This window comes from Flavobacterium frigidarium DSM 17623, from assembly GCF_000425505.1.
Lineage (GTDB): Bacteria > Bacteroidota > Bacteroidia > Flavobacteriales > Flavobacteriaceae > Flavobacterium > Flavobacterium frigidarium.
On record NZ_AUDO01000022.1, the window covers coordinates 1 to 55772 of the forward strand.

The 55772-nt window shown below is 33.7% G+C and carries 46 protein-coding genes; 24 read left to right on the top strand and 22 right to left on the bottom strand.

Annotated features, from left to right (window positions below; genetic code table 11):
* The 9 genes from H603_RS16765 to H603_RS0111990 all read right to left on the bottom strand — a co-directional run.
* On the bottom strand, positions 1-3587 hold a 3587-nt coding region (locus H603_RS16765; RefSeq protein ID WP_157510437.1), incomplete at its 3' end, for a beta strand repeat-containing protein.
* Positions 3588-3881: 294 nt separating this feature from the next.
* Entirely contained in the window at positions 3882-4550 is a 669-nt protein-coding gene (gene phoU, locus H603_RS0111955) for a phosphate signaling complex protein PhoU (protein WP_026708831.1), read from the bottom strand.
* A 58-nt stretch (positions 4551-4608) separates the two neighbouring features.
* Positions 4609-5361, bottom strand: a complete 753-nt coding sequence (gene pstB / locus H603_RS0111960) for a phosphate ABC transporter ATP-binding protein PstB (protein WP_026708832.1) — start codon at positions 5359-5361, stop codon at positions 4609-4611.
* 106 nt (positions 5362-5467) lie between these two features.
* Positions 5468-6346 (bottom strand): phosphate ABC transporter permease PstA, encoded by an 879-nt coding sequence (gene pstA / locus H603_RS0111965; RefSeq protein WP_026708833.1) that lies wholly within the window; start codon positions 6344-6346, stop codon positions 5468-5470.
* A 1-nt stretch (position 6347) separates the two neighbouring features.
* Complete coding sequence (gene pstC / locus H603_RS0111970; RefSeq protein ID WP_035675965.1) at positions 6348-7556, bottom strand: phosphate ABC transporter permease subunit PstC; 1209 nt, start codon at positions 7554-7556, stop codon at positions 6348-6350.
* Positions 7557-7753: 197 nt separating this feature from the next.
* Positions 7754-8617, bottom strand: a complete 864-nt coding sequence (locus tag H603_RS0111975; protein ID WP_026708835.1) for a PstS family phosphate ABC transporter substrate-binding protein — start codon at positions 8615-8617, stop codon at positions 7754-7756.
* 144 nt (positions 8618-8761) lie between these two features.
* Entirely contained in the window at positions 8762-9979 is a 1218-nt protein-coding gene (locus tag H603_RS0111980; protein ID WP_026708836.1) for a porin family protein, read from the bottom strand.
* 261 nt (positions 9980-10240) lie between these two features.
* The gene (locus tag H603_RS0111985) at positions 10241-11536 is read right to left on the bottom strand and encodes a porin (protein ID WP_026708837.1); all 1296 of its coding nucleotides are present in this window, start codon (positions 11534-11536) and stop codon (positions 10241-10243) included.
* A gap of 207 nt (positions 11537-11743) precedes the next feature.
* A complete protein-coding gene (locus tag H603_RS0111990; RefSeq protein WP_026708838.1) occupies positions 11744-12685 on the bottom strand; it encodes a LysR substrate-binding domain-containing protein in 942 nt (313 codons plus the stop codon).
* A gap of 88 nt (positions 12686-12773) precedes the next feature.
* On the opposite strand from H603_RS0111990, the gene H603_RS0111995 reads away from it, so the two are divergent.
* From H603_RS0111995 to H603_RS0112005, 3 genes are read left to right on the top strand one after another with little or no spacing between them, the layout of a single operon-like run.
* Positions 12774-13076 carry a hypothetical protein gene (locus tag H603_RS0111995; RefSeq protein ID WP_026708839.1) on the top strand — a complete coding sequence of 101 codons (303 nt, stop codon included), beginning with the start codon at positions 12774-12776 and terminating at the stop codon, positions 13074-13076.
* A gap of 24 nt (positions 13077-13100) precedes the next feature.
* Entirely contained in the window at positions 13101-14060 is a 960-nt protein-coding gene (locus H603_RS0112000) for an L-threonylcarbamoyladenylate synthase (protein WP_026708840.1), read from the top strand.
* A gap of 21 nt (positions 14061-14081) precedes the next feature.
* Positions 14082-15044 carry a sodium-dependent bicarbonate transport family permease gene (locus tag H603_RS0112005; protein ID WP_026708841.1) on the top strand — a complete coding sequence of 321 codons (963 nt, stop codon included), beginning with the start codon at positions 14082-14084 and terminating at the stop codon, positions 15042-15044.
* Positions 15045-15102: 58 nt separating this feature from the next.
* Here H603_RS0112005 and H603_RS0112010 read toward each other — a convergent pair whose 3' ends face one another.
* Together H603_RS0112010 and H603_RS0112015 are read right to left on the bottom strand one after the other, a co-directional pair.
* Positions 15103-16161, bottom strand: coding sequence for a sensor histidine kinase (locus H603_RS0112010; RefSeq protein WP_026708842.1), 1059 nt, complete (start codon positions 16159-16161; stop codon positions 15103-15105).
* A 35-nt stretch (positions 16162-16196) separates the two neighbouring features.
* Positions 16197-16880: a response regulator transcription factor gene (locus H603_RS0112015; protein WP_026708843.1), complete on the bottom strand. Its 684-nt coding sequence runs from the start codon at positions 16878-16880 to the stop codon at positions 16197-16199.
* Between the two features lie 222 nt (positions 16881-17102).
* Here H603_RS0112015 and H603_RS0112020 point away from each other — a divergent pair, with 222 nt between their 5' ends.
* The 4 genes from H603_RS0112020 to H603_RS0112035 all read left to right on the top strand — a co-directional run bounded on the left by H603_RS0112020 (position 17103) and on the right by H603_RS0112035 (position 22732).
* Positions 17103-19862: a TonB-dependent receptor gene (locus H603_RS0112020; protein WP_026708844.1), complete on the top strand. Its 2760-nt coding sequence runs from the start codon at positions 17103-17105 to the stop codon at positions 19860-19862.
* Positions 19863-20071: 209 nt separating this feature from the next.
* Positions 20072-21190, top strand: coding sequence for a hypothetical protein (locus tag H603_RS0112025; protein ID WP_026708845.1), 1119 nt, complete (start codon positions 20072-20074; stop codon positions 21188-21190).
* A 102-nt stretch (positions 21191-21292) separates the two neighbouring features.
* On the top strand, positions 21293-21631 hold the full coding sequence (locus tag H603_RS0112030) for a T9SS type A sorting domain-containing protein (RefSeq protein WP_026708846.1): 339 nt from the start codon (positions 21293-21295) through the stop codon (positions 21629-21631).
* A gap of 120 nt (positions 21632-21751) precedes the next feature.
* On the top strand, positions 21752-22732 hold the full coding sequence (locus H603_RS0112035; protein WP_026708847.1) for a LuxE/PaaK family acyltransferase: 981 nt from the start codon (positions 21752-21754) through the stop codon (positions 22730-22732).
* Positions 22733-22949: 217 nt separating this feature from the next.
* Here the strand turns inward: H603_RS0112035 and tyrS are convergent, their stop codons facing one another.
* Positions 22950-24242: a tyrosine--tRNA ligase gene (gene tyrS, locus H603_RS0112045; protein WP_026708848.1), complete on the bottom strand. Its 1293-nt coding sequence runs from the start codon at positions 24240-24242 to the stop codon at positions 22950-22952.
* A 497-nt stretch (positions 24243-24739) separates the two neighbouring features.
* Between tyrS and H603_RS0112050 the strand changes: the two genes are divergently transcribed.
* The 4 genes from H603_RS0112050 to H603_RS0112065 all read left to right on the top strand — a co-directional run bounded on the left by H603_RS0112050 (position 24740) and on the right by H603_RS0112065 (position 29811).
* Entirely contained in the window at positions 24740-25510 is a 771-nt protein-coding gene (locus H603_RS0112050; RefSeq protein WP_026708849.1) for a GLPGLI family protein, read from the top strand.
* Between the two features lies 1 nt (position 25511).
* Positions 25512-26153, top strand: coding sequence for a GLPGLI family protein (locus H603_RS0112055; protein ID WP_026708850.1), 642 nt, complete (start codon positions 25512-25514; stop codon positions 26151-26153).
* Between the two features lie 11 nt (positions 26154-26164).
* Positions 26165-28744, top strand: coding sequence for a TonB-dependent receptor (locus H603_RS0112060; protein WP_026708851.1), 2580 nt, complete (start codon positions 26165-26167; stop codon positions 28742-28744).
* A gap of 65 nt (positions 28745-28809) precedes the next feature.
* On the top strand, positions 28810-29811 hold the full coding sequence (locus tag H603_RS0112065) for an NAD-dependent epimerase/dehydratase family protein (RefSeq protein ID WP_026708852.1): 1002 nt from the start codon (positions 28810-28812) through the stop codon (positions 29809-29811).
* Between the two features lie 3 nt (positions 29812-29814).
* Here H603_RS0112065 and H603_RS16770 read toward each other — a convergent pair whose 3' ends face one another.
* Genes H603_RS16770 through H603_RS0112080 form a run of 3 tightly spaced genes read right to left on the bottom strand, consistent with a single transcriptional unit; the run spans position 29815 to position 32414 of the window.
* Positions 29815-30327: a DUF4296 domain-containing protein gene (locus H603_RS16770; protein WP_051219295.1), complete on the bottom strand. Its 513-nt coding sequence runs from the start codon at positions 30325-30327 to the stop codon at positions 29815-29817.
* A gap of 9 nt (positions 30328-30336) precedes the next feature.
* Positions 30337-31677 (bottom strand): dihydroorotase, encoded by a 1341-nt coding sequence (locus tag H603_RS0112075; protein ID WP_026708853.1) that lies wholly within the window; start codon positions 31675-31677, stop codon positions 30337-30339.
* Between the two features lie 11 nt (positions 31678-31688).
* Positions 31689-32414 (bottom strand): polyprenol monophosphomannose synthase, encoded by a 726-nt coding sequence (locus H603_RS0112080; protein ID WP_026708854.1) that lies wholly within the window; start codon positions 32412-32414, stop codon positions 31689-31691.
* A 104-nt stretch (positions 32415-32518) separates the two neighbouring features.
* On the opposite strand from H603_RS0112080, the gene H603_RS0112085 reads away from it, so the two are divergent.
* From H603_RS0112085 to H603_RS0112095, 3 genes are all read left to right on the top strand, one after another.
* Positions 32519-33190, top strand: coding sequence for a DUF4271 domain-containing protein (locus tag H603_RS0112085; protein ID WP_026708855.1), 672 nt, complete (start codon positions 32519-32521; stop codon positions 33188-33190).
* A gap of 12 nt (positions 33191-33202) precedes the next feature.
* Positions 33203-33952: a uroporphyrinogen-III synthase gene (locus H603_RS0112090; RefSeq protein WP_026708856.1), complete on the top strand. Its 750-nt coding sequence runs from the start codon at positions 33203-33205 to the stop codon at positions 33950-33952.
* A gap of 161 nt (positions 33953-34113) precedes the next feature.
* Positions 34114-34584, top strand: coding sequence for an Lrp/AsnC ligand binding domain-containing protein (locus H603_RS0112095; RefSeq protein WP_026708857.1), 471 nt, complete (start codon positions 34114-34116; stop codon positions 34582-34584).
* An 89-nt stretch (positions 34585-34673) separates the two neighbouring features.
* Here H603_RS0112095 and H603_RS0112100 read toward each other — a convergent pair whose 3' ends face one another.
* A complete protein-coding gene (locus tag H603_RS0112100; protein ID WP_211223774.1) occupies positions 34674-35366 on the bottom strand; it encodes a zinc metallopeptidase in 693 nt (230 codons plus the stop codon).
* A 176-nt stretch (positions 35367-35542) separates the two neighbouring features.
* Positions 35543-38404, bottom strand: coding sequence for a leucine--tRNA ligase (leuS, locus tag H603_RS0112105; protein WP_026708859.1), 2862 nt, complete (start codon positions 38402-38404; stop codon positions 35543-35545).
* Between the two features lie 162 nt (positions 38405-38566).
* Here leuS and H603_RS0112110 point away from each other — a divergent pair, with 162 nt between their 5' ends.
* Genes H603_RS0112110 through truB form a run of 4 tightly spaced genes read left to right on the top strand, consistent with a single transcriptional unit; the run spans position 38567 to position 41238 of the window.
* Positions 38567-39442 carry a cell division protein FtsX gene (locus tag H603_RS0112110; protein WP_026708860.1) on the top strand — a complete coding sequence of 292 codons (876 nt, stop codon included), beginning with the start codon at positions 38567-38569 and terminating at the stop codon, positions 39440-39442.
* 36 nt (positions 39443-39478) lie between these two features.
* Positions 39479-39721 carry a DUF3098 domain-containing protein gene (locus tag H603_RS0112115; RefSeq protein WP_026708861.1) on the top strand — a complete coding sequence of 81 codons (243 nt, stop codon included), beginning with the start codon at positions 39479-39481 and terminating at the stop codon, positions 39719-39721.
* Entirely contained in the window at positions 39722-40537 is an 816-nt protein-coding gene (locus tag H603_RS0112120; protein ID WP_026708862.1) for an undecaprenyl-diphosphate phosphatase, read from the top strand.
* A complete protein-coding gene (gene truB, locus H603_RS0112125; RefSeq protein ID WP_035675969.1) occupies positions 40537-41238 on the top strand; it encodes a tRNA pseudouridine(55) synthase TruB in 702 nt (233 codons plus the stop codon). Before H603_RS0112120 ends, truB begins: the two co-directional genes overlap by 1 nt.
* A gap of 315 nt (positions 41239-41553) precedes the next feature.
* Here truB and H603_RS16775 read toward each other — a convergent pair whose 3' ends face one another.
* Positions 41554-42204: a thioredoxin family protein gene (locus H603_RS16775; RefSeq protein WP_051219297.1), complete on the bottom strand. Its 651-nt coding sequence runs from the start codon at positions 42202-42204 to the stop codon at positions 41554-41556.
* Between the two features lie 110 nt (positions 42205-42314).
* Between H603_RS16775 and H603_RS0112135 the strand changes: the two genes are divergently transcribed.
* The 4 genes from H603_RS0112135 (at position 42315) to H603_RS0112150 (ending at position 47086) form a co-directional block, all read left to right on the top strand.
* Positions 42315-43094 (top strand): patatin-like phospholipase family protein, encoded by a 780-nt coding sequence (locus H603_RS0112135; protein ID WP_026708864.1) that lies wholly within the window; start codon positions 42315-42317, stop codon positions 43092-43094.
* A gap of 68 nt (positions 43095-43162) precedes the next feature.
* Complete coding sequence (gene pyrH / locus H603_RS0112140; RefSeq protein ID WP_026708865.1) at positions 43163-43870, top strand: UMP kinase; 708 nt, start codon at positions 43163-43165, stop codon at positions 43868-43870.
* A 36-nt stretch (positions 43871-43906) separates the two neighbouring features.
* A complete protein-coding gene (gene frr / locus H603_RS0112145) occupies positions 43907-44470 on the top strand; it encodes a ribosome recycling factor (RefSeq protein ID WP_026708866.1) in 564 nt (187 codons plus the stop codon).
* Between the two features lie 117 nt (positions 44471-44587).
* Entirely contained in the window at positions 44588-47086 is a 2499-nt protein-coding gene (locus H603_RS0112150; protein ID WP_026708867.1) for a DUF5686 family protein, read from the top strand.
* Between the two features lie 2 nt (positions 47087-47088).
* Here the strand turns inward: H603_RS0112150 and H603_RS0112155 are convergent, their stop codons facing one another.
* Positions 47089-49365, bottom strand: a complete 2277-nt coding sequence (locus H603_RS0112155) for a cation:proton antiporter domain-containing protein (RefSeq protein WP_026708868.1) — start codon at positions 49363-49365, stop codon at positions 47089-47091.
* A 203-nt stretch (positions 49366-49568) separates the two neighbouring features.
* Here H603_RS0112155 and H603_RS0112160 point away from each other — a divergent pair, with 203 nt between their 5' ends.
* Positions 49569-51983 (top strand): efflux RND transporter permease subunit, encoded by a 2415-nt coding sequence (locus H603_RS0112160; protein ID WP_026708869.1) that lies wholly within the window; start codon positions 49569-49571, stop codon positions 51981-51983.
* A gap of 245 nt (positions 51984-52228) precedes the next feature.
* Positions 52229-53056: a mechanosensitive ion channel family protein gene (locus H603_RS0112165; protein ID WP_026708870.1), complete on the top strand. Its 828-nt coding sequence runs from the start codon at positions 52229-52231 to the stop codon at positions 53054-53056.
* A 115-nt stretch (positions 53057-53171) separates the two neighbouring features.
* Here H603_RS0112165 and H603_RS0112170 read toward each other — a convergent pair whose 3' ends face one another.
* From H603_RS0112170 to H603_RS0112180, 3 genes are all read right to left on the bottom strand, one after another.
* Positions 53172-54638, bottom strand: coding sequence for a hypothetical protein (locus H603_RS0112170; protein ID WP_026708871.1), 1467 nt, complete (start codon positions 54636-54638; stop codon positions 53172-53174).
* Positions 54639-54963: 325 nt separating this feature from the next.
* On the bottom strand, positions 54964-55152 hold the full coding sequence (locus H603_RS0112175; RefSeq protein WP_026708872.1) for a hypothetical protein: 189 nt from the start codon (positions 55150-55152) through the stop codon (positions 54964-54966).
* A gap of 99 nt (positions 55153-55251) precedes the next feature.
* Entirely contained in the window at positions 55252-55710 is a 459-nt protein-coding gene (locus H603_RS0112180) for an RNA methyltransferase (RefSeq protein WP_026708873.1), read from the bottom strand.
* Positions 55711-55772 lie beyond the last annotated feature (62 nt).

A 55772-nucleotide genomic window follows, 5' to 3' on the forward strand; every position in this document is an offset into this window, starting at 1 on the left:
GTTGGATACGCGTTATCGTCCTGCGCATCAATTGGATTCAAGACTACAACTGTAGCAGTGGCTAAATCACAATTCGCTGGATTGGCTCCTACTTCGCATAATTGGTATACAATACTGTATGTTCCTGATACCGTATTTGGCGCTAAAGTCAATACCCCTTCTGAATCTATACTAAGTGGTCCAGTGGTGATTGGCGTTACATCTGTATTCGCTGCTGTAACTGGCTCTCCATTTAATGTATCATTATCTGTAACCGTTCCAACTGTAGTAGCTACTGTTGTACTTGGTGTTTGAGTTGGATACGCGTTATCGTCTTGCGCATCGATGAGAGTTAAAACCCCTGCCGAAGAAATTATATTAGTACAAATATTATCTGGTTGGGTAACAATAACTTGATACTTATATCCATTAATATTTGCTGTAACAGCTGTTAGAGTTAATGTTGCAGTTGTAGCACCTCCATATATTCCTCCGTCTATAATACTAACAAAACCTGATCCTGAATCTTCTTGCCATTGATAAACAGTAGTTCCAGAAGTTTCTGTTCCCGGAGTAGGTAATGTGTAATCGGGAGTTCCTGCAGCAAATGTATTTGTATTCACTGCTGAAGCAGCAACCGTGAAGATTGCATCACCTCCAACACGAGTTGATTTGCTACTTGGCTGAGTAGTTATTTCGACTTTAGTGGCAGTAGTCACTTTAGAGTTTGTCCCTGTATATGCAGTCACAGCTCCAGTCACTTTTCCATCTGAATCAAAACCAGTTCCATCTACAGTACCGTTGTTATCTGCATCAATGTGACCAGCTTCAACTGCATCATTACAACCGTCGTTATCTGAGTCACTATCTAAATAATCAAATGTACCATCACCATCAGTATCTTCACAAGCCGAAATATTAAGTAGGAACACTCCTCCTCTTCTACCTGCATTGCTAGCAGTACCAAACACACCATGCTTAATGGTTATGGTACTTACATTTGTATATTTGGCTGTAACTCCATATTCTGGAAGATCAGATGGATCTCCATTATCTCCTATATTATAGTTAGTCAAACCATATATTACACTACCATTTGCAAGTGTATAAGGCGATACTTTTGAACCAACATTGATGATAGTACCAGCACTATCAAAACCACCTATATCTGTATATCCTCCACCACTCTGTGTAGCGTTATCTAAATCAAACAAAGTCATATCTATCTGACGAAATTGCCTTGCTACACCTGTTACAGACTCTACCAGAGATAAAGAGATTTCAAAGTATTCTTCGTTTGAAGGCACTCCATTAACTAACAAGTAAGCATTATTACCAAATTCTACCTTAGCTGGAGACGATACTCCTTTTTTAATATCAATTATCTCTGCTCTTAAATTATATTTTAAACCTGTAAAAGGATCAGTGAAATAATTAGTTTTAAGTAAAACATCTCCAATCTGGACATCTAATAGATTCCCTGAACCTGAAAATGACGACCAAGCATCTCCATTTGACCCCGTAAAAGGTATTGGAGGACACTCAACATCATCTAGGATTCCATCATTGTCATTATCAAGATCCATATAATCAGCTATTCCATCATTATCTACATCACTAGCTCCATTTATTACAATTCTTAAATTTGCATTAGCTACATTTCCTGTATTATCTTTTGAATCAATTAAAGTATAAGGTATTACATCGGTCAACGTATTGCTTCCAATTAATGCAGCTACCGTAGGGTTAGTCAAATCTACTTCATAACTATAGGTACCATCTCCATTCACAGTTATATAACCATAAGTAGTAACAATTTTAGCACCTACATTTGCTGTTACTCCATTGACTTCATATATTCTTGGGACATCACTGTCTTGCCAATTTAAATCTGTCAATCCAGCAATTTGGTTAGCTGGATCAGCATCAGTAATCTGAGGCCCATAATTATAATCTAAAACAACTTGTGTCACAGGTGTTCTAAAATAAAAACTAACATTACCGTGAGCGTCATTAGCAGGTACTGAACCTGTCCCATAAAAAGTATCATTGCCTATTACATTTACAGAACCATTAGCTTTATAATCATAGTTTACGTTATCACCATAATAAGTTCCTCTTACACGCATTTGATCTTGCCAGGTTGTACCTTGAGAGTAATCAATGTCTGAGATTGTAAAAAACAAGCTTGTTACAGGTTTATCAAAATTTATGGTTAAAGTATTATCTGGAGCTGGATTAATTGAGGGGTCTGAACTGAATAATAAATATCCCGTATGGCCTCCATTTGTACCATAAGTAACTATTTGATTTGAAGCTGTTCCTACATTACCGGGGTCACTTTTTACAAATGAAACATTCACACCGTTGACTAACTTTGATTTACCATCAATTGTTTCCCCGTTAGTAAATTCATTTTCCCATATTAGTTGCGCCAAAGGCCGATCGGCTTTATCCACACCAAAACCATCGTCATCAAATATCACATTACCATTTGTAACATTATCAATACCTAAAGTTATTGTTTTTAAATTATCAGTAGCAACCGGTGGTTCATCAACCCCGGTTATGGTAATGGTTAAATATCCAAAATCGATATTGCCCGCTACGTCAGTGACTTCGTAAGAAATAACATCTGTTATACTGGCGCCAGATTTAAGCCCATTTACCGCAGCATTATTAACATCTACTAAATAACTGTAATTCCCATTGCTTTGAGCCGTAATTGTTCCATAAGTTGTACTTAGTGAAGTACCAATAGCGGTTGACAAACCAAATACTTTAGTAAGAGACAAAACTTCACCAGCTGTTCCATCTGTATCATTGGTTAAAAAATTGCCCGAAACTGGAATTATTGCATTTCCTAAAACAGTATTAACATCGTCAACCGCAATTGGAAAAGGACTTACGTTAAGACTTGTGTAAGCTGATAAGGTATTAGTTGAATCTGATGCCTCTACAATCATATATCGTAATCCATCGGTAGTATTTCCTGAATGGGCATATAGTGTATTGTACAAAAGTGCCTCTAGATTAGCTTCTTCTATTAAGACACCAAGCTGATCTGTTATTTCAAATACCCCAGCAGAAACATGTGATATTGTAAAATTATTACTCCCATATGTAACATTTATGTCTGTGGCAGGTGTATTTATTTCATAAGTTCCAGCATTATTACCCGTACTAGTCAAAAATCGAACAAATTCATTAGTATCAGGAACACTTCTAGGAAACCCTGTACTATTGGTGGAAAATATTATTCTCGCACTAGTTAAAAATCCAGTAGAAGTGACAATATTAACATCAGTTCTAACAGTGCGGTATAAAGTATTCACAGCATTTATGTTAACATTGTGATTTACACCTGCAGCTGCTCCGTTCAAATCAACTGTAGTAACAGTAAAATAATTTAATTTTTTATTATTAATATAGCTTTTTTCTCCAATAGAAATTGGATTAGAAACCATAGTATCATTCGGTGAATTAGTGGTATAAATGACTTTGGCTTTCATTATTGAAGTGGAAAACACAAGTAACAATAATGCTATGAATTTTATAAAATTACTAGAATTTAAAAATGAAAATGTTTTTAAAGTAGTTTTTTTCATGGTAATATTATTTAGGGCTGTAGTAAATTTAGTAAAAATTATGAAATAATTACCAAAAATTTAGTGATATTTTAGTAAGTATTTAAATCTAAATGGAGAAATAGCGACATATATATATACTTAAAATAATAAATTTGATAATCATTACTAAATTACATTATACGCATTCGTCTCCAACTTAAGTTTCGATGAATAACCTTTTCATAACGATTAATAAACATCGTTTTCCACAATAAAAAAACCCTTTCACTAAAATAGTGAAAGGGTTCTATAAAATATTTAAAAGATAAATAATTACTTTTTATCAGTAAATTTTTCGTGTTTAATTGTCTTAGCATTAATCATGAAATACACAGACTCTGCTATATTAGTACAATGATCAGAGATGCGATCGAGATGCTTTAACGCTAAAATTAGATGGGTACCAGAAACAACCGTCTTAGAATGATTTTTCATTTCGATAACAATATTATCGGTTGCATCGCTACTTTTATCTTTAATTGACGTATTTAATTTAAAGATAGTCTCAATTAATGACTCATCTAAATTTTCGAAACATAGATTAGTTATCGTAGTAATTTGCTCTACCTCGCGAGCAATAGCTTCTACTTGAAATCTACCAATTAATTCGTGCTTTTCCTTGATACTCTTAGTCAGCTTAACGATACTAATTGACAAATCACCAATGCGCTCAATTTCGTTGCTGATTTGCATTGCTGACATGATGAATCTAAGATCTGAAGCAACAGGTTGTTGTAAAGCAAAAACGCTCTGACAAATATCATCGATTTTTAAATCTAGTTTGTCAATTTTACTTTCTGTTTTCTTCAATTCTTTTGTTTCAGAAGTGGGCTCTGAAAGTAGGGACTTGATCGCTTCATGAACCTGTGATTCAGCTAAAGTTCCTATTTTTATAATAATATTTTTGAGCTTTCCGAGCTCAGTTTCTAAGTGTGATGCCATTTTATAAACGATTTAAAGATTAAAGTTAGATGAAATTGATGTCAAATCAAAATATGTCCTAACCAAATCTTCCTGTTATGTAATCTTCCGTTTGCTTAATCGTAGGTTTGGTAAATATCGTTTTAGTTTTATCATATTCGATTAATTTACCCATATAGAAAAAAGCTGTATTATCACTCACACGACCAGCTTGCTGCATATTGTGCGTTACAATCACAATTGTGTATTTGTTCTTTAACTCATAAATAAGCTCTTCTACTTTTGATGTCGAAATAGGATCTAGAGCTGATGTAGGCTCATCCATTAACAATATAGAAGGTTGAATAGCTAAAGCTCTCGCGATACATAAACGCTGTTGTTGTCCTCCTGACAATTCAAAAGCTGATTTTTTAAGCTTGTCTTTAACCTCATCCCAAAGTGCTACTTGTTCAATAGAAGTAATCACGCGCTCTTCAATTTCTTTTTTATCTGTAACACCATTAACTCGCAATCCATAGGCTACGTTTTCGAAAATAGTTTTTGGAAATGGATTCGGTTTTTGAAATACCATACCCACGTTCTTACGCAAACTGTCTACGTTGGTATTTTTATCATAAATATCTTGACCATCAATTAAAATGGTTCCGTTCATATGTGTATTATCAATCAAATCATTCATTCTATTTAACAAACGAAGATAGGTTGATTTACCACAACCAGAAGGACCAATTAATGCAGTAACTGTATTTTCTTTCATCGAAATCGAAATATCGTGAAGCGCTTGAAAGTCACCGTAATTAAAATTGACGTTTTTAGATTCTATTTTAAGCATGTTATTCTCTTTAATTTGATTTAAAATTAGCAGTTATATTTGGCTATAGCAACTAAAATGTTTTTTTTTACTTTTTGCGAAAGTGACCTAGCGATCATAAAGTGCATTAGTTCATTTTTACTTTCTTACCGTAGTATTTACGAAGAGCATTTGCTAATAGGTTCGAAATTAAAACAATAATTATCAATACTAATGCTGTTCCGTATGCCATCGCTCTAGATGCTTCGATATTTGTTCCACTAGTCGAAATTACATATAAGTGGTAAGGTAAAGCCATGGCTTGATCAAAAATTGATGTTGGTAATTTAGGCAAGAAATAGGCCGCTACTGTAAATAAGATTGGCGCTGTTTCCCCGGAAACTCTACCTATTGAGAGAATCAAACCCGTTATTACATTAGGAAAAGCTATCGGGAAAACTACTTTGCTAGTGGTTTCCCACTTACTAGCTCCTAGTCCTAAACTTGCTTGTCTAAAAGTATCATCAACTGCCTTTAAAGATTCTTCTGTAGTTCTAATTACAATGGGTAAAACTAATAATCCTAATGTTAGTCCACCCGCCAAAATAGAATCACCAAAACCCATTTTATTGACGAACAATGACATTCCAAACAATCCAAAAACTATAGAAGGAACTCCCGCTAAATTGTTTGTCATTTGCTTGATGATCTTTTTAAGTATTCCATCTTTAACATATTCATTCATGTATATTGCCGCTAATACTCCTACTGGAAAAGCAAACACCATGCTCACTAGAACTAAACACAATGTACCCACAATTGCTGGAAAAATACCGCCCTCTGTCATTCCGTTTTTAGGCATTTCAGATATAAATTCCCAACTTATTACTCCTATTCCTTTAATTACAATAAAAGCTAGGATTACAAACAATAGTGCTACAATAGCATAACTAGTAAGTGTAAATAGTCCAAAAGCAATATTTTGACTTCTTTTTTTCTTTTTTGCTAATTTTATTTCTGCACTCATCTTAATGTTTTTTATGCGATTTTCTATTAGTAACTACCTCAACAAGCATATTAATCCCAAAGGTTATAATAAACAAAATACAACCTAAAGCAAATAATGCTTCGTAATGTAAACCTCCATTGGGTGCTTCCCCTAACTCAGCTGCAATTGTAGCTGGGATTGTTCGAACAGGTTCTAATAGCGTTGTTGGTATTACTGCGGCATTACCAGTTACCATTAATACAGCCATTGTTTCTCCAATTGCTCTACCAATTCCTAATATAGCCCCAGCAGTGATCCCTGATGCAGAATAAGGCATTACCACCTTATAAATTGTTTGCCACTGACTTGCGCCAAGAGCTAAACTTGCTTCCTTCATCGCTCGTGGGGTATTGCGCATAGCATCTTCAGAAATAGTGATAATTGTAGGTAAAGCCATAATTGCCAAAACCACACTTCCTGCTAATCCTGTTTCCCCTACTGGTAAGTTAAAGGTACTTTGAATAAGAGGAACAATGATAACCAACCCAAAGAATCCATAAACTACAGATGGAATTCCTGCTAATAATTCAATAATGGGCTTTAAGATACTTCTTGTGCGTTTTTTTGCAATTTCGCTTAGATAAATTGCCGCAGCTAATCCAATTGGCAATGCTAATAAAATAGCACCAAAACTAACCCATAATGTACCATAAATCAAAGGCTTCACTCCCATTTGAGCAATAGGCTGAGCGGTTGGAAACCACTCTTCTCCAGTTAAAAATTCAGAAACCTTTATTTTATCGATATCTAATTCTCTTCCTGTAAAATCCTTGGCTTTATATTTATCTGAGAAAAAAGCTATTATTCCTGGTGTCTTAGCAACCAATTCATTAATCTTATCTGGAAAAAACTCAAAGTTCTCACCCAATTCTTCTTCAGTATAATAATCTGTAATATCACCTGCTCTAAATAAAACAATAGCTTGATCCTTACCTCCTAATTCTTTCCAGTTGGTGATCTTTTGATCATAAATATCTTTTATTTGAGAAGGCTGTAATTTATGTACGGTATTCTCAGCCGAAACCGCTAATAAAAAACCATCATCTATGGGTTTCTTATTAAAAACTCCTGCACCTTCAACGAAGAGAAAAAACACAATTAAAACAACGGTAATACTAGTAGCGGCACTGCTTAGCATTAAAATGGTTTCGATAATTTTTTCCTTAATCTGTTTAAAATTTGTTTTCAAATCAGTGTTTTTTATTTTTAGCAAAATTACGTTAGGGATCGTCCCTCAATGTTCATACAGCGTTAACCTTATGTTAACTTAATGTAAATAAAAGTTGAATTTCACCTCTAGAAATAGCATGAAACTCGCTTTCTTGTAACAAAAAAAGGCCGCCTTTGTAGACAGCCTTTTAGAATTATAATAGTAACCTTTATTCATTACTTTAATGGAACATATCCTATCTCTGAAACGATTTTTTGCCCTTCATCTGACAAAGCAAAATCAACAACAGTTTTTACTTTAGCAGCATTTGTTTTATCAAACATGTAAAACAAAGGTCTTGAAATTGGATACGTTTTATCTTTTGCACTTGCTACAGATGGCTCAATAAAAGTTTTCCCTTCATCATAAGAAACTGCTAATTGCTTAACTTCTTTAGTTTCATAAGCCAAACCTATGTATCCAATAGCTCCTTTAGTTTGTCCCACAGCTTGAACAATAGCTCCTGTTGCAGGTAAACTCAAAATGTTAGATGCATAGTTTTTTTTATCTAAAACCTCATCTTTAAAGAACTCATAGGTTCCAGAAGATGACTCTCTTGAATACGCTACAATTTTTCCATCTTCTCCACCTACTTCTTTCCAGTTTGTAATTTGACCTGTAAAGATTTTTTCTAATTGCTCACGTGTTAATTTAGAAACTTTGTTTGCTGGATTAACAATAACTGTTAACGCATCATAAGCTATAATTACCTCTTCGATTTCTTTATTCATTTCAGAGAATTTTAATTTCTCTTCCGTTTTCATATCTCTTGAAGCCATTGCAATATCAGTAGTTCCATCAATCAAGGCTGTTAGCCCTACACCTGATCCACCTCCTACTACAGTAATACTAATCTCTTTGTTTCCTTTCATCAAATCTTCAGCCTCTTTTTGTGCTAATGGTAAAACCGTATCACTACCCTTGATAGTTACAGACGTAGCTGCTGATGAAGTCTCATTTCCTTGATCCTCTGTTTTTGCTTTACCACAACTTAACATACCAATTAATGGTAGCATTAAAAATAATTTAGTTTTGTTCATTTTTTTCATTTTATTTTTTTGTTATTTTTTATCCTTATTTTTTACAAAAGTACCATCGCAATGTTAAGCCTGCGTTAAGCTACTATTATTCAATTTTTACTATTTGGCCATTCAAGCTCTTTCCTTCGAACGTAGATAAAATTATTAAATCCCAATTTCGACTTGAAAACGAGCATACCAATTATTACTAGTCTCCCCTAAATAATTTTTTATATTGTCATACGTAAATTCTCCTTGAAGTTTGATTTTATGTCCAAAGATATACTTAGACAGTCCAAGAGTATATTCATCTGTATTAGGACTTATTGTTTCAATGTCTTTGTCTACTTTTTGAGTAGAAAACCTCCCTATAATTTGATAATTTGAAGGAAACAAATAACTCAATTGCGCATCATATCCATGTCCTACAAACACAGCTTGAATCTTTGTAACATCTGTAGTGCTAACCGTTATAGGGTCATCAGCCATTCTAGACATATATGCTCCCGTTGCAGCCCAACCTTTATACTTTAACATGGTATCAAAAAACAGCGATTGTAATGTTCTCGCTTCATACAGGCTACTCCCTAATTGCCCTTGCGATCTTAATGCATTATTATTTTGACTAAAAGCTCCCGAAATCATCCACTTTACCGTTTTCTCTCTCATCAAGTCGGCTTCAAAGTTTGATCCGTTTTTTGTAAATGAGCCTAGAGGAAAGAGCTCTACTTTACCCGTCAATGCAATACCATCATCTTTAGTCTTTACCCAGTTTCTACCCTCTCCTTTAGACACTGCCCCTTTTAATGCGTATGAAAAACGATTCGGATTTTGTTTCGAATAATCTAAGAATATTCCAAAATCACGATCAATATTAAACTTAGAGTTATTGATACTTCTATCTGTAAGTTCTAATGAGTTTGACGAAATCACACGCTGGTTGTTTCCCGGCAATTTTGTTTGACCAAAACCAATAGTCAAATTTGGTGTAGCCTTATAAAAAAGAACTCCATCAAGAATAACATTACCACTGTTACCTACAACTACCGTCCCAATATCTCTAGCCGAAAAACCCAATTCTACCTTATATCCAAATCTTGGATTATAAACAAAACCATCTAGCTTTAATCGCATTCTTCTAATCTCTCCCTCTACAATTGCAGATTCTCCATCTTCCTTACCATACCCTATTCTACTTTGAACTCTAAATCCAATATTCACCTGAAATAGACTGTCTTTTTCTGTAAAGCCTAATTTTTTACTAGAGTTAAGATATTGTGACAATCCTGTTTTTTTAATAGCTTCTTTTGCTTCAATTTTATTCTCTTGAGCTGACGTTACTAGCGTAAACATAAGCACGATAGTTAATAAAAATTTCTTCATTTTAATTTTTCGTTATTGTTGTGTTATTGCGGTGCAAAATTAATGTTAACAAATGCTTTTCGTATTAAGACAACGTTACCATAACAATAAGCTAAGACCAATAAAAACACTTAACTACTTAACATAGAGACAGATGAATAATAACCACTTTTTAATCGCGCCTCAGTTATATGGAATAATTCGTTAAATTTTAGACAAAAAAAAACTCCAAACACTATTCTAAATAGTACTTGGAGTTCTCTAAATTATTAATACTAATTTTTAAAAATTAAACTGCGCTTGCAATCGTAATAAATTTCCTTGCTGCCTGTTGTTTTGTAATGCGCTATCCTCAAAAGTTCTATCAGCAATTACCCAAGTGGCTGTTAATTCAAATGCCTTTAGTGGCTGCCATTCTAAACCAAGTTCATAATCTCTCACTACATAACTTCTAGCATCCTTTTCAAATTTCTTTCCACCATCATAATATTGAAATTTAGCAAACGGATATAACAATTGATTTTTTGGCAAATCCCATTTGTAATTTAGAGTGACATAACCTCCTTCTAAATGAGACACATCTACTGAGTTTGTTATTTTATTATAACGAGGTCCTTTACCAATATTGTACTCCGTTTGAATCCCAAATGGTTTTGGATACAAAATAAAAGAAGCCGCTACGCGCTGATCTAAGGTATTTTGTTTATTATCAACTGTAACTCCAGTCGATATTTCACTACCAAAAGCCCATTTACCTGTATACGCTTGAATCCCGGGTTCGATAATTTGGTTCCCAATAACAAATGGATAACTTACTCTTGTTACAACATGTAAATTTCTATTCCCTTCTGATTTGTTAGATGTTTGACCATTGTAAGCACCAAAAGCAAAAACACCATAATCTCCTGATCCCTTATAGCCCTCTTTTACGAGCATCGCAAAACGTTCTCTTATTTCGCTTGGAGCCCAATAGAAAAACGCACCTAAATCACGCTCATTTGCAACAGCACTATTCAATGCATCGTTACGATCCAGCGTTAAGCGATTTTGACTTGATTGCATATTTTCAAATCCGTATGGCACTTTACTTTGCCCTATTCTTACTCTAAATTCCTTTTTTTTATCGAAAGACAAATCAAAATAAGCATCTCTTAGTTGCAGAAAATTATTAACGCCTGATCCTGGTGAACTTGCTAAATCTGGTTGAATGTAAAAATAGACATTCGGCGTAATCTGGCCTGAGAAAACGATACGTGCTCGTCTTATAAAAAAACCATTATTTGATTTTGCATCGTCAGCAGTTGCAGTTGTACCCCATGATTTATCACATTGCTCACAAGAAACCTTATCATTAGTAGACAGCAAACCATTATAGCGTACTTGAGCATACCCTCTAATGCTAATTTTATCATACCATTGGGTATCTTTCTTGGGCTTTGCATTTTCTTCCGCTGCCTTTAGTTTATTGATAGAATCTAGAACACGAACGACTTCTTTAGAAATAGCATCCTTGTTGAGATCTTGCGCCTGCAGTGCTCCGGCACCTAGAATAAATAAGGCAAATAAAAGTTTTTTCATGAGCAAAATGGGTTCTTTATTTTTTTGGCAAAGATGCTATTGCAGTGTTAAGCTAACGTTAGCGAATCATTAAAGAATTAACTTTATTTTTACATTTTTTTAATGCATTAAATACCAAAAAATAACGTACAAAAAATAGCTTATTCCCACGAATTACAGTAGGTGGCAAATTCTATAATATGCCGCTGAATCAGAATTTTATTTCAACTATTTCATTCCGTTGTTAACTTTTTCTTTAATCCATTGAAAAGAATCGGCTATAATGCGCTCTTTTTCATTTTGAATGAATTGCAAATAAGCATTGGCAACAGGCGAAAATTTCTTTCCTTTTAGCCAAATTAGATTCCAATTAGACTTTATAGGGAGTCCTTTTACAGGAATAATTTGCAAACTACCATTATTCAATTCGTTTTTAGCTCCTATCAGTGGCATAATCGAACAACCTAAACCTGCCAAAACTGCTTGTTTTACAGCTTCATTTCCAGTAAGTTCTACTTTATTAGGCACTTTTAGATTGTTGTTTTCTATAAATTTTTCCATAATATATCGCGTTCCAGAACCTTCTTCACGATAAATAACTGCCAACTCTTCTAATAAGGAAACATCATATTTTTTTTTATCGAAAGTTTGACTCGCGTTGACCATCATATATAAAGCATTGGGCAACAGCTCTACTTTTTCTATTTGGATTGCATCAGGTAAAACCGAAACCAGCGAAAAATCGACTTCATTGTGTTCTAAACTCTCTAGTACTTGTTTCTTATTAGTTACATCTAAAATCAAATCGACACCTGGATGCTGCTTCAAAAAATCCGACAAGAAATAAGGCATTACGTATTTACCTGTAGAAACAATTGAGATTTTTAAGCGTCCGCTAAGCTCTCCCTTGTACGCAAGTGTTTTGTAATTAATAGCCTCTACCTCGCTCAATACCTTTTCGGCAGCAATGGCTATTTCCTCACCAAAATCAGTGATGTACAATTTTCGACCAATTACCTCCGTCAATGGAAATTCAAATTGATCCTGAAAATTGCGTAGCTGGATAGAAACAGCTGGTTGCGTAAGATGCAACTCTACAGCTGCCTTAGTAATACTCTTATTTTGAGCTACTTTTAAAAAAACATACAACTGATGCAACGTATAGTTCATAAAAATATTTTATGGATTTCATTACAAATATAAATAAAAACAAATGGATGAGCCGTTCTACATTTGCACCAATTAAAAAAACAAAAACATGAAAACAGAAAAAGGATTAACATTCCAATTAGTAGAAGGAGAATTTGCGCCACTAGAAGCTAAAAAAATCTTACTAGGATTAATCAATAGTAAAATCAATTTTCATCAATTGGAGCACTTTAGTAACGAAGTACGATTTAACGACAAAACATCTCATGCTAAGCAACGTGTAGCAACACTAACAAATGCTTCTGAACAAATTACCGACTTGGTTGCCACTACAAACAACATGCAATTTAAAATCGAAGGAAGTATACAAATTACCCTTGTACCAGTAAAGGAGCTTGCAATAAATAAATAAAATAATTCAATCAAAAAAATAAAAATGGCTTTAATCAGCTCTTCATTTCAAGATGTTGCTGCACTCTTACAACAAAACGAAATTGCCGCCATCCCTACTGAAACTGTGTACGGACTTGCAGGAAATGCTTATAATGAAATTGCTTTAAAAAAGATTTTCGAGTTAAAACAGAGACCCTTTTATAACCCGCTTATCGTACACATTAAGTCAGTTGAGGACTTAAACTTAGTTGCTACTAATATTCCTGCACAAGCACAATTGCTAGCAGCTACCTTCTGGCCTGGACCACTTACTTTAGTCTTAAAAAAGCAAACCCATATTCCCGATTTAGTAACCGCAGGCAAAAGTACTGTAGCTGTTCGAGTACCTAATCATCCGGTAACATTATCCCTTTTAGAACAATTAGAATTTCCGCTAGCAGCTCCTAGTGCAAATCCTTTTGGATCTATTAGTCCCACAAAAGCAGCGCATGTAGCCAATTATTTTACTGCATCTCCTCTCACCATATTAGAAGGTGGTGAATGCAGTAACGGTATCGAATCTACCATCATTGGTTTTGAAAATAATCAGGCTGTGTTGTACCGTTTGGGTTCCATTACTATCGAAGCGATTGAAAACGTGATTGGCCCTTTGCTAATAAAAACACAATCTGAAGCTGCACCCACAGCACCAGGAATGCTATCGAAACATTATGCGCCAAGAACGACAATAATACAAAGCGATAATATTTTAGAAAGCACACATACAAATACAACTAAGAGAGTAGGTTTACTAACCTTCAAAAATCGATTTGAACACGAGTCTATAGTCGCACAAAAGGTCTTGTCTCCCAACGGTAATTTGGCGGAAGCCGCAACACTTTTATACAATGCCTTACACGAATTAGACCAACTAGATCTCGACTTGATTATCGCAGAGAAGTTCCCAGACCATAATTTAGGACGAACAATCAATGACCGATTAGAACGCGCTACAAAAAAATAAATCTATTTTAAAAAACTTAAAATGAACTTCGACTTATTACTTGAAAACATTACCAACCCTGCTTTATTATTTTTCTTATTGGGGATCATCGCGGTTCGTTTAAAAAGCGACTTAGCAATCCCAAAAAATTCCTCAAAGTTTATTTCGCTCTACCTACTTTTCTCTATCGGTTTTAAAGGAGGACAAGAATTAGCGCATAGTGATTTTACGATGGACATTATTTGGTCAGTCTTATTCGGGATCTTTATCGCAGTTATTATTCCGTTCTACAGTTTTTTTATTCTTAAAAAACATTTTAGTATCGAAAACTCTGGAGCCATTGCAGCTGCTTACGGTTCAGTAAGTGCCGTGACCTTTGTAACTGCCATCACTTTCCTAGAAATGCAAAATTACACTTTTAGCGGCCACATGGTCGCTGTCATGGCATTGATGGAAGCTCCCGCAATTATTGTAGGCGTAATTTTAATTAGATTATATAACAAGAATGGATCAAATACTACTAGAATTAGTTCGCTTATTAAGCATTCCTTTACTAACGGAAGTGTCTTACTAATCACGGGGAGTTTAATTATTGGTTTGCTAGCTAGTGACCAGCAAGCCTTAGGGATTAAACCTTTTACAACCGATATGTTCAAAGGATTCTTGGCTATTTTTTTACTTGACATGGGAATTGTTAGTGGTCAAAAACTAAATGATTTTTTTAAAAGTGGATGGTTTAGTTTTGTTTTTGCAATCATTATTCCGCTGATAAATGGAGTCATTGTTGCGTATCTTTCCTACCTCATAACTGATGACATAGGAAACCGATTTATATTTGCAGTATTAGCAGCAAGTGCCTCTTACATTGCTGTTCCTGCCGCCATGAAAATTGCAGTGCCAAAAGCCAATCCCGGTATCTTTTTACCCATGGCATTAGCAATAACTTTCCCTTTTAATATCACTTTTGGAATGCCAATATATCTTTCGGTAATTCTATGTAGTTAATTTTATAAATCAAAAAAGGTTGTTTCTGAAATTAGAAACAACCTTTTAGATAATTTAATTAAACGACTTCCTTCTCCAGTGTGAAGGAGAATTCAGAACCTACACCGAATTCACTTTCGACGTATATTTTTTCTTTGTGCGCCTCAATGATATGTTTCACAATGGCTAATCCTAGACCAGAACCACCTTCAGATCTTGATCCGCTTTTATTAACTCTGTAAAAACGTTCAAAAAGCCTAGGTATGTTTTGTTTTTCTATCCCTTCTCCATTGTCACTAATTCTAATAAGCACTTTTTCTTTGGTTAGGTTTACAACAGCCACTTCGGTAGTACCTTTTGATTTACCGTATTTTATCGAATTTACGATTAAGTTTTCAATAATTTGCTGGATTCTATCTTTATCAGCATGAACGTAATTGGGCTGAATATGATAATTTTCGAATGCTAAAGTAATTTTCTTTTTATCAGCCTTCATTTCGAGTAGGTCAAACACATTTTGAATTAACTCGACAATATCAAAATTAGAGTATTCTAAATTCAAGTCACCTACTTCAAGTTTGGTTATCATATCTAAGTCTTCAACAATATAAATAAGTCGCTCCACCCCTTTTTCGGCACGTTTTAAATATTTTTTCCGAATAGCTTTGTCATCCATTGCGCCATCTAACAAGGTAGACACATACCCTTGAACAGTAAACAAAGGCGTTTTTAATTCATGAGAAACATTACCTAAAAATTCTCTTCTATATTCTTCCCTTACTTGGAGCATTTCTATTTCTAACTTTTTATCAGTGGCAAATTTCTTCACCTCTCTAGTTAGCGTTTCCATATCAGTAGTGATGGGCTGATTTATAAACGTGCTAGACTCTAATAGAGAAACATCATCGTATATTTTTTTTACCCTTCGATAAATAAAATGCTCTACCCGATATTGAATTACGATAAATGAAAAAAGGTAAATAGTGAAAATAAAAATAACCCCAAAGACCATAAGTTTTTGAGGTGTATAATTAAAAATTGTAGTAGCTAGTAAAACGACAAATAAGGTAGAAAACACACTAATATATAATGCTGATTTCACAGCAAACTTGTATGTTTTTTTAAAATTTAATTTCATTTATGGCATTGTGTTAACAGTAGTGTTGAGTGGTATTAAACTTCAAACTTATAACCCACTCCTTTTATTGTTTTAAATAAATCTTCACCTATTTTTTCACGTAATTTTCTAATGTGTACATCGATTGTTCTTCCGCCCACAACAACTTCATTACCCCAAACTTTATCTAGAATTTCGTCGCGTTTAAACACTTTTCCAGGTTTTGAAGCTAATAAGTAGAATAATTCAAATTCTTTTCTTGGTAATGCAATCTCTACACCATCCTGAACGATTTTATATTCTTCTCTATTAATTTCGATTCCGCCTACATTAAGTGTTTCACTATTTTGCTCTTGTTCTTTTAATCTTCTTAATAAAGCTTTTACCTTACTAACTAATAATTTTGGTTTTATTGGTTTAGTGATATAATCATCTGCCCCTGCATCAAAACCAGCTACTTGAGAGTAATCTTCGCTTCTAGCAGTTAGGAATGTTATAATAACATTAGCTAGTTCTGGAATTTTTCTAATGTTTTCACAAGCTTCCATTCCGTCCATTTCTGGCATCATGACATCCATGATGATTAGGTCTGGCAATTCTTTTTTAGCTTTAGCAATAGCTTCTTTACCGTTAGTGGCAGTAAAAATTTGGTAGCCTTCTTGATTTAAGTTGTATCCTACGATTTCTAAGATATCTGGCTCATCATCAACAAGTAAGATTTTAGTGTGTTTCTTTTTCATTTCTTGCAAAATAGTGTTTTTCGCATCAGTTGTAGTCGCAATAGCTTTCCGATGGAGTTAATTTCGAATGTAAATATAGTACTATTTAGATTGCAAAAAAACAGCCTTCATCGTAATTTAATATGGTAACCTTTTGTTAATATTAAGAAAACAAAATGGTAATGACCCAATAACACAAACTTTACAATACCACCCTTACTTTGCAAAAAATTAAACAACACTATGAAACTTAAACTATTCATTTTAACACTTTTTATCAGTACGCTAAGCTTTGCACAAACTAAAGGTACTTTAACAGGAACCATTACTGATAAGGATTCTAATAATGAAACACTGCCGTTTGCAAATGTTTTACTTAAAGGTACGCCAATTAATGCAACAACAGATATTGATGGAAAATATAGCTTTAACGCTCCTGCTGGAAATTACACATTACAGTTTAGTTTTATAGGATACGAATCTATTGAAGTCCCAGTAACAGTAAAGGCGGGGGAAACTACTACTTACAATCAAGCATTAGGCTCATCAGGTTATAAACTTGAAGATGTAGTAATTACAACAAACACCAACAGACAAAAAGAAACTGCTTTATTACTGGACCAAAAAAATGCTGTTGAGATCAAGCAATCGATTGGTGCTCAAGAGTTATCAAGAAAAGGGGTTAGTGATGTAGCTTCGGCTGTTACTAAAGTAAGTGGGGTATCTAGACAAGAAGGATCAGGAAGTGTTTTTGTGAGAGGTTTAGGAGACCGTTACAATGTTACTACTTTAAACGGTTTACCACTGCCATCAAACAACCCTAAAAACAAAAATATTTTATTGGATATCTTTTCGACAGATATTGTAGAATCTGTGGGAATTAGTAAAACTTTTGAATCTCAAAATTATGCTGATTTTGCCGGAGCAAATGTGGATATCGTATCAAAGAAAATGACTGGTTCACCTTTCATTCAAGTAGGTCTAGGTTTAGGCACAAACACAAACGTAGCTAAACTTGATAATTTCTATTTGCAAGATGGCCCTTCTTACTTTGGTTTTAACAAAATTAGTGCACCAAATAATCCTTTGTTACCATACAATTATAGCAATAGTTGGGATAGACAAGAAAGAAAGAACACTTTAAATAATAATATCTCGTTATCTGCAGGTAAAAAATTCGACGTAGGTGCTAACAGTTCTATCAGCGCCTTTGTTACTGCTGGATTCGATGCTGAAAACAGATACAGTGAGGGAATTTACAGAACAACCATTACAGCACAAGGTGCGGCCAATACTGATTTGTTTAGAAAATCATATCAGTTCAATACCAACTCTACTATAATGGGTACAGCTGATTACAAAATCAACAGAAACAATTCTATATTATTCACTACTTTATTTTTGAACTCTACTACACAAGATTATAGTGAGTATGAAGGATTCAACATTGAATTTTCGGGATTAGACCAAATTGGATTTATAAAACGTGGAACTTTCGATAAAACACAATTAATTGTAAACCAATTATTAGGAAAGCACAAATACAACGAAAGGATTACAGCAAATTGGAGTCTTGGATACAGCATATTAGACAACACTATTCCAGACCGTATGCAAAATACTTTTGTTCCTTCAAGTGATGGATCAACAGATTATACTTTTTTCAAAAATTCAAGTATAAATAATCACCGTTATTACCAAGGTTTGACTGAAAAAGAATGGTCAGCAAATATTTCAGGTTCGTATAATTTTGATAAAGTAGACGAAGATACTTTTAAAGGTAAAGTAACTCTTGGTTACTCGGGTAAAATGAAAACAGTTGATTTTGATTCACAACAATATTCTTTTTTTCCAGAAACAAATAAGACACTTTTTTCAAAAGACGAATTTAATAACACCGATCAATATTTAAATAGCACCAATTTTGATTTAGCTGCAGGTGATAGTTCAAGTAAATTGTCTCAATTTTATAATGGACATTTAAATATTCACTCTGTATATGGAAATGCATTATATAATTTTAGCGATAAATTATCTGTATTGTTGGGTGGTAGATTTGAGCAAATTGAACAATATGTTTACTATATCAGTTTAGATGCTCCTGACGGAATTGGTTCAACTTATGCTCCTGTAAAGTTTTTACCTAGTATCATCGCAAAATACAAGTTGAATGACAAACAAAATTTAAAATTTGCAGCTAGTAATACTTATACTTTACCACAATTTAAAGAGAAGGTAAAAATTCTATTCCAGGAAGTAGGACAAAGTTATGAGGGAAACGACAAGCTGTATGCATCTACTAATTATAACGCTGATTTAAGTTGGGAATTATACCCTTCAAATGATGAGATCCTATCGGTTACTGCTTTTGGTAAATTAATACAAAACCCTATTAATGAAATGTACACTAACTCTTCTTCAGGTAATATTACTTGGGCAAATACAGGAGATAATGCAGTGGTAACAGGAATAGAATTAGAATTAAGAAAGAATATTTACACAACTTCAGATGTAAATAATTTGAAAGAAAAATTAAGTTTTGGATTTAATGGTTCTTACATGTATCAAAATATGGACTTAAGTAATGCAAAAGTTTTAAGCGAAAATGGTTTTGGTGCCAACTTTACTTATAAAAATTCTAAGCTTTCTGGAGCAGCTGATTTTTTAGCAAATGCAGATGTATCATTTAACAAAGAGTTTAACAATGATAAAGACATTACAGCAACTGTTACCTATGCACACGTTTCTGATAAACTAGCAGTAATAGGAACTTCAGAAAGAGGAAATCTTATTGATAAATCTGTAGGTAGATTAGACTTGATTATAAAATCAAATCTTTCTAAAAAATTAAACTTAGGATTATCATATAAAAACATTTTAAATCCGGTTTATCAAAGATTCACAGATCAAAGTAATGCTCCTTTAATTAAAACAGCTGACGTACTAGCTAGCTCTTATAAAATAGGTTCTAACTTAAGCTTATCACTAACTTATAAGTTCTAATAAAAACTTAAAAAAGAATACAAGAAGAGGCAGTTGAAGCAATTCAACTGCCTCTTCTTATTTATTAGAATTTGGTGTAAATTTAATGTTAATCAAACCTTTGAATTAATTACAATCCTTAACAGCAAAGTAATAATCGCTTAACTTGATAAAAACAGTAATCACCTTTCTTTGTGGTGTCAAAAAACATAAACAAAATTAAAGAAAAAATGAAAAAATCAATTTTAGCAATTTTATCAGTAGTGACTATTGCATTTACAAGCTGTACGAGTGATAGCCCAGAAGTAACTCCATCAACTTCATTTGATTTGAAAGTAGATGATTTAAAAGGTGATATTACAAATAACGAAACGGTAACTCTTGACGCAACAAAAACATACACATTAACTGGAGGGTTAATCGTAAGATCTGGTGCTTCATTAATAATTCCTGCAGGAACAACAATCAAATCTGACCCAACAGCTGACGGAGAAAAAGCAAAAACAATTTTCATCGCTGTAGAAAGAGGTGCAAAAATTTTCGTAAACGGTACTTCTACTAAACCAGTAGTAATGACATCAGGTAAAGCAACTCCTACTGAAGGAAACTGGGGTGGATTAATTATCTGTGGTGACGCAAAAGTAAACACTGGAGATAACGGAACATCTGAAGTAGGTGGATTATTATACGGTGGTAATAATAATGACGATAATTCTGGAAAAATCAACTACTTAAAAATTTCTTACACTGGATCTAAATTTAGCGATAGTAAAGAATACAACGGAGTATCTTTCTTTGGAGTAGGTAGAGGAACGGAAGTTTCTAACATTTATACTTTTGAAAGTGGAGATGATGCAGTTGAATTTTTTGGAGGTGCAGTAAATGCAACTAACCTTGTATTAATTAACTCTTATGATGATTCATTAGATTTCGCAGATGGATACATTGGAACAATCAGCAATGTTTATATCAGCGGTATTTCGTTTGGAGGAATTGAAGGTTCAAACAATGGTCAGAACGACATAGCTTTACCAATGACTGATGCTAAATTATCTAACATCTCAATTGTAAAAGGAACAGCTACTAAATTTACAGCTTCAGAAAAAGCAATCAACTTTAAAGAAGGTGGTGGGAAACAAACTTACACTAACTTATTTGTTGACGGAATCGATGTATTTGCTAAACTAGACGCTAATTCAGGTGCAACTGCAAGAATTGCAGCAGGAGAATTTAAAGTAAATGGCTTAAACTTTGTAACAGCTAACAATCTTACATCATTTTACGTTACTACTCAAACTGGTGCAGGTGCAGGTGCAAACTTACCTACTTGGGCAGACTGGACTAAATAATTAAAATCTATAACTGATAATTAAACACCCTATTAAACGAAGGGTGTTTTTTTTTGGTATAGTATTTGTTTTTTGTATATTTACTTATCAAAAAATATGCTGATGGCACAAAAATACTTTTATAAATTCTTTTTATTGGTTTTTTTCTGGACGCTAAGCAGCAATGCTCAAGAGGGCAAAATCCAACCTAGAACACAACAGGCCGCTGTAATAGAAGGCTTAAATGTGTACCCTAATCCTGTGACTAATGGCAAAGTCTATATTGCCACAAAAAACGATACGAATAAGGAAATAATAATATTTGACTTGTTAGGCAAGATGGTTATGCAGGCCACGATTAATGGTCGTGAATTAAATGTAAGTGCACTAAGCCCAGGCATCTATATTATTAAAATCAATGAAATGAATGCCACAGCAACTAGAAAATTAATTATAAGGTAAAGACATTTCATACACTATAACAACAGAGCCCCTATTATTTAGGGGCTTTTTTCATATTAGCCTAAGCCGAAATTAACCAACAACAAGTTCGAAAAATTAATACCTTTGCAAAAAAAAGTTTTGATTACTCCCACAGACATCTTCACTATTTCCAGTCAGAAACAATTTGAAAAAATAGCCTTAAAAGTTTTCAGGCACCAGTATGAGAACAATAAAGTCTATAATAACTTTTGCAAATTATTAAACACTGATGTTGGGCGTGTAAAAAGTATACAACAAATCCCATTTTTACCCATTCAGTTTTTCAAGAGTCACGAGGTCGTTTCTAATAACGATCCCGTTCAAGCAACTTTTTCTAGTAGTGGGACCACAGGAATGATTACTAGTAAACATTTAGTGACCAATGTTTCAATATATGAGGAAAGCTACCGCAAGGGTTTTGCCGACTTTTATGGAAACATCGAAGATTATGTTGTACTAGCTCTCTTGCCCTCTTATTTGGAGCGCGACGGCTCGTCTTTAATCTACATGGTTGAAGATTTAATTAAGCTATCTAACCGCCCTGAAAGTGGGTTCTATTTACACAATCATGACGAACTTATAAAAAACCTGATTGCCTTAGATAACGCTGGCCAAAATGTAATTTTGATTGGAGTTACTTATGCCCTGCTTGATTTAATTGAGAAACAAAAATTCCAATTAAAGAATACCATTATCATGGAGACAGGCGGAATGAAAGGGAAGCGAAAAGAAATGATTCGTGAGGAATTACACGAGCAATTATGCGCAGGTTTTGGCGTGACAGCCATCCATTCAGAATACGGAATGACCGAACTACTTTCTCAAGCTTACTCCCTAGGTGAAGGAATATTCGAATGCCCTTCTTGGATCCAAATTTTATTAAGAGATACCGAAGACGCCCTAAGCTATATTGGTACGGGGAAAACCGGTGGAATCAATGTGATTGATTTGGCTAACATTAATTCGTGCTCCTTTATTGCCACCCAAGATTTAGGTAAAAAATATGCCAACAATTCTTTTGAGGTTCTAGGACGTTTTGATAATTCTGATATACGTGGGTGTAATTTGATGGTTTTGTAATCACCATTTTAGGAGTAGACCTTTAATTTTTAAAAGACCATCTCCCCCGCTATACATTACAATCTCAAGAGCTGAACACCAGCACTTGAGGATTTTCATTATTATCGGGACTAAATAACACCTCTATATTATTTCAAGAACCATAAAAAATCGCTTATACTAAAAATGCCTCATTTATTAAAATGAGGCATTTTTTATATTCTATTATATCATCTAGTTATACTACACGCACAACAAAATAATTTTTCTTTCCACTTTGTAACAATACAAATTGGTTGTTGATCAAATCATTAGTTGATAACACAAAATCCTCTTTGATTTTATCTCTATTCACCGAAATTGAATTAGCAGTCAACGCTCTTCTTGCTTCTCCATTCGATTTAAAAAATCCTGTTTTATCATTTAGAACAGTGATGATTTCGATTCCTGCTTCTACTTCGTTTCTAGCAATTTCAGCCTGAGGAACTCCGTCAAAAACTTCTAAGAAAGTTGCCTCATCTAATTGTTTTAAATCATCAGCTGTGGCATTCCCAAAAAGAATATTCGATGCTTTAATAGCATTTTCTAAATCTAGTTCAGAGTGTGCCATGATCGTCACTTCTTCTGCTAAACGTCGTTGTAATATACGTAAATGTGGTGCTTCTTGATGTTCTGCTATCAAAGCAGCTATCGTTTCTTTACTTAAAAATGTAAATATTTTAATGTATTTCTCAGCATCAACATCAGAAGTGTTCAACCAGTATTGATAGAATTTATATGGTGACGTACGCTTGGCATCAAGCCAGATATTTCCACCTTCTGATTTACCAAATTTAGTTCCGTCTGCCTTAGTGATTAGAGGACAAGTCAAAGCATATGCTTTTCCACCTTCTTTTCTTCTTACTAACTCTGTTCCTGTTGTAATATTTCCCCATTGGTCAGAACCTCCCATTTGTAAGGTACAGTTCTTCTCTTTGTATAAGTGCATGAAATCATATCCTTGAACTAATTGATAGGTAAACTCAGTAAAAGACATTCCCTCAGCAGCATCAGAAGACAAACGTTTTTTTACAGATTCCTTAGACATCATATAATTCACAGTAATGTGCTTACCGATATCACGAATAAAATCTAAAAACGAAATCTCTTTCATCCAGTCGTAATTATTCACTAATTCAGCTGCATTGGGAGCATCTGAAGTGAAATCTAAAAACCGACTCAATTGCGCCTTGATAGCCTCCTGATTATGTCTTAGTGTAGCCTCGTCTAATAAATTTCTCTCATTCGACTTTCCTGATGGATCACCAATCATTCCAGTAGCTCCTCCTACAAGTGCCAATGGCTTGTGACCAGCAATTTGAAAGTGTTTTAAAAGCATAACACCAACTAAATGTCCTATATGCAATGAATCTGCAGTTGGGTCGATACCCACATATGCCACACGCATTTGTTCCATCAAATGTTCTTCTGTGCCTGGCATAACATCGTGGAGCATTCCTCTCCAAGTTACTTCTTCAATAAAATTTTTCATTCTCGTACGTATAATTTTATGCAAATATAAAATATATTGTGGATTCACTAATTTGTTTGGCTGCTTTATCTAAAAAAACAATAATTCACGCTTAATAAAGTCTGAAAGCGAATACTTAAATAGATAATTTACGACGCAAAAAAAGCAGATTGATTCAATCCAGTAGCCAGCTATAAACATATTTTTCTCATATTTATTAAATAGGTAAATCAAAAGTTAATTAACGATCATAACGCTTCGTAGGTTCAAATAATTCTCAATTTAAGTAGACTATAATCAAATGTCTAACAAAGTTTAATTAGCCAATAACTTGTTAAATCTAAGTTAAATTAACTTGTGTGAATTTGTAATCTAATTTATATTTTAACATATTTATAGAGAATAAGCAAACGAAAGGTGAAGTTTGTGTTTTAGAATAGTGTTAGAATTACACAATAAGAAGAAAACTGCCAATTATAACAAATTCAACTCCAAGATGCTTTCAAATACTCAATAAAATGAATATAAAAACAATCGCAGCAATTCTAACAATTGCCAGTCAAAGTTTACTAAATGCTCAAGTGAGTGTCAAGGTAACTTATGAGCAACAAAATATTTACCCCGATAACTATTGGGAAAAAATCCCGCAGGATTTTCGAGAAAATACTAAAAAACAATTGACCCAGCCCATTACTTTGAATTTGGTCAATAATGGTGAGGCTTCTCTTATAGTGAGTGAAACTAAAAAACTGAATTTTCCAAGTATGCAGGAAAACAATCCAGATGAAAGAAACCTTGGAATAAATATGAAACTAGCTGAAGTCTGGACACACAACGACTTCAACACGAATACAACCACAAAAAAAGTAAAATTAGACAATAAGAGTTATTATAGACAGTCCCCATTCGACAATACGATCTATGAGTTTGATCCAACAGTTACAAAAAAAATAGACTCCTACCAATGTAATCTTGCCTACTATGTCAGTAAAAAATCTAACGACACCATTAAATATTGGTATGCCAAGGAAATTGCAATCGCAGATGGACCATACGGACCTTCTTCTATTCCCGGTCTTATATTAAGATACGAAAATAAATACAGAGTAATCTATGCCACTAAAATTGAATATGCAGATTCAAAATTAGAAATCAAGCCCCTCGATAACAAAATACCTATACTATCTAATGACGAATATCTGCAAGCAAAGGCTGAATCACGAAAACCAAAAAACTATGTAGATGAAGATGGGAAAAGGATTGTAAAGAATAGCGTAATAATAAAATAAGATGAAGAGTATAAACAGTTTTATTTTCTCACTACTTTGTCTAGGACTGCTAAATGCGCAATCTAATGTCAAAATCACGTTTTCTAATGCCATAGCTTTAAATATCAAACAACTTGAAAGTGATACACCTGAAGTCGTCAAAAAACATACAATGGAGCGCATTCAAAATATCCGTTTCTTAAGTTACATGACTATTGAAGATGAATTGGTTTACTATGAAATAAAATCAAAATCAATAGACAATAAAGAATCTGAAAAGATCGCAACAAGTACCACAAAATATTATATGGTGCCCTCTATTCAAATAAAGATTCCTGAAGAAAAATACGTAAAGAATAGTAAGGAAAACTCGATAGCATCGTATGTAGATAAGAAATTGCAGAGTGAAAAATTACCATCTATCACTTGGAAAAAATCAGGTAAACAAAAGAAAATATTAGGCTATAATTGCTCCGAGGCAAAAGGAATCTTAGAAGGAAAACCGATCTCCATATATTATACAACCGAAATAAAAGGAAGTGGTTCACCTGAAAAAATACCTTTTATTAAAGGTGTTATTCTAGAATATACTACTGACAAGCGCTCGGGAGTTGCTACGAAAGTTGAATTTAATCAACCTAAAATTAAAAATTTTCTCAAATAATCAATAGCCTAGTGAATTTAAAAATAATTTTATTGCTCTTTTTTCCGTTTTTACTCTTTGCCCAAAATGAAATTTCCTTAAAAATAATAGACCCTGACGGAAACCCTATTCAGCGAGCGATTGTAATCGTTTCACAACAGGACAAGCAAATTAATTACGGTACCACAAATGCCGATGGGATAGTAAACTTAATCCTCCCTACGGGCAATTTTATTTTGACAATAAATAAATTAGGTTTTGAACAAAGCATCACTGCTGTAATTATTAATAAACCCGAGACTTTCACTATTACACTAAGCAATAAAATAAACAAACTCGAAGATGTCGTCATAAAAAGCCGTCCTAAAATAATGAAGATTAAAACGGATACGATTTCCTATAATTTAAAAACTATCGTTGACGGAACCGAAAAAAAAGTAGAAGATATTATTAAAAAATTACCTGGATTTGATGTAGACCAAGCGGGGAAAGTCTCCTTTAAAGGGAAAGAAATTAGTAATCTCCTAATTGACGGAAATGAATTTTTTAACAATAAACACCAAATGGCCACCCAAAATATTGATGCAGATATGATTGATGGCATTGATTTACTGACCAATTATTCAGGATTTTCAGGAGAATATAATGGCGGGACATCAGGTATTGCCCTCAATTTAAAAACCAAAGAGGGCTACAAGAATAAGTGGATGGGAGATATAGAATCAAAAGTAGGTTATAACAACTCGCTCTTGTTCCATAACAATTTATTTAAATTTTCGGGAAAAGGAAATATTGCAGTAATTCTTGATTACAATACAGTAGCTAAAAACCCCATAACTATTGATGACTATGTTGATATGCAAAATATTGGTACTATTAAATCATCAGAAAGTGCTTTTAACAACTTTGAAATTCCTACATTCTTAAATCCCAACTCCTATTTTACGGCCCGAAAAAATAGTTTTATGGCTGTAAATTACACTTACTTAGTAAACCCAAAACTAAAAATTACGGCCAGTACCATTTTGAATAATGCCAATAGTATAGAGATACAAAATAAAAACCAAACGAATTTAAATGATGCAAATAACACGTTTAACTTTAGCGATTATAAGGACGCTGATTATTTTTTAAATAACACTAATTTCAAATTAGAATATAAAAAGAGTAAAAAAACATTTGTCTCTTACGTAATGGGTTTAACACCCGATTCAAATAAAGAAAAAAATGATATTCAGTCTCTGGACAGCATTTATTCACGAGCAGCAAATAACAATTTTAATTTTGCTCAACAACTCCAAGTACTCACTAGCTTAGGTTCAAAAATAAAATACACTTTTAGTTTTGTGAATAAATTCAGTAGGATTGATAAGTCATTAATGCTAAATACAACCAGCGATTTTTTTGACACTGACCGTGCTCAATTAAACCAAAACATCAAACAAAGAAATAGCTCTTACGCAATTAATAACACTTTCTCATTTCCTTCCAAAAAAGGAACATACGCTGTGAAGTTAAATCTGCTTCATGATAAAAACATTTTTGACTCACAAGTAGATCAACTGGCAAACTATACTAACAATTTAGATTTCACAACCCAAAAAATAGAATTGATCCCTTCATGGAAAAGGCAATGGAACAATAAATGGAACTCAACTTTAGCGGCTAAATTGACTTATAACAACGTCTACTTAGAACCGAAACAATCATCATTTTATAGAATAGAACCATTGTTGCGTATTGGGTATGCAATTAGTAGTTATAACAGTCTATCGTTTAATTACACCATCAATCACAAATTACCTCTAATAGAAGAATTGCAATCTAACAACAGCATTCTTGACTTTCAAACTATAAAAGGAAATAGTTTGATTAATTATAACCAAATCAGCCCCTCTAATGAATTTTCTATAGAATACCAAAACATCAATAGCCGAAATCAGAGTGTTTTATTTACAACCCTAAATTACAGCACAAATGCTCCAGTATTTACTACCAACACAAATTATGAAACTTCGTCAATAATTATCGAACCAATTTTAGCTGATAGAAATAAGCTTATAAATGGATTAGCACTGTATCATCTAAAGTTTTCAAAAATACCACTGTCATTAAAAAATACAGTTTTGTATAGATACAGCTCGGGAGATTCACAAATAAATACTTTTGAGAATACATTAAAAACAAAATTACTATCGACAACAACTACATTACAATCTAATTTTAAAAAGACAATAATGCAATTCGACTTGGGGTTTAATTACAGGAACACTTCATTTGAACAATCTATAAATTCATTTGCTAATGTTACTTCAACATTTGAATTATCACTTCTTGTAAAAGGACATATCGAAAACAAATTTAAATGGGATGTTGGAATAAATAGAAATTATCAAAACTCCGACTATGCTACCAACACTATAAACTTTTTAAACACAAATTTAGAATACCTGTTGAGCAAAAAAGTGAAAATTAAGTGCAATGGTTTTAACCTTTTAAATTTGAACAACAGTAAAATAATTAAGACAAATCTAGACACGGCTTTTTTCACGGAAACAATTACACAAGTGATGCCTGGATATGTTTTGGTAGGTCTCAATTATTCCTACTAGTATTAAAATTCTTAAATTATTCTTACTAAAAAAACCAAACTATCTTTTTTTTTTACCTTTGTAAAATGATATTAATTACAGGAGGAACAGGCCTTGTTGGCTCACACATATTACTACATTTAATTGAATCTAAAAATCTTAGAAATGGCCAGATACGCGCCATTTATAGAGATACAGATAGCATTCAAAAAACAAAAAACTTATTTGCTCATTACAGTAAAAGCACATTATTTGAGGCTATTGAATGGTTCAAAGCCGATGTGACAAATGTGCCATTATTAGAGAAAGCGTTTGAAGGAATTGATTGCGTTTATCATTGTGCTGCCATTATTTCTTTCGATCAAAAAGATGAAGATAAAATGCGAAAAATCAACATTGAAGGGACAGCCAACATTGTTAATTTAAGTATCGCAAACAAAATCACAAGGCTGTGCTACATAAGTTCTACAGCCGCGTTAGGTGATTTAGCACCCAATGAAACTGAAGTCACCGAAGAATCACAATGGAATCCGGATCGTTCTCACAATGATTATGCTATTTCGAAATACGGTGCCGAAATGGAAATTTGGAGAGGACAACAAGAAGGCCTTGACGTAATTATTGTAAATCCTGGTGTAATTATAGGACCTGGTTTTACTGATCAAGGAAGTGGCTTATTGTTTAAAAGAGTCAAAAAAGGACTGGCATTTTATACGACAGGAATTACCGGTTTTATCGCTGTAACAGATGTTGCGTATAGCTGTGTTTACCTCATGGAAAGCGAGTATAAAAACGAAAAGTATATTTTAATCGCTGAAAACAATTCTTATAAAAATATTTTAAGTGCCATTGCAGACAATCTCAAAGTTAAACGACCATCTATAGCGGTGAATCCTATAGCTTTAGAAGTTTTATGGAGACTAGACCTTGCTGTATCTTTTGTTTTTAGAAAAAAACGTGGGTTTACTAAGGCCACTGCAAGAGGAGCCTACTCTCAAGTTATTTTTTCGAATGAGAAAATAAAAAAAGCCCTCGATAAACCTTTACAGAATATCGAGGACTATATAAAAAATAATACGTTTTTGTAACTTTTATTTCTGTTGAGGAGGTTGCGGTAAGTTTTGACTCTTAGTTATAACTGCCGCTTTCCTCAATTTAGCAGGTCTGCTTTTTAAAATCGCATCGCTTAGCGTATCCAATTCGAGAGGTTTACTCTCGCTCACTTTTATGGAGTCTTTTGCTAGTTTATTTTTATTCTCCCTCTTTAATATCGTGTCGATAGCTGCTTTTTTTGTATCTAATCGCTTAATTACAATATCAAACATTTCCTTATACGCCACATAATTTGAAGCATAATACACATTGCTTTTAGCAAATTGCAAACTATCTACTTGGTATTTTTTTAAAATAAATTTTGAAGGATTGATTTCCAAGCTATCTCTTGAAACATCTGTTTGGTATTTCATACCATCTAGAAGCGACAAATCATACATAATATCAATCATCTTCTCTTTTGCGATAAGTCCTTTTGGTTTTTCGACCACTTCGTTCTTACAGCTAAAAGTTGCAATTAGTATTATAAATAAACAAACAGCTTTCTTCATATTTATTACTTATCGGTCAAATGAAAGTCTTTTTCCTGCACGGATATCCTTCACTTTGAACAAATTATAAACTAATTTTCCATTTACAAAGGTGTGTGTAATTCTCGATTTGAATGTAAATCCTTCAAATGGAGACCATCCACATTTTGCAAAGATATTTTCTTTCTTTACACTCCATGGCAATCCAGAATTCACGATTACTAAATCGGCAAAATAACCCTCTTTAATAAATCCGCGTTTTTCGATTTTAAAAATTTTAGCCGGATTGTGGCACATTTTTTCCACAATTTTCTCTACACTAATTTTTCCTTGTAAGTGTGACTCAAACATTGCTACAACAGCATGCTGAACGAGTGGTCCTCCAGAAGGCGCTTTTAAATACGGCTGCTTTTTCTCTTCAAGAGTGTGAGGAGCGTGATCAGTTGCAATAACATCGATTCTGTCATCAAGCAACGCTTCCCATAATACCTTTCTATCGTTTGCTGTTTTTACTGCAGGGTTCCATTTGATAAGGTTTCCTTTAGTAGCATAATCATCATTTGTAAACCACAGGTGATGAATACATACTTCGGCAGTGATTTTCTTTTGTTCTAACGGAATTTTGTTTGTGAATAAATCCATTTCTTTCGCCGTCGAAAGGTGAAAAATATGCAAACGTGCACCCGTTTTTTTAGCTAGAGCTACTGCTTTAGAAGATGAAATATAACAAGCTTCCTCTGATCTAATCAAGTGGTGCGCAGTTACTGGAACATCATCTCCATATTCAGCAATATATTTAGCAGTATTTTCTCTTATTGTTGCTTCGTCTTCACAGTGAACAGCAATAAGCATATCAGTACTTGAGAAAATCTTTTCTAAAGTTGCTTCATTATCCACTAACATATTCCCTGTAGATGATCCCAAGAAAATCTTGATACCTGCTACTGTTTTAGGATCTGTTTTTAATACTTCTTCTAGATTATCATTAGTAGCACCCATCATAAACGAATAATTCGCATAAGAACGATTTGCTGCTAACTGATATTTTTCCTCTAGAATTTCTTGAGTAACTGCATTAGGAACAGTATTAGGTTGTTCAATAAAAGTGGTAATACCTCCAGCTACTGCGGCTCTTGATTCTGATTCAATGTCTCCTTTATGTGTTAGTCCAGGCTCTCTAAAATGTACTTGGTCATCAATGGCACCAGGAATTAAATAATTCCCTTCAGCATCAATGATCATACAATTAGAAGATTTTGCGCTAATACTTTCTGAAACTTCAACAATTAAGTCGTCTTCAATTAACACGTCGCCTTCAAAAATCACTCCTTCATTTACTATTCTGGCATTTTTAATTAAAACACTATTCATTGTAATCTTTCTTATAAGGTATTAAATAATTTTTTTATTCTTAGTGATATCACTCCAAAGACAGCTTCTACAATAATAGAATTACTCATCTTAGAGACTCCCTTAGTTCTATCTGTAAAAATAATAGGCACTTCAGAAATTTTAAAGTCTTTGCTAAAGGTACGATACTTCATTTCGATTTGAAAAGCATAGCCCACAAATTTAATTCGATCTAAACCTATTTTTTCCAAAACTTCTTTCTTATAACATACAAACCCTGCTGTGGCATCGTGAATTTGCATTCCTGTAATAATGCGTACATATACAGAGGCAAAATAAGACATCAACACTCTGCTTAACGGCCAGTTTACCACATTAACTCCGGTAACATAGCGCGAACCTATTGCTAGATCTGCGTTTCCAAAGTGGCAAGCATTATAGAGTTTCTCTAAATCGTCAGGATTGTGTGAAAAATCAGCATCCATTTCGAATATAAAATCATAGTTGTGTCGCAATGCCCATTTAAAACCATGCACATAAGCAGTTCCTAAACCAGATTTCTTTTTTCTAACCTCTAGAAATAGCCGTCCTTCAAACTCTTCTTGTAATAAACGCACTCTGTCTGCAGTGTGATCCGGAGAATTATCGTCAATAATAAGAACGTGAAATGGTTTGTGCTGCGAAAGAACTGCTCTCACAATACTCTCTATGTTTTCAATCTCGTTATAGGTAGGAATTATAACAATACAATCGTTCATATATCTTGTAATTTCAGCGCAAAAGTAACATTTTTATGCCATTTGACTCATAATAAAATTATAATAAAAAGATTCATCTAAAAAATTAGTAATTTTGCCCCGCTATGACGGAACACTTACTTGAAACTAGGATAATAGAAAACAAAGATTGGGCGACCTTTTTATTTGTTTTTACATTTGCATTAATTGCTTTCACAAAATCGGTGTATGAAAATCGTTTTGGTGATTTTATGAACTTGTTATTCTCTGACAAATATTCTAAGGTATATCGTGACAGTAGCAACATAAAAAGTACCTTTACAGTGGCTTTATTTATCGCACAGTTAATTTCGTTTGCCTTCTTTATTCAGCTCACGCTCAACTTATTTGGTTTTGCATCAAAGACTGATTGGTTGCTTTTCATTCAAATAACTACCTTACTTACTTTCTTTATTTTTGCTAAATACCTTATCGAAAAGATTATAGCTACCTCATTTAACATAGAGGAATTTGCAGAGCAATTTAACTTACAAAAAGTGACTTATCGCACCTATATAGGACTTTTAATACTACCAATCAATATTATTTTATTCTATTACGATACATTTTCTACAAATATTCCGTTAATTATTATCACTATAATTTTGATAATGAATACCTTAACTTATTTAATATCAATAAAAAAGTATCAAAAACTAATATTAGGTAAGTTGTTTTATTTTATTTTATATCTTTGCACTTTGGAAATAGCCCCCTATTTTTTTATGTATTATTGGTTTACAAAAGGTAGCGCTTAGAAAAAATAAAATATGAAAGTGAAAACAATTTTGGTGTCACAACCCGAGCCTAAAGTGGAAAATTCTCCTTACTTTGAGCTTCAACAAAAGCATAAAGTAAAAATTGATTTCAGACCTTTTATTCACATAGAAGGAGTTAATGCTAAAGAGATCCGACTTCAAAAAATCGATCTAAATCATTATACTGCAATTATTTTAACTAGTAGAAATGCGGTAGATCATTTTTTTAGAGTTGCCGAAGAAATGCGTTTCAAAGTTCCTGAGACTTTAAAGTATTTCTGTCAATCTGAAGCAGTTGCTTATTACTTACAAAAGTATGTTGTTTACAGAAAACGTAAAATATATGTAGGGCCTAAAGATTTTGCTGATTTATCTCCATTGATCAAAAAATACAAAGATGAGAAGTTCTTACTTCCTGCTTCTGATCAATTAAATGCTGATGCGCCAATTGTATTAGATAGCTTAAAAGTAGACTGGACTGCAGCCGTTTTTTACAAAACTGTAATGAGCGACCTATCTGATTTAGCTGATGTTTATTATGATGTGCTAGCGTTTTTTAGTCCAACAGGAATAAAATCACTTTATAAAAACTTCCCAAATTTCGAACAAAACGACACTCGTATTGCCGTATTTGGAAGCACTACTCAAAAAGAAGCATTGGATCACGGTTTAAGAATCGATATTCTTGCACCTACACCAGACACACCTTCAATGACAATGGCCATTGAAAAATACATTATAGAAGCAAACAAATCAAAATAAGATTTGACACAAATATTTAAAAGCCACTATTTATTTAGTGGCTTTTTTTTATGTCGTTATTTTTCAAATTCGAATAATTAACTTGATAATAATCGTTTTTTGACTACATTTGATTTTCAATAATAACTAAAACAGCTTGTTTTAGTTCCAAATAACAACTCATGAAAATCAATTCACTTGTAGTAGAAATAGATGGTATCGATAAGGAGATTTTGCGCGATCTAATGCAAGATGCCCGAAAACCCATTTTACAAATTGCAAATAAAATTGGAATTTCTGGTGCGGCAATTCACCAGCGTTTGCGCAAGCTTGAGCAATCAGGGGTTATATCTGGATCTAAATTCACGGTGAACCACAAAATACTGGGCTACAACACCATGGCATTTGTGGGAGTATATCTTGACAAAGCACTTCGCAATCCCGAAGCTGTAAAAGAGCTTAAAAAAATACCCGAAGTATTAGAATGCCACTACACCACTGGGAACTGGTCAATTTTAATCAAAATTATTTGTCGTGATAACGAACATTTAATGCACATGCTTAACACCAAAATACAAGCCATAGAAGGCGTTTCACGAACAGAAACATTCATATCACTAGACCAACAAATCAACCGCCAGATTCAGCTTTAAATTCAGTTTCAAGAAAAAAATCTAATTCATAAAAAAGCCTTACTAATCGCTACGAATAGTAAGGCTTTTACATTTATATATAAAATAATTTAATCTCTACGACTACCTGCTCCCATGTAAATTGAAATGTAATATAGCAAAGTCGCAATCGAACCTAAAGCTGCAACGACATAGGTTCTCGCTGCCCATTTTAAAGCATCTTTTGCCCCTGCCTGCTCTTGCTGTGTTAGCATTCGTTTGTTTTCTAACCAAGCTAAAGCACGATTACTAGCATCATACTCCACCGGTAAAGTAACAATAGAAAAAATGGTAGTTGCTGCAAAAAGTACAATTCCACCAAGTAATAAAGTTGGAAAAGAATTAATTAGCAAAATCCCTCCTATCAAAACCCACTGCATGTATTTTGAAGCCACATTAACAAATGGTACCAACTTAGAACGCATCGTTAACCATTGATAACCTACAGCATGTTGCACCGCATGACCACACTCGTGAGCCGCTACTGCTGCTGCTGCTGCATTACGCTGGTTATAAACTGCCTCACTTAAATTCACCGTCTTATCCATAGGATTGTAATGATCTGTCAATCTACCTGGAGTAGAAATAACACGCACATCGCGAATTCCGTTATCGGCAAGCATTTTTTCAGCTATCTCAGCACCCGACATTCCGTTTTGTAAATGCAATTTAGAATACTGCTCAAATTTACTTTTTAGCCTTGAGCTCACTAACCAACTGAAAAGCATAATTGCTCCAGCAAGAATTAAATAACCCATTCCCATATCTCTGTCTTTTAGAATTTTAATTATATATACTATGCAATATCAAAATTTGAACCAAATTAATGAAATGCCAATTTGACACCGTTTAAATATACGTAAAATAAAAAATCCAAATTCCAGTAGAATCGGAATTTGGATTTAATTATATAACTACAAACTTAATAACAAGTTTTTTACTAGCCTACCAAATTGATGATTTTTCCTGGAACAATAATCACTTTATTAGGCGTACGCCCTTCTAATTGCTTGATTGTTCTCTCATCTTTCATGACGATTTCTTCAATTTGCTCCTTAGATAAATCTAGTGGCAAAGTGATTGTAAAACGCATTTTTCCGTTGAAAGAAACAGGATATTCTTTTTCAGATTCTACTAGATGTTTTGGTTCGAATACTGGAAAAGGAACCATCGCAATGGAACCTTCATTCCCTAACAACGACCATAATTCTTCAGCGATATGCGGTGCATAAGGCGAAATCACAATAGCAAGTGGCTCTAAAATAGCGCGAGAATGACAGTTTTGAGTTGATAGTTCATTTACACAAATCATAAACTGAGAAACCGAAGTATTGAAAGAGAAATTCTCAATATCATCAGCTACTTTCTTAATTGTTTTATGCAACGTTTTCAAGTTGTCTTTTGTAGGAGCATCATCAGTCACAATCATGTTGTGTTCATCAAAATACAAACGACATAGTTTTTTCAAGAAACCAAATACGCCCGAAATACCTGCGGTATTCCAAGGTTTTGCTTGCTCTAACGGTCCTAAAAACATTTCGTACAAACGCAACGTATCTGCTCCGTATTCTTCACAAATAGCATCAGGCGTTACCACATTATATTTAGACTTAGACATTTTCTCAACTTCGCGACCTACAATATATTTTCCGTTTTCATCTAGTATGAATTCAGCATCTTTATATTCTTCTCTCCAAGCTTTAAATTTTTCTACATCTAATTCATCAGATGAATTTACGATCGAAACATCAACGTGTAGCGGTTGTACATTTTGACCTTCCATCTTATTTTTAGAAACGAACTTATTCGTTCCCTCTAAACGGTAAACAAAAGCACTAGTTCCTAAAATCATTCCCTGATTAATCAATTTCTTGAATGGCTCTTCTGTAGGTGCAAAGCCTTTATCCTTTAAGAATTTATTCCAAAAACGAGAATACAACAAGTGACCTGTTGCGTGTTCGTTTCCACCAATGTATAAATCGACGCTTTCCCAATAAGCAAGTGCTTCTTTACTTGCAAATTCGTTCTCGTTACTTGCGTCCATATAACGCATCCAGTAAAATGAACTACCCGCCCAACCTGGCATAGTATTCAATTCTAAAGGGAAAATTGTTGTATTATCGACTAAATCAGTATTAACAACTTTATTTGCTGTGGTATCCCAAGCCCAAACTGTTGCGTTCCCTAAAGGTGGCAAACCATCTTCGGTTGGTAGATACTTTTCTACTTCAGGCAAGACAATTGGTAAATGTTGCGCGTCAATCATTTGAGGCAATCCGTTTACGTAATAAACAGGAAATGGCTCTCCCCAATATCTTTGGCGAGAAAAAACAGCATCACGCAAACGGTAATTGATTTTACCGTAGCCTTGATTTAATTTTTCTAAAGCTTCAATTGCTTTTTTAGTTCCTTCTTTGTACCCTAATCCTGTTAAGAAATCAGAATCTACTAATTGAAAACCATCTTTTGATCCAAATGCTGCCTCAGAGATATCTTTATCGAAGATGTTTTTTATTGGCAACATTCCGTTTTGTCCCTTGAAGAAATTAGCAAATGCATAATCACGCTCATCCCCACAAGGAACCGCCATTACAGCACCTGTCCCGTATCCTGCAAGTACATAATCACCAATCCAAACCGGAATTGCTTCCTTAGTAAACGGATGCTCAGCATACGCACCAGTGAAGACACCTGAGATAGTTTTTACATCAGCCATACGCTCTCTTTCGGAACGTTTAGAGGTTTTAGCAATATAAGCCTCGACCGCCTCTTTTTGTTCTGGAGTAGTAATTTGAGTAACTAATTCATGCTCTGGTGCAAGCGTCATAAATGTTACTCCAAAAATAGTATCAGGACGCGTTGTAAACACATTTATATTTTCCTCATGCTTGTTAACTCTGAAAGACACCATCGCTCCTATCGATTTTCCAATCCAGTTTCTTTGGCTTTCTTTGATGCTTTCGCTCCAATCAATTTCGTTTAATCCTTGTAATAAACGTTCGGCATAAGCAGAAATACGCATGCTCCATTGTGTCATTTTTTTACGTACAACCGTAAAACCACCACGTTCTGAAACTCCATTTACAATCTCGTCATTAGCCAAAACAGTTCCTAATCCAGGACACCAGTTCACTTCTGTTTCTGCTAAATAAGTCAATCTATATTGCAACAAGATTTTCTCTTGAGTCTCTTTAGCGTAATCGCTCCAATCATCAGCAGTGAAAATTGCAATTTCGTCATCACAAACTGCATTGATGTTAGCATTTCCTTCTTTTTCGAATACTTTTGTTAGAGTTGAAATATCTTCGGCTCTATCGCTGTTTTTATTATACCAAGAATTAAATAATTGGATGAAAATCCATTGTGTGTGTTTGTAATAATCAGGGTTGGAAGTGCGCACTTCTCTACTCCAGTCAAATGAAAAACCGATTTTATCTAATTGCTTGCGGTAACCTGCAATTTTGTTTCCTTCTTTATCAAATCCGCCATCAATATTTACACGAGTAGTATCTTCAGGACGCTGACCAGTTTGAATAGCATATTGCTCAGCTGGCAGACCAAAACTATCATAACCCATTGGGTGTAAAACGTTAAACCCTTGGTGTCTTTTATATCTTGAATACACATCTGAAGCGATGTAACCTAACGGATGTCCCACATGGAGTCCCGCACCTGATGGATAAGGAAACATATCGAGCACATAATGTTTGGGTTTTTCTGAGTTATTTGACGCAGCAAAAGTTTGGTTTTCTGCCCAATATTTTTGCCATTTGGCTTCTATTTCGTTCGGATTGTACTTCATTATATAATTTCAAAGTTGCAAAGTTGCAAAGTTTCTAAGGTATTTTATTTTGATATCGAGATAGCAAATTTACATTTATTGTACGAAAGTTAAAACTTTGGACGTTATTAACTTCAAATAAAGAAATTCTTTATTATTTTTACCCCATAATTTAAGTAAACTATGAGTTCTTCATTTGATAAATTTCAAAAACGCCGATTAATTTCCTCTTATTTTTCAGTAGTATTAAGTATCTTTTTGGTACTATTTTTACTGGGATTATTAGGTCTTTTTATAATCAATTCTAATAAATTAGCTAACGATTTTAAAGAGAAAATTGCCATGACGGTATTCTTTGAAAACGCAGCAAAAGATACCACATTAGTGAAATTTGGCAAGGAGTTAAAAGTTGCTCCTTATGCAAAATCAATGGTGTATGTAACTAAAGAACAAGCAGCAAAACAACATACCGACATTATTGGTGAGGATTTCATGACATTCTTAGGAGAAAATCCGCTACAAAATTCCTATGATATTCACTTAAAAGCAGACTACGTAGAGAAAGATAGCATCGCAAAAATCGAAGCAAAACTTCGTGAAAACCCAATGGTTTCTGATATTGTTTATGATAAACAATTAGTAAACCTAGTGAACGATAATATTAAAAAAGTTAGTATGTGGATTCTAATAATTAGCGGTTTCTTGACTTTTATAGCTGTTTTATTAATCAATAGTTCACTGCGATTATCAATTCACTCCAATCGTTTTATCATAAAAACAATGCAAATGGTAGGTGCTACAAAAGCATTTATTAGAAAACCGTTTGTCACAAGAAGCATTAAACTAGGTATAATGGGAGCTGTACTAGCTATTCTAGCTTTAATTGGAGTATTGCTATATGTAGAATCTAAGTTCCCTGATTTGGGAATTCTAGAAAACAAGGGACTTATAGGCATCGTTTTATTAGCTGTTTTTGGCGTGGGAATATTAATTACCTGGTTGAGCACACACTTTGCAACACAGCGCTTCTTGAATTTAAGAACAGACGATTTATATTAATTTTAGGCTCATAATAAGACCTCACAATACAGCATAATGGAAAACGAAAAAAACAAACAACAGTTCCTTTTTGAACAAATCAATTATAAAATTCTTTTAATTGGGATTGGTGTAATTATTCTTGGATTTATATTAATGTCAGGCGGAGGAAGTGAAGATCCTAATGTTTTTAATGACGACATCTTTAATTTTAGAAGAATTAGATTAGCGCCAACAACCGTATTAATTGGTTTTGGAATCACAATTTATGCTATTTTAAAAAATCCAAAAAAAGCATAAATGAATACTTTACAAGCTATTATCCTTGCTATTATTGAGGGTTTAACAGAGTTCTTACCAATATCTTCAACCGCTCACATGGGTTTCACTGCTTCGCTCTTAGGAATGGAAGAAAGTGATTTTTTAAAAATGTTTCAAGTATCAATACAGTTTGGAGCCATCCTAGCGATTGTTGTATTGTACTGGAAGAAGTTTTTTAATTTCGAAAATTTCAAATTCTATTTTAAACTAGTATATGCTGTCATTCCTGCATTAGTATTAGGATATCTTTTTGATGATAAGATTGAAGCCGTTTTAGGAAATCAAATTGCAATTTCATCTGTTTTAGTTTTAGGTGGAGTTGTGCTTTTATTTGTTGACAACTGGTTTAAAAACCCGACTATATTAGACGAAAAAGACATTTCGATTAAAAAAGCGGTAATCATTGGTTTTTGGCAATGTTTAGCTATGATGCCAGGAACATCTCGTTCAGCTGCCTCAATAATAGGTGGTATGACACAAGGTCTAAACAGAAAATCTGCTGCTGAGTTCTCATTTTTCTTGGCTGTACCAACTATGTTAGCCGTAACAGTTTATTCCATATTTGTAAAAACTTGGGGTAAAGGCACGCTAACAGAAATGAAGGGATACGAAATGATTTTACAAGATCAAAATCACATTTTTCTATTCATAATGGGAAACATTGTTGCTTTTATAGTTGCTTTAATTGCCGTTAAAACATTCATTACATTTTTAACTAAATACGGTTTTAAATTTTGGGGTTGGTATCGAATTATAATTGGAATTGCTCTATTAATCTTTTTTTACAATAAATAATGGAGGAATTAACGACTGATCAATATCTTGAAGGACAAATATTACTAATTGACAAACCACTTACATGGAGCTCTTTCCAGGCGGTTAATAAATTAAAGTATGCCTTGATTAATAAAAAAGGGCTTCCCAAGAAATTTAAAATTGGTCATGCTGGTACGTTAGATCCTCTAGCGACCGGGCTTTTATTAGTTTGCACCGGAAAATTCACAAAGAGAATTTCTGAACTTCAGGGTCAAGCCAAAGAATATACAGGTACTTTTTTTATAGGTGCTACTACTCCATCTTATGACTTAGAAACAGAGGTTGACAAAACTTACCCAACAGAGCATATTGATGAAGCATTAATTCATGAAACGGTAAAGCAATTTCTTGGAGAAATAGACCAAAAGCCACCTATCTTTTCGGCTATTAAAAAAGATGGTGTTCGCCTTTATGAACATGCACGTGCTGGTGAAACGGTTGAAATTGCGACTAGAAAAACAACTATTCACGAATTTGAAATTACCCGTATTGCATTACCTGAAATCGACTTTAGAGTGGTTTGCAGCAAAGGAACTTATATTCGCTCACTAGCATTTGATTTTGGACGCGCCATGCAATCAGGATCGCACCTTACTGCTTTAAGACGAACAAAAATTGGTGATTTTAATGTAGCAAATGCTATCGATGTCACTTTATTTGAAGAACAACTTTCGAAATAAAAAGCAAAAAAAAACATATAAAAGGCACTTGCAAGTAACTTTCATATGTTTTTGATTAATTTAAAGTTAGTCCACTTAAAATTTGCCGTCTGGAACTTCGATAATGGCATACACATTAATAATGTATGGTTCCGTGATTTCCAAATAATAATTTAGAGAAGAAATCATAAAATCTTTCAAATAACTTTTTCATAATAATGATCTTTAAGGTTAGACATTAGTAAAAAAGTAGGTTAAAATATAGATTTGATTTTGATTCTCTAAAGTAAGCAAAATTTTCTACAATAGCACTATTTATTTTTTTACAACAGCTTGCTAATAAGCAAAGTAACTATCGTCATTCTCCTCTGCTTCAATTTCTTTATCAAGATCAATCATCATATCGATAATTTCTAACTGGGTTGTTAATCCTTTGTCTTTTGTATACCATAAATGCAGCGCGGTTTTTGCCTCTTCAGCGATAGCTCCATGCTGCTTTTTGTAATCTGTAATAAGCGTAGACGCTCCTAATGGTCTAGGTCCCCAATGTGCTAGTGCACCACTTGTTTCTTTATTGATAACAATTAATTTCGGGATTGCTTTACCCTTATTAGTTAAAAATTTATTCATCAATACCTCGTGTTCATCGCGCAGAACGATACGCATTTCAATACGGTCTTCAGATGCTTCCACCATTTTATTAAAAACAGGCAGTAACTGAGCTGCATCACCACACCAACCTTCTGATATTACCAACCAAATATAATTTCCTTTGAGTTCTTTTATCTTTGCATCAATCTCTTCGGGTACTACTAGCGTTTTATCCAAACGATTCATTCGATTCTCATTCAAGCTACTATAATGCGTCAACTCTGTAGACTGCATCATTCCTGTAGATTTTTCATCACGCAATAAATCAGAGACTAATTTTCTATATTCCGCATAGGAGCGGCTGCTGAATAATGCTTTTGCAATTGTAATTTCCATGATTTGGTTTTATTTGAAAGTAAAGTTAATTAAATAGTTGTTTAATCAGTGAGAATATTACTTACTCATAATCAAAAAGCGTAATTTTATAACTTTCAAATTACATAGGAATGAATTTAGACACAAAATCAATTGGGCTAGTCTTATCTGGCGGCGGTACCAAAGGATTAGCACATGCAGGTGCGATGAAATATTTAGAAGAAGTAAATATTATTCCAAGTAGAATTGCGGGTACAAGCTCAGGTTCAATTGTTGGTGCATTATACGCTTGGGGAAAAACACCTGAAGAAATTCTAGATTTTTTTAAATCAATTTATTTATTTCATTGGAGGCATTTCACTTTTAGAAAAGCCGGTATTATTGATTCTGAATCTTTCAAAATACATTTTGAATCTATTTTTGGAGATGCGCAATTGAGCGATTTAAAAATCCCGATGCAAATTACAGCCACTGATATGGTGCGCGGAAGATTAAAAATATTCGAACCAGAAACAAAAATTATTGATGCCATTTTAGCGTCGTCTGCATTTCCGGGTATTATTTCTCCTTTTGAAATTGATGGCGAACCTTTTAGTGATGGTGGTATTCTAAATCATTTTCCCACGGATGTTTTGCAAGGTCAATGCGAAACGATAATAGGTATTTATGTGAGTCCTATTCAAAAGATAGAAGCAAAAGATCTCAATTCGATTAGATCTGTTACTACACGTGCCTTTGATATTCTTTCAGCAAATTCTGATTTACAAAAATTCAATATTTGTGATTGGGTAATCGAACCCAAAGAACTGACGAAGTTCAGCACATTTGAAATGAATAAACTTAAAATGGAAACAATTTTTCAAATAGGATACAACTCTGCCAAAGAATCTTATGAGAAACTTAATTTATAAAATTTGAAAGACACTATTTCAAAAAAAAAGAATATGACTATATTTGCACAAATCAACTCAACATACACATGAAATATAAAAGAATTCTTCTAAAATTAAGTGGCGAGGCTTTAATGGGCGACAGACAATACGGAATTGACCCCGTGAGATTAGCTGAATATGCCGAAGAAATCAAACAGATTCACGATAAAGGAATAGAAATCGCAATTGTTATAGGTGGTGGAAATATTTTTAGAGGTGTTGCAGGTGCCAGCAATGGTATGGATAGAGTACAAGGTGACTACATGGGAATGCTAGCAACCATTATTAACGGTATGGCTTTACAAGGCGCACTTGAAGATAAAGGAATGCTAACTCGTTTGCAAACTGCTTTAAAAATTGAAGCAATTGCTGAACCATATATTAAAAGAAGAGCTGTTCGTCACCTTGAAAAAGGAAGAATTGTAATTTTTGGTGCAGGTACAGGAAACCCTTATTTTACAACAGATACTGCAGCGGTTTTACGTGGAGTAGAAATCAATGCTGATGTGATCTTAAAAGGAACGAGAGTAGATGGTGTGTATGATTCAGATCCTGAGAAAAATGCAGCAGCACTTAAATTTGATACCATTTCGTTTGAAGACGTTCTTAAAAAAGGATTAAATGTAATGGATACCACCGCATTTACATTGAGTCAAGAAAATAAACTTCCTATCGTTATATTTGACATGAACAAGAGAGGAAATCTTGTAAAAATATGTGAAGGTGACAATATAGGAACTGTAGTAAACATATAACGCTACTGCAAAAGCAGAAATTAAAAAGAGACAAAAATGACTGAAGAAATTGAATTTATATTAGACAGTACTAAAGAATCTATGACAGGTTCTATTGCTCACTTAGAAAAAGAATTTACAAACATTCGTGCTGGAAAAGCATCTCCTGCCATGTTAGGAAGCGTGTTTGTTGATTATTACGGATCGTCTACTCCATTATCTCAAGTAGCAAAAATTAGTGTTCCTGATGCTAGAACAATTACATTACAACCGTTTGAAAAAAACATGTTGCAAACAATTGAGAAAGCAATTATGGTGGCAAATATTGGTTTTAACCCTATGAATAACGGGGATTTAATTATCATCAGCGTTCCGCCATTGACAGAAGATAGAAGACGTGACTTAGCAAAACAAGCTAAAGTAGAGTCTGAAGATGCAAAAATTGGTATTAGAAACGCACGTAAAGATGCCAATACTGAAATCAAAAAATTAGAGAAAGACGGAACATCAGAAGACATTTGTAAAAGTGCTGAAGAAGAAGTTCAAAATCTAACCAATAGTTTCATTAAAAAAGCCGAAGAACTACTTGTAGTGAAAGAGGCTGAAATTATGAAAGTATAAGTATTACATACTATCAAACATAAAAATCCGTTCTGCTTATCTATAACAGAACGGATTTTTTATTATTATTTTTGCAGCACAAAATGTGGGTACTACTCCTTTGAAATAAAACGCTATATGAAGCAGTTGTGTGTATTGTTCTTTTTTTTAACGCTTTCGCTACAAGCGCAATTTCACATTAGTGGAACCGTTAGAGAATCGCTCACTAACAAGCCCCTTTCCTACGCAAGCATCAGTACACCGGAAGGAATTAACTCTGTTACTGATGTAGACGGAAGATTTGACATCGCATCAAAAACTGCTATATCTGCATTAAATTTTTCCTATTTAGGGTATTATAAAAATACTGTTAAGCTTGTAAAAAATATCAATCATTACGCTATCTTCTTGTTTCCAAAAGAAGATAATGCAAAGTACGTTTTGGCTCCTAATGTTAATCCTGCCTTAGCAATTATCAACAAAGCGATTGCTAATAAATACAAGAACAATCCACAAGAGAAACTCAAATCATTTGAATTTAAATCGTATAACAAACTCATCGTTAGCGCCCCTGCCGACTCAATTTCTAGCAGTATTGATTCTGTTTTTGTCGAAAGGAACAGCGGTAGAAAATTCAAAAAGGTAGATTCGTCAAGCTACAAGATTAAGGAAATGGTAAGCAAACACCATTTATTTCAAACAGAAAAAGTTTCGCAATTCCAATACAACAATAAAGCGTTGAAGGAATCTATTTTAGGCACAAAAATGGCGGGATTTAAGCGACCTATTTATGAAGTACTAGCTTTTAACTTACAGTCGTTTTCTATTTATGATAGGAACTACGAATTATTCGAAACAAAATATAAAAGCCCAATTGCTGATAATGCACTTATAGATTACAACTATAAAATTCTAGACACTGTTGCTATTAACGGTCGAAAATCTTTTATGATTTATTTTAAAAACAAGAAAGAAAGCAGAGCCAAAGGTCTGGAAGGTGTCATATATATTGACCAACAAAATTACGCTATAGCGAAAGCAGTAATGCATATAAAAGGCGTATTAGATATAAGCGGAACGCACGAATTTGAATACATTGAAGCCGAAAATATTTGGTTCCCTAGTAGCAAAACATTTAAAATTGTAAAGGGTAAAAATGATGATGATATAAAAATATTAGGTGGAACGATACAATTTGATGGTGATGTCGAGGAGAATTTTAAACCTAGAAAAAGAACCGCATCTGACTATACTTATCTCTATTCTGAGAGCACCAATTTTGATGTAAAATATAACACACCTACTCAGTTTGACCATGAATTTATAGCCGTAGATTTAAAAGAAGAGGCGATTCATAAACCGGAATCTTTCTGGCAACAATACCGCAAAGACAGTCTTGATATTAGAAGTCAAAAAACATACTTAGCGCTAGACAGCATTGCAATTAAACGAAATATCGCGAGTCGTTTGCGCTTTGGGCGAAAAGTAATCAACGGGTACTTGCCGCTTGGTTTTTTTGATATGGATTTAAGAAAACTTTTTAGCTACAACAACTACGAAGGGTTCCGCTTAGGATTTGGTGGGGTTACAAACGAACGCTTTTTAAGAGATTTTAGAATTAGCGGTCACGTTGCCTATGGAACAAAAGATAACGACTTTAAATACAATATAGGAGCTGCTGCACAGGTAGACAGAACGTCTAATTCCTGGCTGGGATTTGCTTATACTGATGATGTAAAAGAGATTGCAAGTACTTCTTACGCAGTAGAAAAAAAGCCTTTTAAATTATATGATCCAAGACCTATAAATATCAGTACTTTTTATAATTATGTGAGTTGGAAAGCATATTTAGAAACAAAAGTAATTCCAAAAACAGAGGCAATTTTGACTTTAGACCAATCGTTAATCGAACCAAAATTCAACTATCAATATATTTTGAATGGTCAAAATTATTCACAATACCACATGACCACAGCAATGATTTCATTACAGTGGAGTCCGTTTAGTGATTACATGCAAACACCGGATGGCCGAATAGAATCTGAGAAAAGATATCCTAAATTTACTTTTCAATTTACAAAATCGTTGACTGACGCACTTGATAATGACTTTAACTTTAGCAAAATTGAATTTAAGACAGAGTATGAAAAGAAGTACTTAAATGGGCAAAAAACAAATTTATTATTTGAGGGAGGCTATGCCAATGGAGATATTCCGTTGACACATTTATACAATACTTCGCCTAATAACATTACAAAAGAAAGCGTAATCCAACGCATTACATTCGCTTCAAAAAACAGTTTTGAAACCATGTATTTCAATGAATTCTTTTCAAGCGAATTTGTATATTTTCAGTTTAAACACAGCTTTAACCGTGTGAAGATTCTTCGAAAAGTAAAACCAGCTCTAGTATTAGTTTCAAGAATGGGATGGGGAGATCTACAAAAACCAGAACAGCATTCAGGAATTAATTACAAAACACTAAACGACGGTTACTTTGAATCAGGAATTGAATTAAACCAAATATTCAATGGATTGGGACTTACCGCTTTTTATCGCTATGGCCCCAATCAATTGCCTAAATTTGAAGACAACTTAGCCATCAAATTGAGTTTTGTTTTAAAACTTGGTTTGTAATATTACGGTTTGATAATCAATACTGATGGTACTTTTATCAACCAGTCAGCATCTGAATCTAGTAACGACTTCCAACTTTCTAAACTTATAAGCATTAAATCTTGTTGCTCAAGGAAAGCGATAGCCACTTCTTTTCCTAATAGTACGGCAATGTTATCTGCATGTTGGGCTTCAAGTGAAGCAACAGCACTTTGTAATACAAAATTATTTTGAACGTGATTGTTGATATCTAAAATCACTATTTTAGAATTGTTGTTATTGATTAATTTTTGAGCATAATCAATTAAAAACGCATCTTCTGATTTGAATATTGGAATGAAAACATAATCGTTATTTTGGAAATCATTGTCAATTAAAATTCCTAAAGGCAGTTTTGTTTTGGCTACGATTTGCCTTGTTCTTTCGTCAAAAGGCGAATTCTCAAACAAACCCTCTTTTCCTGTAAATTTATCAATTAAACGGTCAGGATTAATTATTCGAGTAGTGAAACCAATTAACTTTCCTAAAATTGTTCCTTGAAAAATCGACTTACCTAACCCAACAAGTAATAAATCATATTCGCCTTGATTAGCAACGTCTGCAATTTCTGTCTCTATGTCATTTGTTACTTTAAAAATAGTATCGATTTTGACATTTAATTGTTGGGACTCTTTGAATATTGGTTCGAAGCTGTCTTTCTCCTCTTCCCTAGCATTAAAGGCGTGCAACTCATCACTTACAGAAAGATGCAATGCCGTAATACTAGAACTTGCTTTTTGTTTTTTGGTCAAGCTATTAGCTAAACGCAACAGAGCTTTACCCTTTTCATTATTACCAAAAGAAACTAAAATACGGTATTTGTTATCCTGAATTTCTTCAACTTCTTCGGCCTCACTTTTACTTTTAAATAGGTAATCGATTAAGTCTAAAGCTGGACCTGTCATAAAAGTAGTCACTAAAGCCATGATCACCATCATTGTAAAAACTTCAGGCGTTAAAACCTTTAGTTCTAAACCAATGTTTAACACAATCAACTCCATTAAACCTCTTGTATTCATCAAAGCTCCTATAGTCAAACTATCCTTCCAGTTTTGACCTACAAAACGTGCAGCAATAGCACTTCCCAAAAATTTACCCACTACAGCAACAAGGATAATTGCTCCGGTGACTTTCATTAAGTAACTGTCGTTTATCAAACCTACTTCTGTTTTCAAACCCGTGAAAACGAAGAACAATGGTAGTAATAAAATAACGGCAACGTCTTCCACTTTTTCGATAAAAATCATTCTGAATTTAGTTACATCAGGCATGATTGCTCCCATCATGAAAGCCCCAAAAAGTGCGTGAATTCCAATTACTTCTGTAGCATAAGAAGATAGGATTAAAAACAGAAAGAATATCGCCATTACTGGTTTACCTATGCTGTCTTTTGATCCATACAAATCTCCAATTCTTTTTAAAAACGGTTTGACAATAAAAATCATCGCCAATACGTAGACTACTGCTAAGGAAATCACATAGAGCGAACCCACAAAATCTCCTGCTTTTACAATGGCAATAACTACAGCTAGTAAACACCATGCCGTGATATCATCTGCGGCAGCGCAGGTAATAACAATTGCCCCAAGTTTTGTTTTATGAATACCTCGCTCTTGTACGATGCGCGCTAGAACAGGAAAAGCAGTGATACTCATCGCAATCCCCATAAACAAACTAAAAGACAAAAACTCTACGCCTGCAGGTGCAAATTTATTGTATACAAAATAAGAAAGTCCGATTCCTAAGGCAAACGGAAACACAATGCTGGCGTGGCTAATCACAACCGCTTCGCTAGCTTTATTTTTAAGCACTTTGATATCTAATTCCATCCCAATAACAAACATGAAAAGAATCAAACCTATTTGGCTCAAGAACTTTAAGTTACCTAAAGATTCTACCGGGAATAATGCTGCTGAAAACTCAGGAAAGTACATTCCTACCAAGGATGGTCCTAGAACAATACCTGCAATGATTTCTCCAATAACTGTGGGCTGCCCAATTTTTTTAAAAATCCATCCAAACAAACGAGCAACCAAAATAATGGTAACTATTTGAGCCAATAATATTGCTAAGGGATCTTTAAAATTATGCTGCATTGAATCGATAAAGTCATACCAAGAGTTTTGACTTGAAGTAGAAACTGCCAACTCATTGACATTTTCTAATGCCTTCCCCTTTTTTACAATCCAGTAAATAAGAGCGCTAAATCCTCCTGTTACTCCAAGGTAGAACAAGCTGTTTTTATATTTTTTTAAATCCATTTTATGCAAAGATCTAGGTTACAAAAATCACACAAAGATGTAAAATTCTACAATACGTTTTACACGCTCAATAATTATTTTTAATCGCCTGAAAACTACCTTAAAAAAGGGCTATTACACAAAGCTGTCATCATAAAAAAAACAGTATATATCAAGGCTTTTGCACTTGTAATTACTACATTTGCATCCATTTTTAAACATTTATGAAAAAGAGATTGAAAGTAGGATTCTGGGAGTTTATCGCCCGAATTGTACTTAAAAATAGACTAGCGATACTTTGTGTAATATTAATAATTACTATTTTCTTAGGTCTTCAATGGAAAAATATACAGTTTTCTTTTACTGAGGCAAACTTACTTCCTGACGACAACAATGTCAATAAAGAATACAATGCGTTTTTAGACAAATTTGGAGAGGAAGGGAACCTCATCGTTGTAGGTGTTAAAGACGATGCTTTTTTTACTCCTAAATCATTTGCTGCTTGGAACAAATTAATGTCCGAGATTAAGGCGCAAAAAGAAGTCGATCTTGTGGTTTCTATCAACGACTTGAAGCAGTTGAAAAAAAATGATTCATTACAAACCTTCGAATTAGTTCCCTTTGTCGATGTTCAAAAAACTACCGATAAAAATTATCTTCAAAGCATAAAAAAAGACCTTTTCCAGAACATGCCTTTTTATGAAGGTTTGCTTTTTAACAAAAAAAACGGAAGCATACGATCTGCAATTTATCTTGATAAAAAGATTGTGAACACTGCGCATCGTAAGGATTACATTGTGAGTGATTTTATCCCTAAAATTGAAGCATTCGAAAAAGAAACTGGAATCGACTTAAGAGTTTCTGGAATGCCATACATTCGTACTTTGAACGCAATGAGTATCTTGAACGAAATTAGCTTATTTATTGGGGCTTCGCTGTTATTGACTTCGCTAATATTCTTTTTCTTCTTTAGATCTTTTAGAGCGACTTTGATTGCTATTTTAATTGTAATCATTGGAGTAATGTGGACCTTCGGATTATTAGGTTTATTCCACTATCAAATTACTGTATTAACAGCGCTAGTTCCTACACTAGTTATTGTTATAGGAATTCCCAACTGCATTTTCTTAACTAATAAATACCAGCAAGAATATAGTGCGCATGGAAATAAGGCCAAAGCTTTACAACGTGTAATTACAAAGGTAGGGACAGCTACTTTAATGACTAATTTAACTACTGCTGCAGGTTTTGCTACTTTCATTATTACTAGCAGTGAATTACTGAAAGAGTTTGGAATTATCTCCTCTTTAAGTATTATTTCGTTATTCTTTTTATGCTTAATTGTAATCCCAATTTATTACAGTTACCAGCCTGTTCCAAAAGCAAAACATTTAGAACACCTCAATAGAAATTACACCCGTGTTTTTATAACTTGGATCGAAAAAACAGTAAAACACAACAGACGTTATGTGTATATCGTGGCTATATTTTTATTTTTAGTAAGCATCCTGGGAGCATTAAAAATAAAAACTTCAGGAAGCTTAATTGAAGACATGCCTAAAAACACTAGTTTTTATAAAGACATTGTTTTTTTCGAAAATGAATTTGAGGGCATCATGCCTCTCGAAATTACGGTTGACACCAAAAGAAAAAAAGGAGTAATGAAATTATCTACTTTGAGAAAAATGGACGAATTTCAAGAAACGATCGAAGAAATTCCTGAGCTATCAAAACCAATTTCGATTTTGAATTTGGTTAAATATTCGAAGCAAGCATATTACAATGGGAATCCTAATTATTATGAATTACCAACCTCTCAAGAGCAAAGTTTCATTTTAAGTTATGCTAAAAATGCAAGTAAGAACAGCAAGAACAATATCATGAAAAGTTATGTGGATAGCACGGGGCAAGTAGCTCGCATCACAACTTTCATGCGTGATATTGGGACTGGAAACATGGCTAAAATTGAAGATAAATTATGGGAGAAAGCTAATAAAGTTTTCCCTAAAGATCGCTACGATGTCGTCATGACGGGTAAAGCACTGGTGTTTGAAAAAGGTACACAATACTTGCTTGATAACTTGGTGAGTTCATTATTATTCGCAGTCTTATTGATTTCGCTTTTAATGGTTTTTATGTTTCGCTCTTTCAAAATGGTGGTCGTTTCACTGATACCTAATTTACTTCCGTTGATGATTACCGCAGGTTTAATGGGATACTTTGGGATACCTTTAAAACCTTCGACTATATTGGTTTTCAGTATTGCCTTTGGTTTATCTGTAGATGATACCATTCACTTTTTGGCACAATACCGTCAAGAGCTAGCTCACAATAATTGGAAAATTAAAAAATCGGTTTTTGCTACGATTAGAGAATCGGGTATTAGTATGTTTTACACCTCGGTAGTCTTGTTTGCAGGATTTTCTGTATTCATGTTGTCTGATTTTGGAGGAACGGTGGCACTAGGCGGTTTAATCGCAATTACGCTAGCATTCGGAATGTTATCAAACTTAATGTTGCTGCCTTGTTTAGTCTTAACATTAAACAAATCACTGGCTAATAAGCAAGAATTTATCGAACCAAAAATTGATATTCTACAACACAATAAAGAGGAAGATGATTTAACGAAACCACTTTAATTTGATTAATCAAAATACAATTTAAATACAAAATCCCGTTAGTAAATGACGGGATTTTTTTTGAGCTCTTTTTGCATAGTCTACATAAAGCCGTATATTTGGATCAATCGCTTTTTTGAGGATAAAAACAGCTTATTCAGGCTGTTTTTTTGATTTTAAAATGTAGAATTGTGGAGTTTAGCCACCACTATAAAAAACAAGGCGTATTCGAAAAGCCAAATGAGTAGAAAATTAAATAAATTTAAATGAAGGAACAAGTTGTAGTTGTAGACGATTACTTAAATAGAATAATCAATTTCGGAATCGAATACGCCCCTAAATTATTAGGAGGAATAGTAGTCTTATTTGTCGGTTTATGGGTGATTAAATTTATCACTAAGACTGTGGGCAAATCATTAGCAAAATCATCTATTGATTCCTCGCTAATTCCTTTCTTGAAAAGCATAACAAATATCGTTCTTAAAGCTTTGTTAGCGATAACCGTGATGGGAATGATTGGAATCGAAATGACATCGTTTGTAGCAATTATTGGAGCTGCAGGTTTGGCTGTAGGTTTAGCCCTTTCAGGAACGCTTCAAAATTTTGCTGGAGGTGTCGTGATTTTAATATTAAAGCCTTTTAAAATTGGGGATTTTATTGAAGCACAAGGATTTTCCGGAACCGTAAAAGAAATAAATATTTTCTCGACCTATTTAAATACTCCCGATAAAAAATTAGTAATCATCCCTAACGGTCCTTTATCTACAGGTGCCTTAATTAATTATTCTGCTGAGCCACTACGTAGAGTAGATTGGACATTCGGAATTGCTTATGGAGATGATGTCGAAAGTTTTAAAACTGCAATAAACCAATTTATCTCTGAAGATACTCGAATTTTAAAAGATCCTGCCCCTTTCTTAGGTCTATCTGAATTAGCAGATAGTTCAGTAAATTTTGCTGTAAAAGGATGGGTAGACAGTCCTGATTATTGGGCTGTATTCTTTGAAATGAACGAAAAAGTATATACACGATTCCCAGATTATAACTTGAATATTCCGTTTCCACAAATGGATGTTCATGTTCAAAAGCAGTAGACACACAATAATACAGATAAATTAAATTTTGTTACTTATTTTATAAATGTAAAAAGAGGCTATTTAGAAAAAATTCTAAATAGCCTCTTTTTTATTCTAATGTTAACTATACCATTTATTTAGCACAACTGCTTTTGTAATCCTCTACTACTTTTGTTAATCCTTCAAGAGTTTTAAAATCATAATTTTCGAAAACAAATGAATCACATTCTAAATATGAAGTAGCATTCTTTTTTAATTTATCTGCACTAGATTTGTTAGTATACAACCCTTTCTCTTGTGAAGGTATTTTGATAACAAAATCTGAAGGTTCTAGCGGATCAACTAAGACCATATAACCCTCATTTTCATATAAAACTTTATAAAAGCTAGAGAAATCTAAACTTAGTGAATTAAGACTCCCAGCGGCTGCCATAGTATTTCCAATCGTTTTTAATCCTAAATAACAGTCCTCTTTACCTGCATTATCAATGCAAAAACGGATGTTATTTTTAGACTTAAAGACCTCAAGTTTGCTACGTCCTTTTGCATTGGTGTATTTTAAAATTACAGTTTTACCATACGCAGTCATGTCCGCAATTCCGCTAGATGATTCTGCTTTTATCCCTTCAAATTCAGCTGTTATTGGCCCTTCCCTTTTCTCACCTTTTTCATCAATAACATAACCGTTTTGCTCGTAGATGTTTTTAGATGCATTTTTTTCATCGGTAACTTTATTTTCATAGGCAACGACTCTCTCTGCTTTCATTTCCTCAATCTTCGCAGCTGCTTGATGCTGTAAAACATAACCATTAGTTACTAGTGCTTTTACAATATTAATTGGCGTCTTGTCTTTGCTCATTTTATACCCTATTGAGTTCCCGCTCTTATCAAACTTTGCAGGTAGAATTTTTTTATCAAAGGTTAGTACTTCTTCATTAAAAGTTTGATTATAACCTGGCTGGCTCCCATTTTTTGCATACCAAACTGCAACCAAAAAATTATCTAAATCTCTAATTTCATAGGCTAATTCTCCATTAGTTGATGGTGAAACCATTTTTACATAACCTATTCTTTTATCTTTAGGATCAGCATTTTTAGCAATTAAACTATAGATCGTTCCTGCATCGTCGATATTTACTTGAAAACTATCCAAGTATGCTTTTTCTTTAGCAATTTCGCCCTGCTCATCCATGATTTTTTTAGAAACGCCTGTAGATTCTCCATTAATATAAGTTTCTATTGCTGCAGAATCCAAACCCGCTACTGTTAGAAAATTTTGATCTAAAAAAGCTTGAACGGCACTTTTCTCCTGATTTTGAGGACTAAATTTCTTGTAATCTACTTCATTTGTTTTGCCCGTTACTACACTCTTTACAACCATCCATCTCTTACCAAAACCAGAATCTGCTAGATATTTCAACTCAACATCTACTGTATAGCTCTTATCAAGATTTGAAATTTTAAATAACGGTTTCTTACCCTCAATTAACGCCACCGTTTTGTCGTCAAGTTTAATTTCGCCATCCTCTACTTTAAGTTTTTGTGCAAAAGCACCTAAACTAATTAATACAGCTACAGCTGCAAAAATCGCTTTTCTCATTTTTTTATTTTTTGAATTGATTATACTAATTTAACTTATTTATAAAAATAATTAAGAGCTATAAATGATTCTATAATAGCTTCACGATAATAACAAGTTACCAATTAAAATTACCATTCAAAGAAAAGCTATTATTTCAAATAATAAGTTTTTAACTACGATATTTCTCTATTAAACTCACTTTTCTCAGCGCCACCTTTAAAGTATGACTATCAGAAAGTACTTTCACAATAATTCCTTCCCTATTAATAATATAATGAGTGGGGAATACATTGAGCTGTAGTGTCAAATTCATGTAGGCTTTCATGCTAGCAACAATGTCTGTTCAATCTTTGTAGTTACCTACTAATTGATTGACCTCTGGGAATTTTTTAAGGCAGGCTGCTTTAGTAGTGGAGTTTGATTTTGTATCTAAGGCCACAAAATCAGTCGAAAGCATGATGTGTAATTTTTGATAGTTGTTCCAATAAAAATAGTTTTTTGAACTACGAACAGATTCACAGCCGGTTTCCAAAATTTAGTTTGCGCAATGTAAGAGCCAAAAGCAAGTAAAAAAGTAAACGCATACAACTGCTTTTTAATGGCCATTACCTATTGAGAACCTAGGTTATATTTAAGACCTAGGTTTGTTAAGTCCGCGATCATAGAGTACAATACTTCCTGCTACAGAAACATTCAAACTTTTCTCTGATTTGAATTTTACCAAATAATGGCATTTTTCGATTGCTTTTTTTGAGAGCCCGTTATCTTCGGCACCTAAAAGATAAACACAACGACGTGGATGTTCGAAGGTTTCTAAATCTACTGCACTATCATCAAGTTCCACCCCAACTAAGCGCGCACCTTTGGGCAAATTTTTATAGAAATCTTCAAAGGTTTCGTAATGAAAATACGGAATTGATTTTACTGCATTATGAGTATCACTAGACTGCTTTGCATAGCGGTTCCCAATCGTAAAAATATAGCTGGCGCCCAAGTTTTGAGCCGTGCGCCATAAAACGCCTAAATTTTCAGGGGTTTTCCCATTTTGTATGCCTATCCCGAAATACTCGGTTATAAAATTGTCATTCATCTGGCAAAAATACAAACTGTGATGTTGTTTGTCAAATTTATTAGTTTGAATTGTTTTGCCTA

Bases quoted from the DNA above. Each gene is read 5' to 3' on its own strand.
- H603_RS0112135 (WP_026708864.1), top strand. From the start codon at position 42,315: ATGAATTTAGACACAAAATCAATTGGGCTAGTCTTATCTGGCGGCGGT.
- H603_RS0112065 (WP_026708852.1), top strand. From the start codon at position 28,810: ATGATATTAATTACAGGAGGAACAGGCCTTGTTGGCTCACACATATTA.
- leuS (WP_026708859.1), bottom strand. From the start codon at position 38,404: ATGAAGTACAATCCGAACGAAATAGAAGCCAAATGGCAAAAATATTGG.
- H603_RS0112085 (WP_026708855.1), top strand. From the start codon at position 32,519: ATGACGGAACACTTACTTGAAACTAGGATAATAGAAAACAAAGATTGG.
- H603_RS0112090 (WP_026708856.1), top strand. From the start codon at position 33,203: ATGAAAGTGAAAACAATTTTGGTGTCACAACCCGAGCCTAAAGTGGAA.
- H603_RS0112005 (WP_026708841.1), top strand. From the start codon at position 14,082: ATGAACTTCGACTTATTACTTGAAAACATTACCAACCCTGCTTTATTA.
- H603_RS0112095 (WP_026708857.1), top strand. From the start codon at position 34,114: ATGAAAATCAATTCACTTGTAGTAGAAATAGATGGTATCGATAAGGAG.
- H603_RS16775 (WP_051219297.1), bottom strand. From the start codon at position 42,204: ATGGAAATTACAATTGCAAAAGCATTATTCAGCAGCCGCTCCTATGCG.
- tyrS (WP_026708848.1), bottom strand. From the start codon at position 24,242: ATGAAAAATTTTATTGAAGAAGTAACTTGGAGAGGAATGCTCCACGAT.
- H603_RS16770 (WP_051219295.1), bottom strand. From the start codon at position 30,327: ATGAAGAAAGCTGTTTGTTTATTTATAATACTAATTGCAACTTTTAGC.
- H603_RS0112160 (WP_026708869.1), top strand. From the start codon at position 49,569: ATGAAAAAGAGATTGAAAGTAGGATTCTGGGAGTTTATCGCCCGAATT.
- H603_RS0112025 (WP_026708845.1), top strand. From the start codon at position 20,072: ATGAAAAAATCAATTTTAGCAATTTTATCAGTAGTGACTATTGCATTT.
- H603_RS0111975 (WP_026708835.1), bottom strand. From the start codon at position 8,617: ATGAACAAAACTAAATTATTTTTAATGCTACCATTAATTGGTATGTTA.
- H603_RS0111980 (WP_026708836.1), bottom strand. From the start codon at position 9,979: ATGAAGAAATTTTTATTAACTATCGTGCTTATGTTTACGCTAGTAACG.
- pstA (WP_026708833.1), bottom strand. From the start codon at position 6,346: ATGAGTGCAGAAATAAAATTAGCAAAAAAGAAAAAAAGAAGTCAAAAT.
- H603_RS0112020 (WP_026708844.1), top strand. From the start codon at position 17,103: ATGAAACTTAAACTATTCATTTTAACACTTTTTATCAGTACGCTAAGC.
- H603_RS0112030 (WP_026708846.1), top strand. From the start codon at position 21,293: ATGGCACAAAAATACTTTTATAAATTCTTTTTATTGGTTTTTTTCTGG.
- H603_RS0112165 (WP_026708870.1), top strand. From the start codon at position 52,229: ATGAAGGAACAAGTTGTAGTTGTAGACGATTACTTAAATAGAATAATC.
- H603_RS0112010 (WP_026708842.1), bottom strand. From the start codon at position 16,161: ATGAAATTAAATTTTAAAAAAACATACAAGTTTGCTGTGAAATCAGCA.
- H603_RS0112080 (WP_026708854.1), bottom strand. From the start codon at position 32,414: ATGAACGATTGTATTGTTATAATTCCTACCTATAACGAGATTGAAAAC.
- H603_RS0112170 (WP_026708871.1), bottom strand. From the start codon at position 54,638: ATGAGAAAAGCGATTTTTGCAGCTGTAGCTGTATTAATTAGTTTAGGT.
- H603_RS0111995 (WP_026708839.1), top strand. From the start codon at position 12,774: ATGAAAACAGAAAAAGGATTAACATTCCAATTAGTAGAAGGAGAATTT.
- H603_RS0112180 (WP_026708873.1), bottom strand. From the start codon at position 55,710: ATGAATGACAATTTTATAACCGAGTATTTCGGGATAGGCATACAAAAT.
- pstB (WP_026708832.1), bottom strand. From the start codon at position 5,361: ATGCTTAAAATAGAATCTAAAAACGTCAATTTTAATTACGGTGACTTT.
- H603_RS0112150 (WP_026708867.1), top strand. From the start codon at position 44,588: ATGAAGCAGTTGTGTGTATTGTTCTTTTTTTTAACGCTTTCGCTACAA.
- phoU (WP_026708831.1), bottom strand. From the start codon at position 4,550: ATGGCATCACACTTAGAAACTGAGCTCGGAAAGCTCAAAAATATTATT.
- H603_RS0112120 (WP_026708862.1), top strand. From the start codon at position 39,722: ATGAATACTTTACAAGCTATTATCCTTGCTATTATTGAGGGTTTAACA.
- H603_RS0111985 (WP_026708837.1), bottom strand. From the start codon at position 11,536: ATGAAAAAACTTTTATTTGCCTTATTTATTCTAGGTGCCGGAGCACTG.
- H603_RS0112110 (WP_026708860.1), top strand. From the start codon at position 38,567: ATGAGTTCTTCATTTGATAAATTTCAAAAACGCCGATTAATTTCCTCT.
- H603_RS0112155 (WP_026708868.1), bottom strand. From the start codon at position 49,365: ATGGATTTAAAAAAATATAAAAACAGCTTGTTCTACCTTGGAGTAACA.
- H603_RS0112050 (WP_026708849.1), top strand. From the start codon at position 24,740: ATGAATATAAAAACAATCGCAGCAATTCTAACAATTGCCAGTCAAAGT.
- frr (WP_026708866.1), top strand. From the start codon at position 43,907: ATGACTGAAGAAATTGAATTTATATTAGACAGTACTAAAGAATCTATG.
- H603_RS0112055 (WP_026708850.1), top strand. From the start codon at position 25,512: ATGAAGAGTATAAACAGTTTTATTTTCTCACTACTTTGTCTAGGACTG.
- H603_RS0112000 (WP_026708840.1), top strand. From the start codon at position 13,101: ATGGCTTTAATCAGCTCTTCATTTCAAGATGTTGCTGCACTCTTACAA.
- H603_RS0112115 (WP_026708861.1), top strand. From the start codon at position 39,479: ATGGAAAACGAAAAAAACAAACAACAGTTCCTTTTTGAACAAATCAAT.
- pyrH (WP_026708865.1), top strand. From the start codon at position 43,163: ATGAAATATAAAAGAATTCTTCTAAAATTAAGTGGCGAGGCTTTAATG.
- truB (WP_035675969.1), top strand. From the start codon at position 40,537: ATGGAGGAATTAACGACTGATCAATATCTTGAAGGACAAATATTACTA.
- H603_RS0112100 (WP_211223774.1), bottom strand. From the start codon at position 35,366: ATGGGAATGGGTTATTTAATTCTTGCTGGAGCAATTATGCTTTTCAGT.
- H603_RS0112075 (WP_026708853.1), bottom strand. From the start codon at position 31,677: ATGAATAGTGTTTTAATTAAAAATGCCAGAATAGTAAATGAAGGAGTG.
- H603_RS0111990 (WP_026708838.1), bottom strand. From the start codon at position 12,685: ATGAACTATACGTTGCATCAGTTGTATGTTTTTTTAAAAGTAGCTCAA.
- H603_RS0112015 (WP_026708843.1), bottom strand. From the start codon at position 16,880: ATGAAAAAGAAACACACTAAAATCTTACTTGTTGATGATGAGCCAGAT.